The sequence below is a fragment of the Pseudomonas sp. 1152_12 genome, from assembly GCF_052850675.1.
In genome coordinates this window covers 575,398-622,416 of the sequence record NZ_VXCW01000001.1, presented here as the reverse complement: position 1 = coordinate 622,416, position 47,019 = coordinate 575,398, and the positions used below count along the sequence as shown (strand labels likewise).

General features: G+C 61.9%; 20 protein-coding genes and 1 pseudogene (1 of these 21 only partly in view). 9 read left to right on the top strand and 12 right to left on the bottom strand.

Annotation, left to right across the window (positions count from 1 at the left end):
• From FW764_RS02625 to FW764_RS02615, 3 genes are all read left to right on the top strand, one after another.
• Nucleotides 1-846, top strand: an 846-nt coding sequence (locus FW764_RS02625; protein WP_446432616.1) for a carbohydrate binding domain-containing protein, incomplete at its 5' end; no start/stop codon positions are given.
• A 594-nt stretch (nucleotides 847-1,440) separates the two neighbouring features.
• The gene (locus tag FW764_RS02620) at nucleotides 1,441-2,013 is read left to right on the top strand and encodes a DUF2239 family protein (RefSeq protein WP_446432615.1); all 573 of its coding nucleotides are present in this window, start codon (nucleotides 1,441-1,443) and stop codon (nucleotides 2,011-2,013) included.
• Nucleotides 2,014-2,038: 25 nt separating this feature from the next.
• Entirely contained in the window at nucleotides 2,039-3,394 is a 1,356-nt protein-coding gene (locus FW764_RS02615; RefSeq protein ID WP_446432614.1) for an MATE family efflux transporter, read from the top strand.
• Between the two features lie 7 nt (nucleotides 3,395-3,401).
• Here the strand turns inward: FW764_RS02615 and FW764_RS02610 are convergent, their stop codons facing one another.
• The gene (locus FW764_RS02610) at nucleotides 3,402-3,977 is read right to left on the bottom strand and encodes a TetR/AcrR family transcriptional regulator (protein ID WP_446432613.1); all 576 of its coding nucleotides are present in this window, start codon (nucleotides 3,975-3,977) and stop codon (nucleotides 3,402-3,404) included.
• Between the two features lie 141 nt (nucleotides 3,978-4,118).
• Here FW764_RS02610 and FW764_RS02605 point away from each other — a divergent pair, with 141 nt between their 5' ends.
• Entirely contained in the window at nucleotides 4,119-5,291 is a 1,173-nt protein-coding gene (locus FW764_RS02605; RefSeq protein WP_446432612.1) for an MFS transporter, read from the top strand.
• A 3-nt stretch (nucleotides 5,292-5,294) separates the two neighbouring features.
• Here the strand turns inward: FW764_RS02605 and FW764_RS02600 are convergent, their stop codons facing one another.
• The 5 genes and pseudogenes from FW764_RS02600 to FW764_RS02580 form a co-directional block, all read right to left on the bottom strand.
• Complete coding sequence (locus FW764_RS02600; RefSeq protein WP_446432630.1) at nucleotides 5,295-6,326, bottom strand: family 2 encapsulin nanocompartment cargo protein terpene cyclase; 1,032 nt, start codon at nucleotides 6,324-6,326, stop codon at nucleotides 5,295-5,297.
• 69 nt (nucleotides 6,327-6,395) lie between these two features.
• Nucleotides 6,396-7,325 carry a 4-hydroxy-3-methylbut-2-enyl diphosphate reductase gene (gene ispH, locus FW764_RS02595; RefSeq protein WP_446432611.1) on the bottom strand — a complete coding sequence of 310 codons (930 nt, stop codon included), beginning with the start codon at nucleotides 7,323-7,325 and terminating at the stop codon, nucleotides 6,396-6,398.
• Nucleotides 7,213-7,602 (bottom strand): 1-deoxy-D-xylulose-5-phosphate synthase N-terminal domain-containing protein, encoded by a 390-nt coding sequence (locus tag FW764_RS02590; protein WP_446432610.1) that lies wholly within the window; start codon nucleotides 7,600-7,602, stop codon nucleotides 7,213-7,215. Before FW764_RS02590 ends, ispH begins: the two co-directional genes overlap by 113 nt.
• Before the next feature lie 352 nt (nucleotides 7,603-7,954).
• Nucleotides 7,955-8,251 carry a toxin-antitoxin system HicB family antitoxin gene (locus tag FW764_RS02585; protein ID WP_446432609.1) on the bottom strand — a complete coding sequence of 99 codons (297 nt, stop codon included), beginning with the start codon at nucleotides 8,249-8,251 and terminating at the stop codon, nucleotides 7,955-7,957.
• Nucleotides 8,248-8,334, bottom strand: a pseudogene (locus FW764_RS02580) (type II toxin-antitoxin system HicA family toxin); the annotation flags it as partial. The pseudogene FW764_RS02580 and the gene FW764_RS02585, both read right to left, overlap by 4 nt.
• Nucleotides 8,335-8,484: 150 nt before the next feature.
• Here FW764_RS02580 and FW764_RS02575 point away from each other — a divergent pair.
• Both FW764_RS02575 and FW764_RS02570 read left to right on the top strand, forming a co-directional pair.
• Nucleotides 8,485-22,533 (top strand): non-ribosomal peptide synthase/polyketide synthase, encoded by a 14,049-nt coding sequence (locus FW764_RS02575; protein WP_446432608.1) that lies wholly within the window; start codon nucleotides 8,485-8,487, stop codon nucleotides 22,531-22,533.
• 3 nt (nucleotides 22,534-22,536) lie between these two features.
• Complete coding sequence (locus FW764_RS02570) at nucleotides 22,537-34,389, top strand: amino acid adenylation domain-containing protein (RefSeq protein ID WP_446432607.1); 11,853 nt, start codon at nucleotides 22,537-22,539, stop codon at nucleotides 34,387-34,389.
• Nucleotides 34,390-34,528: 139 nt separating this feature from the next.
• Here the strand turns inward: FW764_RS02570 and FW764_RS02565 are convergent, their stop codons facing one another.
• Together FW764_RS02565 and FW764_RS02560 are read right to left on the bottom strand one after the other, a co-directional pair.
• Nucleotides 34,529-36,964, bottom strand: coding sequence for a TonB-dependent siderophore receptor (locus FW764_RS02565; protein ID WP_446432606.1), 2,436 nt, complete (start codon nucleotides 36,962-36,964; stop codon nucleotides 34,529-34,531).
• Nucleotides 36,965-37,073: 109 nt separating this feature from the next.
• Nucleotides 37,074-38,726: a cyclic peptide export ABC transporter gene (locus FW764_RS02560; protein ID WP_446432605.1), complete on the bottom strand. Its 1,653-nt coding sequence runs from the start codon at nucleotides 38,724-38,726 to the stop codon at nucleotides 37,074-37,076.
• A 199-nt stretch (nucleotides 38,727-38,925) separates the two neighbouring features.
• Here FW764_RS02560 and FW764_RS02555 point away from each other — a divergent pair, with 199 nt between their 5' ends.
• The gene (locus FW764_RS02555; RefSeq protein ID WP_446432604.1) at nucleotides 38,926-39,753 is read left to right on the top strand and encodes a N(5)-hydroxyornithine transformylase PvdF; all 828 of its coding nucleotides are present in this window, start codon (nucleotides 38,926-38,928) and stop codon (nucleotides 39,751-39,753) included.
• 61 nt (nucleotides 39,754-39,814) lie between these two features.
• On the opposite strand, the gene pvdO is transcribed toward FW764_RS02555, so the two are convergent.
• Genes pvdO through pvdM form a run of 3 tightly spaced genes read right to left on the bottom strand, consistent with a single transcriptional unit; the run spans nucleotide 39,815 to nucleotide 43,367 of the window.
• A complete protein-coding gene (gene pvdO, locus FW764_RS02550) occupies nucleotides 39,815-40,687 on the bottom strand; it encodes a dihydropyoverdine dehydrogenase (protein WP_446432603.1) in 873 nt (290 codons plus the stop codon).
• Between the two features lie 31 nt (nucleotides 40,688-40,718).
• On the bottom strand, nucleotides 40,719-41,999 hold the full coding sequence (pvdN, locus tag FW764_RS02545) for a pyoverdine-tailoring periplasmic protein PvdN (RefSeq protein ID WP_446432602.1): 1,281 nt from the start codon (nucleotides 41,997-41,999) through the stop codon (nucleotides 40,719-40,721).
• Between the two features lie 18 nt (nucleotides 42,000-42,017).
• Nucleotides 42,018-43,367: a pyoverdine-tailoring dipeptidase-like protein PvdM gene (gene pvdM, locus FW764_RS02540; RefSeq protein WP_446432601.1), complete on the bottom strand. Its 1,350-nt coding sequence runs from the start codon at nucleotides 43,365-43,367 to the stop codon at nucleotides 42,018-42,020.
• Nucleotides 43,368-43,509: 142 nt separating this feature from the next.
• Between pvdM and pvdP the strand changes: the two genes are divergently transcribed.
• Nucleotides 43,510-45,129 carry a pyoverdine maturation tyrosinase PvdP gene (gene pvdP / locus FW764_RS02535; RefSeq protein WP_446432600.1) on the top strand — a complete coding sequence of 540 codons (1,620 nt, stop codon included), beginning with the start codon at nucleotides 43,510-43,512 and terminating at the stop codon, nucleotides 45,127-45,129.
• Here the strand turns inward: pvdP and FW764_RS02530 are convergent.
• Nucleotides 45,122-46,069: a DUF1853 family protein gene (locus FW764_RS02530; RefSeq protein WP_446432599.1), complete on the bottom strand. Its 948-nt coding sequence runs from the start codon at nucleotides 46,067-46,069 to the stop codon at nucleotides 45,122-45,124. The genes pvdP and FW764_RS02530 overlap by 8 nt on opposite strands.
• A 142-nt stretch (nucleotides 46,070-46,211) precedes the next feature.
• Here FW764_RS02530 and FW764_RS02525 point away from each other — a divergent pair, with 142 nt between their 5' ends.
• Nucleotides 46,212-47,019, top strand: the 5' portion of a protein-coding gene (locus FW764_RS02525) for an NAD(+) kinase (RefSeq protein WP_010210870.1). The gene runs 83 nt beyond the window's last position; 808 of the gene's 891 nt are visible here — the first part of the coding sequence; its start codon is at nucleotides 46,212-46,214; its stop codon lies beyond the right edge, outside the window.

Here is a 47,019-nt window from a genome sequence, read left to right as displayed (position 1 = left end):
CTAAGTTACTGGGTGACGGTGGGGGGAACGACCGTGCAGTCAGAGGTTCAGGTACTGACGGTGCAGGCTGCCCCTCTGTTGGTTTTGCCGCAGCCATTAATCAACCGTCTGGACCCAGGCGCCACCTTGGACTTGAGCAGTTTTAATGGAGATGCTAGAGCTTCCGTGGCGCCCTGGCGTGGAATTGAAGCAGGGCAAGTCATATGCGTGAAAATTACTGGCGGTGCGAAGGAACTGAAGGTAGTGGATGACTATCGGATCGGCGAATCGGAAGTCGCGAGCGGTTTAGTGAACAAGCCAGTGGCACGTAGCTGGTTAACGTCTCTTTCCGATCATCAGCAGATCACAGTAACGTGTGAGGTTAAAGGTCGAGCCGTGTCATTTCAATCAACACAGTATTTTGTCGTACAGGTGCCAATCCCAAAGCTCAGAATGACGTGGCCGTTTAACAGCCGTACATTCGAGGGGTGGACGCCCAGAGGCACATACGTGAATGAACTATTCTCTAACGGAGAAGGCGTGGGTTCGTACACGAGCACAAATAATAATTATGGGCTTGTTATGACATGTCCGATTAAGGTGCAGGCCGGGAAAACATACGATTTTAGCTTTGCAGTGAGGTCTCTGCTTGTGACTGGGAGATCTGGAACAATGTTGCAACTTACAATCAATGGTGCAGGTTACGGTCCTGTCGTGGATACAAGAATACAGCAAGACTGGAAAACAGGCTCGGCGGTTTATACTTCGCCTGTCACGGGAGTTGTAGAGTTGGGCGTATTCAATCATATCGCCAGTGGCGATGGCAATGATTTCATAATTAACTATATTAGCGTGTGGGAGCGTTAGAGGGCACAGAGTAAGCATTGGGGGCGTGACCCACTGTAAAAAGAGGCAGTACTGCTTTAGCCGTAGATCACGCTAGGTAATAAACCCTGCTATAACGGTCCTGCTCGAAGTCAATATAAGTAGTGCGCAGTCGGGACCGTCCTACTCAACCGTAGGCTGTCCCTTTTTATTCCCCATTCAAATCTTCCAATGACTCTCCGTCTTCGCCAACCGCTGCCGCATTGCATCGTAAGCGCTCCATAAACCCCACCGACTTTATTATGGGGGGCGCGCTTAGCTAGGCGACACCGGCGAGCAGTTCCACGGCAACAGCGCTTCGTAATCTTCAACCGAGGTCGCCAGTGGCACCAACGCTTCGCTCAGGGCTGTGTCGCCAGCACGATGTGCGCTTCGGTGCGCGGGCGCTGTGCCGTCGCCCGCAGGTGGAGCTGGGGCCGGCCATTGCTGAATGCCAGCTGCTCGACCCCACTGTTCTAGGGATGCAGGCGACGCTGAGTGGTGAACAATTGGAAGTTTCAAGACACTAGGCTTGCATGTCGCAAAATCATGGCTAATATGATCCGGGTAAAACAAATAAAATCCGGGTAATAAGCCATGCCTACGCAAAACGCTCCACTGTGCACTGCCTTTGTTCGTCACCAACGCGTGGCGGCGGGGGACTATTGCGAAGTCGCTGCGGCGCTGGCGGGTCTTGACCTGCCGGCTGGCAGCTTTCTGGTGTTTGATGACGCCACCGGCACCCAAGTCGATTTCCCGTGGCCCACTGGCTATGCGCCTGAGCCGTCCGCGTCGGTCGTGAGCGATGACGAGCCGCCCGTCACCCCGACGGTCGGCCGCCCAAAGCTTGGCGTGGTGGCGCGGGAAATCACCTTGCTGCCGCGCCACTGGGAATGGCTTGGCCAGCAACGCGGTGGGGCCTCAGCGGCTTTGCGCCGGTTGGTGGATGAAGCGCGCAATGCCCATGCAGCACGTGATCAGACCCGCCAAGCCAAAGAAGCCAGCTATCGTTTCATGAGCGCTATCGGTGGCGACCTGCCCGGTTTTGAAGACGCCTCGCGAGCGTTGTTCGCTGAAGATGCGGCGGCCTTTGCCACTACAATCGCGCATTGGCCCATCGACGTGCAGACGTACATGGCTTGGCTGTCGCGTAATGCTTTCCCCGTCTAACAATAATTGCGGGACTTGAACCACCATGGAAGTCACCCAACAACGGCCGTTGTGGCAGATCTACCTGATCTTTCTGGCACCGATGGTGCTGTCGAATTTTCTGCAAAGCTTTTCCGGCACCCTCAACGGCATCTACGTTGGGCAAATGCTCGGCACCCAGGCGCTGGCGGCGGTATCGGGGATGTTCCCCATCGTATTCTTCTTTATCGCCCTGGTGATCGGCCTGGGAGCGGGCGCTTCGGTGCTGATCGGCCAGGCCTGGGGGGCGCAGGAAACCGCGCTGGTGAAGGTGATTACCGGCGCGACGCTGACCCTTGGCGCGCTGGTGGGGTTGGTTGCAGCCGTGCTCGGCAGCTTATTCGCACGCCCGGCGTTGCAGGCGTTGGGCACCCCGATTGATGTACTCGACGATGCCGTGGGCTATGCCCAGATGATGATGCTGATCATGCCGCTGCTGCTGGTCTTCATCCTCTACACTCAGTTGCTGCGTGGCGTCAGTGACACGATTTCGCCATTGCTGGCGCTGATGGTCTCGACCTTGGTCGGCTTGTTGCTGACCCCGGCGCTGATTCGCGGCTGGATTGGCCTGCCGCCCATGGGCATCCAGAGTGCGGTGTACGCAGGCTTGGTCGGCAACGCCTCGGCGATGCTGTTTCTGATCCTGCGCCTGCGTCATAAAAGCCATGTGATGGCGCCGGACCGTGAGCTGTTCGCCGCCTTGCGCCTGGACCGGGTGATCCTCGGCAAGGTCTTGCGCATCGGCTTGCCGACAGGCTTGCAGATGGTGGTGCTGTCGTTGTCGGAATTGGTCATCCTCGCCTTGGTCAACAGTCATGGCTCCCAGGCCACCGCGGCGTATGGCGCGGTGACGCAGATCGTCAATTACGTGCAGTTCCCGGCGTTGTCGATTGCGATCACTGCGTCGATCCTCGGGGCTCAGGCAATTGGCGCCGGGCGCCTGGAGCGGATCGGGCCGATCCTGCGCACGGGCTTGCTGATCAACACCTGCCTCACCGGCGGCTTGATCGTGCTCGGATACCTGCTGTCGCACTGGTTGCTGGGGCTGTTCATCACCGACGATACGGCGCGGCTCAATGCCGAACACCTGCTGCACATCATGCTGTGGAGCATCCTGGTATTCGGCTTCCAGGCGGTGGTCGGCGGGATCATGCGTGCCAGCGGCGTGGTGCTGATGCCGGTCGCCATCTCTATTTTCTGCGTGCTGTGTGTTGAGCTGCCGATGGCGTACTTGCTCAATGCGCACTTCGGCCTGCAAGGCGTGTGGATGGCATTCCCGGTGACCTACCTGGCGATGCTGGCATTGCAGGCCGCCTATTACCGGTTGGTGTGGCGGCACAAGCAGATCAAACGGCTGGTGTAGCGCGGGCTTATTGCTTCAGCCCGCGCAGCAGTCGCTCCAGACCCTGCAAGCCTTCCGTCAAGCGGTCGCTTGGGTGTTCATCGCGGGCGATCCACAGCGCGGTGTGGACCAGGCTGCCATTGATCAACTGTGCCAGCGCGATGCTGGGGCCTTGCTCGATGGCTCCGGCTTGCATCAAGCCCTCAAGCAACTGACGCAATGACCCCACGCAGTGCTGTTGCGAGCCGGTGTCGCCGAGCACGGCCGGTGCATCCTGCAACATAATGCGTTGGATTTCGTCGTCCTGGGCCATGCGCAAATACGTTCGGCAACGCTCACAGAAACCGTCCCAAGGGTCTAGGGCATGTTCGGTGATGTGCTGCAAACGTGTGTCCATTTCGCTGTCGAGTTGGGCCACCACGGCAGCCAATAGGCCTTTCTTGTCACCAAAGTGATGGTACAAGGCCCCACGAGTCAGGCCGGCACGCGCGGTAAAGTCATCCATCGACGTGTTGGCGTAGCCCTGTGTGGCGAAAGCCTGGCGGGCGCTGGCGATCAGTCGGGCGCGGGTGTCTTCGATCATTTCGGCACGGGCTCGGGTCATGGGTAGGGCTCGCGATGGTTTCTCAGTGATTGACATACGCTGCGTATGTTACGCATGATTTGTCACATACGCACCGTATGTCTGTTGCCGTGATGACTGCAGATAGCAAGATTCAAGGCGTTGAGGATGAGGTTGAGCAGGATGGCAAACCCCTACGCCGAGTTGTTCCAGGCCCCTGGCAGCAGGGCTTTCGTACTGGCCGGCATGCTTGCGCGCATGCCAATATCGATGGCGGGTATCGGCCTGATCACCATGCTGTCGCAGGTGCATGGCGGCTATGGCCTGGCGGGCTCGGTGGCGGCGGTGTTTGCCCTGGCCACGGCGTTTTGCGCGCCGCAGGTTTCACGCTTAGTGGACCGCTACAGTCAGGGCAGGGTGCTACCGATAGCGGCGCTGATTGGTGGTGGGGCGTTGTTGCTGTTGCTGCTGTGCACTCGGTTGCAGGCGCCAAGCTGGACGCTATTTGTGTTCGCCGCCTTGGCCGGTTGCATGCCCAATATGTCGGCCATGGTGCGGGCGCGTTGGACCGAGTTGTATCGTGGCCAGCCGAGGTTGCAGACCGCGTTTGCCCTTGAATCGGTGCTGGACGAGGTGTGTTTCATCATTGGCCCACCGATCTCGGTCGGCCTGAGTGTCGTGCTGTTCCCGGAAGCCGGGCCCTTGGTGGCAGCGCTGCTGCTGGCGGTGGGCGTGACCACCTTCGTGCTGCAACGTGCGACTGAGCCACCGGTGCATGATCACCAGGCGCATCAAGGCCGCTGGTTGATCGCCTCATCTTCGGTGCTGATCTTGATGATCCTGCTGCTGGCCATGGGCGTGATCGTCGGCGTAGTGGATGTGGTCAGCGTCGCCTTTGCCCAGCAGCAAGGCCAGCCGGCGGCGGCGAGCATCGTGCTCTCGGTGTACGCCATCGGCTCGTGCCTGGCGGGGTTGGCCTTTGGCATGCTCAAGCTCAGGGCGCCGTTGCCGCGACAGTTTCTGTGCTGCGGCGTGGCCACAGCGTTGACCACTTTACCGTTGCTGCTGGTCACCAATATCCCCGGGCTGGCGGTGGCGATCTTCATCTCCGGGCTGTTCTTTGCGCCGACGCTGATCGTGTCCATGGCGCTGGTGGAGCAAATCGTCCCACCCAGCCGCCTGACCGAAGGCATGACTTGGTTGATCACCGGCCTGAGCATCGGCGTGGCCATCGGCGCAGCCAGCTCCGGTTGGATGATCGACCACTTTGGCGCCACCAGCGGGTTCTGGGTGGCGCTGGCGGCGGGGGCGGTAGTGTTGGGCTCTGCGGTGCTGGGCTATCGGCGGTTGGGCTGAGTTTCACACTTGGTATCGACCACTGTGTTGATGCCATTCATTGTTGCCCGCCAGCCAGGCTTTTACTCCGCCGAGGAAGCGTTCGAGCTGCGGTGAGGCGTGTTCCAGCAGTTGGTTTTCCTTATCTGCATACCGGCGCACGATTTCATTGTGAGTCTCAGCGGCCAACCACATGCCTTGCTGTAACGAGCAGCCGTGTTCATGTGCGAGCAGCAACGGCAGATTGAAATCACCTATTTCAGGCATGCTCTCTTTGGGCGCGGAGTACACGTCATTGGCAATGATGGTTGCGCTGGCGGCGAGGGTCACGACTTCGCGTACCTGCGCAGAGAAATACACATCAGCCTCAAGTTCGTAGCCACCGACCACATCAATCAGCGCCATGCAGGGTAAGAAGCTGTTGACTTGCCGGTGCGCCAGGTACTCCCAGACACGCGGTAAGCTGTGCTCCATGCGCCATGCCGCTTCTGCGTTCATGGTCACGAACATGGCAATGGTTTCCAGACGCACTCGAGCCGTCTGCGATTCAGAGCCGTAACGAGCCAAATGGCTCATATAGCCTTGTAAGCCACGCAGTACAGGATCGCGATTCAATGCCTGTGTTAACGCGAGGTCATGCGGTGCAATCAGGTGTGCCTTGTCGAGAGCAGCCAGTGCCAGGGACAAACGCGGGCCCAGTAGTCTGGGGTTGGAGCCGCTTCGCTCATCGTCACAATAGTGGTCGTCCACCGCAAACAAAGCAGCGATGCATTTTGCCGAAAGCAGGAGGCGTTCAGGTGTGTCGGTATCGGGGTGGCACAGCATCGCAAAGCGTCCGAAATTCGAAGCGTGCACCTGTTCCAGCTGGCCTTCGAAAATGCCCACTTGACTGACCCAGTCTAGTAACAGGTCATTGACATGATTCCCCAGCGCTTCGTCTACCCGTACCGGCGAGGGGCATTCCAGCGGTGGTATGACGAGCTGGGTCGCCAGATGTCCGTGTTTATTCATCATTGCCTTTCCCTGTGTTGTGGATCGATGTCGTGAACAATCCACCGGTGTTGAACGGTGGTGGGACAACTGCGTGGACCATGGCGGCGCTTGTTCTTGTACGCATTCGCTGGCCTATTGCCGGGCAATCAAGCCGGTGGGCGGACGAAACTGCACATGTTCTGCGCGACCCGCCATGGTCTGAATATGTATCGGGCCAGTCCGTTCCAGGGCCGCGATAACGTCCTGCACCGAGGTCTCAGGAGTCGAAGCGCCTGCGCTGATGCCCACATTCATTTGCGGCGTAAACCAGCGGGTATCCACTTCACTGCCGTCGGCTACCAGGTAGCTGGGCGTACCGCTGGCGTTTCCCAGCGCGCACAAGGTGGTGGCGTTCGCGCTATTGGCGCTGCCGACCACCAGCAGCACATCCACTTGGCTGCAAAGTTCACGCACGGCTTGCTGTCGATTTTGCACCGCGTAGCAAATGTCACGGGCGGCGGGTCCAACAATGGAGGGATAGCGCCGTGTCAACGCTTCGACCACCGTACGAGTGTCATCCACACTCAACGTGGTCTGGGTGAGGTACGCCAGCGAGGTGGTAGCAGGAAACGTCAGCGCTTGGACCTGTTCGGGGGTTTGGATCAACGTGATCGGCGCGTCTACCTGACCCAGGATGCCGGTGACTTCCGGGTGTCCGGGCTCGCCGATCAGGATCAGTTGGTAGCCTTTCGCCGCGTACTGGCGGGCATGGTTATGTACCTTGGTCACCAGCGGGCAGGTCGCGTCGATGACCTCAAGTTGACGTTGTGATGCCTGGTATTCCACATCACGCGCCACGCCATGCGCACTGAAAATAGTCACGGCGCCGAGTGGTACTTGTTCCAGTTCTTCGACAAAAATAGCGCCTTGGTCGCGCAATGCATCGACCACGTGGCGGTTGTGCACGATTTCATGGCGCACGTAGACCGGTGCACCGAATTGTCCCAAGGCCTGCTCGACCGTGTCGATGGCACGTACGACGCCGGCACAGAAACCCCGTGGTTGGGCCAGGATGATGTTCATGTTTATGCACTCGCCTGATAGGTCGATGTACCGTGCGGCAATGGGTGCCCCAACCGCTGATCATCGGTGAACTGCTGTATGGAGTGGGTGTGTCGAACACGCAGTGCAGAGCGCTAGTCAGTTCAAGGATGGCCAGGTCGGCCGCAAGATGGCCTCCGGTGGCACCGACACTGCGTAGGATAAACGCACGTATTTCGTCGGCGAGTGGCCGCGGTGCTGTGGAAGGTAAGGCGCGCAGGCGGGCCGTTGCATCGAGGGTGCCGAAGTGTTCGAACACAGCAAGACTCCGAGGTGTCTATGCCATTGGACGTTACTGCGGACCAAGGGTTAGGGTTAAAACGATGGGGAACTTGGTTTCTAATTTAGACGCTGTGCTGCAAAGCGCAACCCTCCTCGGTTAGTTAAGTTTGGAATTGGATGCCTCAAAGAAATGAATAACCTGCGCCCAGCAAATTAACGCTGGTCCCGTCGATTGTGAGTGGGTAACTGCGCCGGATGCTGCGGCGACCGTGTAGCCGCACGTCATCCCCTTGCCATTCCAACTTGAATTCTTGCGTGGCAAGGATCGAGACCCGCGCCTGGTCCGGGGGGCACGTGCGATTGCCGGGGTCAAATGTTCAGGCTCTGGATCAACTTGCCGCCGGGCACGGATCTGCGCAGTTATGTTGCAAAAACTCACTCAGGGCTTGGTGAGTCAGGTTGTTGAGTGTCACTTTTTTACCGGGCGCGGCCAGGGCCGTAGCCAAATGCAGGTCATGGCCCACACGTACGTTCGCCTCTCGAAAGGCCACGTTGAGCTCTGCGACGGTTTTGTCCTCGTAGCTGACCAGCGTCTTGATAAACAGCACATTGCCAAGCAGGCAGTTGTCCTCGAGGCAGGCTTCGATGGAGCCGATGTAGCCATTGTGTTTCAGTTGGTTGTTCACTGAATCAGTTCTCCTGATTTCAATTGTTCGAAGATCTGGCGCCGAATGTAGTGTTTCAGTTCGTTGCCGGGGTGAGGCTTGTGTCTGCTTCGTGTGTCGTTCCTGACATTGATGTAACCCTTGATGACCGCTCGCTCCAGCCGCTCATCCCCCGCTAATTTTTCCCCGCCCGGTTCGTTTTATAGGGACGACGTGCCTTTGTGCTTCCTGCCTATTGCTCCGGACTCCAAGAAATGAATGCTGAAGACTCCTTGAAACTTGCTCGCCGGTTTATCGGGTTGCCCCTGGAAAAACGCCAAGTGTTCCTGCAGGCCCTGCAGAAAGAAGGCGTGGATTTTTCCCGGTTTCCGATTCCGGCAGGGGTTCAAGCGCAGGACCGCCAGGCCTTGTCCTACGCCCAGCAGCGCATGTGGTTTCTATGGCAGTTGGACCCGGCCAGTGGCGCCTACAACCTGCCCGGCGCCGTGCGGCTCAGGGGCGCGCTCAGCCTGCGTGCGCTGGAGCAAGCCTTTGCCAGCCTGATGGCGCGGCATGAAACCTTGCGCACGGTGTTCCAGCGCCAGGCCGATGAGCGCCTGGTACAGGTTGCGGTAGAGCCGTTGTTGGCCGTCGAGCACCTGGACTTCAGTGCCATGGCCCCCGCTGAGCGTGAGCAGGCCGTCAACGAAGCCGCGACGAGTCAATCGCTGCTGCCGTTCGACCTGGAACACGGCCCGCTGCTGCGCGTGCAATTGCTCAAGCTCGACGTGCAAGAGCATGTGCTACTGCTGACCCTGCACCACATCGTCTCCGACGGCTGGTCAATGAACGTGCTGATCGACGAGTTCATCCGCTGCTACGATGCCCATGAGCGCGGCGAGGCGCCGCAATTGCCCGCGCTGCCGATCCAGTACAGCGACTACGCACTGTGGCAGCGCCGCTGGCTGGAAGCGGGCGAACAGGCGCGTCAGCTGGAGTACTGGCAGGCGCGCTTGGGCGATGAACATCCGGTATTGGAGTTGCCGACGGATCGCTCGCGCCCGGCCATGCCCAGCTACCAGGGCACTCGCCATAATTTCGCCATTGATCCGGGCCTGGCCGCGCAACTGCGCAGTTGCGCGCAGCAGCATAACGTCACCCTGTTCATGCTGCTGCTGGGCGCCTTCAACGTACTGCTGCATCGCTATACCGGGCAGGGCGATATCCGCGTCGGCGTGCCCATCGCCAACCGCAACCGCAGTGAAGTCGAAGGGCTGATCGGCTTCTTCGTTAACACCCAGGTGCTGCGTACCGAACTGACCGGGCAGACCCGCGTTGTCGAGCTGCTGCAAGGCATCAAGGCGCACGCGCTGGGCGCCCAGGACCATCAGGAGTTACCGTTCGAACGTCTGGTGGAAGCGCTGAAGGTCGAGCGCAGCCTCAGCCATACGCCGCTGTTCCAAGTGATGTACAACCACCAGCCCGTAGTGGCCGACATCGCTTCGGTCAGTACTGCTTCCGGCCTGGAGCTGTCACTGGTTGAGTGGCAAGGCCGTACCACCCAATTCGACCTGACCCTCGATACCTTTGAGAAATCCGGCACCTTGCATGCAGCGCTGACCTACGCCAATGACCTGTTCGATGCGCCGTCTGTCGCGCGTATGGCCCGGCACTGGATCAGTCTGCTGCAGGCCATGGTGGCCGATGGCACACAGCGCATCGGTGAGTTGCCGATGCTGGCTGAAGATGAGCAGCGCGTGCTGATCCATACGTGGAACCAGACCGGCGAAGCGTATCCGACCGAGCGCGGCATCCACCAACTGATTGAAGATCAGGTGCGGCGCACACCGGACGCACCAGCCTTGGTGTTTGGCGCAACCACCTTGACCTACGCCCAACTCGATGCCCGCGCCAACCAACTGGCGCACGCATTGCGCGAGCAGGGCGTTGGTCCGGACGTGCTGGTGGGGCTGTGCGTCGAGCGCTCGGTCGAAATGGTGGTGGGTCTGCTCGCGGTCCTCAAGGCAGGCGGTGCCTACGTGCCGTTGGACCCTGAGTACCCCCAGGAACGCCTGGCCTACATGATTGATGACAGCGGCATCGCGTTGCTGCTCACTCAGCACAGCCTGCTGGCGTTGCTGCCTGCCGAAGGCGTCCAAGTGATTGCCCTGGACGCGTCGTCAACCTGGCTCGACGCCTACAGCAGCGCATCACCCGCCGTGGCTATCCACGCGCTGAACCTGGCTTACGTGATCTACACCTCCGGCTCCACCGGTAAGCCCAAAGGCGCCAGCAACAGCCATCGCGCATTGGTCAACCGGTTGTGCTGGATGCAACAGGCTTACGGGTTGGATGCCAGTGATGCCGTCCTGCAGAAAACCCCTTTCAGCTTTGACGTGTCGGTATGGGAGTTCTTCTGGCCGTTGATGACCGGCGCCCGCCTGGTGGTCGCCACGCCTGGCGAACATCGCGAGCCGGCGCGCCTGATCGAAACCATTGACCGCCACGCCATCACCACCTTGCACTTCGTGCCGTCGATGCTGCAAGCGTTTATCCATGAGCCGGGGGTGCACGCTTGTGCCAGCCTCAAGCGCATCGTGTGCAGCGGTGAAGCTTTGCCTCTGGACGCGCAACTGCAGGTGTTCGCCAAGCTGCCAACGGCGGGTTTATTCAACCTCTATGGCCCGACCGAAGCGGCTATCGACGTGACCCACTGGACCTGCGTCGACGAAGGCGTCGACAGCGTGCCCATCGGCCGCCCGATCGCCAACCTTGCCACCTACGTACTCGACGCCCAACTCAAACCGGTGCCAGCCGGTGTCTCCGGCGAGCTGTACCTGGGCGGTACCGGCCTGGCGCGCAGCTACCACCGTCGCCCCGCGCTGACGGCCGAGCGGTTCGTGCCCAGCCCGTTCATCCACGGCGAGCGCCTTTACCGCACCGGCGACCGCGTGTGTCAGCGCGCCGATGGCGTGATCGAATACCTCGGCCGTCTCGACCATCAAGTGAAGCTGCGCGGCTTGCGTATCGAGCTGGGCGAAATCGAAACGCGCCTGATGCAACATCCTTCAGTACGAGAAGCGGTGGTGCTGGTGCAGGGCGGCAAGCAACTGGTCGCTTACCTGGTGCTCGAGGGTGAAGCACCGACCGACCTTAAGGCCTGGCTGCTCAGCAGCCTGCCGGAATACATGGTGCCCACCCACCTGGTGCACTTGGCCAAACTGCCGGTGACCGCCAACGGCAAGCTCGACCGCAAGGCATTGCCGGTGCCGGATGCGGCGCCGCAACACGTGTTTGTCGCACCTTCCAGCGATGTGCAAAAAGCCTTGGCGGTGATCTGGAGCGATGTACTCGGCGTTGAACAGGTCGGTCTGGACGACAACTTCTTCGAGCTGGGCGGCGATTCGATCATTTCCATTCAGGTGGTCAGCCGCGCGCGCCAGGCAGGCATTCGCATCAGCCCTCGCGACCTGTTCCAGTACCAGAGTGTGCGCAGCCTGGCGCTGGTAGCAGCCTTTGAACAGACGGCCGTTATCGATCAAGCGCCGGTCACCGGTGAGGTGATCCTGACGCCGGTGCAGCAACACTTTTTCGCTCAGGCAATCCCGGCACGGCACCATTGGAACCAGTCGTTGCTGCTGACACCGCGCGAGTCCCTGGAACCTGCCCGGCTGGAGGCGGCGCTGACGCAACTGATCAACCATCACGACGGGCTGCGCCTGCGATTTGTGCACCAAGGCGACGCCTGGCAGCAAGCCCACGGTGCGCCCGTCGCCGAGTCGGCGCTGTGGCAATCCCAGGCAACCGATGACACGCAATTGGCCGCGCTATGCGATGAAGCCCAGCGCAGCCTGGACCTGGAACAAGGCCCACTGTTGCGTGCAGCGCTAGTGCAGATGGCCGATGGCACCCAGCGCCTGCTGCTGGTGGCCCATCACCTGGTGGTCGACGGCGTGTCCTGGCGCATTTTGCTGGAAGACCTGCAACAGGCTTACCGCGAAGCCAGATTGCCGAACAAGACCAGCAGCTACCAGCAATGGGCGCAGCAATTGCAGGCCCACGCGCACACCCTCGACGATCAGCTTCCGTTCTGGCTGGCGCAGTCCAGCGACGCTGAATTACCGTGCGACAACCCCCACGGCGGCCTGCAAAACCGCCTGGGCACCCAGCTCGAAACCCGCCTCAGTGCCGAATTCACCCGCCAACTGCTGCAGGATGCGCCTGCGGCCTATCGCACTCAGGTCAACGACCTGCTGCTGACGGCGCTGGCGCGGGTGATCAGCCGTTGGAGCGGCCAATCAGGCGCATTGATTCAGCTGGAAGGGCACGGTCGCGAAGACCTGTTCGACGCCGTTGACCTGAGCCGTACGGTCGGCTGGTTCACCAGCCTGTTCCCGGTGCGTTTGCAGGCCGATGGCGAACTGCCGAGCGCGATCAAGTCGATCAAGGAGCAACTGCGCGCGATCCCGCAGAAGGGCTTGGGCTACGGCCTGCTGCGCTACCTGGGCAACCCACAGTCGCGCGAAACCCTGGCAGGCTTGGCTGCGCCGCGTATCACCTTCAACTACTTGGGGCAGTTCGACCGCCAGTTCAATGAAGCGGCGCTGTTCGTGCCCGCCGCGCAAGGTAGCGGCCAGGCTCAGGACTGCGAAGCGCCGTTGGCCAACTGGCTGACGGTGGAAGGGCAGGTGTATGGCGGTGAGCTGTCGCTGCAATGGGGCTTCAGCCGCGAGATGTTCAACGCCGCAACCATTGAGCGCCTGGCCGATGACTACGCGATGGAACTCGAGGCCTTGATCGAGCATTGCTGCGCAACGCCGGCAGGTCAGGTGACGCCGTCGGACTTCCCGCTGGCACGCCTGAGCCAGCAGCAGCTGGATGCACTGCCGGTGGCCGGGCCGGACATCGCTGACCTTTACCCGCTGTCGCCGATGCAGCAAGGCATGCTGTTCCACACCCTTTACGAACCCGAGGCCCAGGCCTATATCAACCAGTTGCGCCTGGACATTGACGGCCTCGATCTGCTGACCTTCGGCCGTGCCTGGCAAGCGGCGCTGGACCGGCATGACATTCTGCGCAGCAGCTTCCATTGGCTGGGCCTGGACAGTGCCCATCAGGTGATCAAGCGTCAGGTCGACGTGCAGTTGCAGGTGATCGAAGACGTGAATGCCGACCTTGATGCCCTGGCCGATGCCGAGCGCTCACGCGGCTTTGAATTGAATGCCGCACCGCTGTTTCGTCTGATGCTGGTGCGTGGCGTCGGGTCTGCCTGGCACTTCATCTTCACCAGCCACCACATCCTCATGGATGGCTGGAGTAATGCGCAGTTGCTCGGCGAAGTGATTGCCCACTATGCAGGCCAGACCTTGGAGGCGCCGCTGGGGCAGTTCCGCGATTACGTGGGCTGGCTGCAACAGCAACCGTCGGGCGAGACGTTCTGGAAAGCGGCCATGGCGCCGTTGCAAGCGCCAACGTTGCTGGCCCAGGCGCTGCGTGCGCCAGTCGACGGCGTGGGCATGGCTGATCATCAAGTGACGCTGGGCGACACCTTTACCCAAGCGCTTGGCGAGTTTGCCCGCCAACAAAAAGTCACGCTCAATACTGTGCTGCAAGGCGCCTGGAGCCTGTTGTTGCAACGCTACACCGGTCAGGATTGCGTGGCGTTTGGCGCTACTGTTGCCGGGCGTTCGGTACCATTGCCGGGGATCGAGCAACAACTGGGCTTGTTCATCAACACCTTGCCGATCATCAGTGCGGCTTCACCCGCTCAGTCGGCCAGCGCTTGGCTCAGTGAGCTGCAAGCCCTTAACCTGAGTTTGCGCGACCATGAGCACGTGCCGCTCTACGACATTCAGGCGTGGGCCGGTCAACAAGGTGCAGCGTTGTTCGACACCTTGCTGGTGTTTGAAAACTTCCCGGTGGCCGAAGCGTTGAACCAAGGCGCGCCCGCTGGCCTAACCTTCGGTGGGATGCACAACCACGAACGCACCAACTACCCGCTGACCCTGGGCGTCGAGTTGGGTGCCAGCCTGCGTCTGGAATTCGGCTACGACCGTGCCCACTTCAGCGAGCGTCAGGTCATACAGCTGGGCGCTAACCTGCGTCACCTGCTGACGCAACTGGTAGCGGATGCGAGCGTGGCGCTTGGCAACCTGCAGTTGCTGGACGCCGCCGCGCAGCACCAAGTACTCAGTCTCAGCCAATCCGTTGGTGCTGCGCCGCGTCATCAGCGTGTGCACGAGCGCATCGCTGCCCAGGCCCATGCCACACCTGACGCGCTGGCGGTTCAGGCGGGCAGTGAGCGCCTGAGCTATGCCCAGCTCAACCAGCGGGCCAACCGTCTTGCCCACCGCCTGTTGGCGCTGGGCGTGGGGCCGGGCCAGCGCGTCGGCCTGGCCAGTCGGCGTGGCCCGCAGTTGATCGTCAGCTTGCTGGCGGTGCTCAAAAGCGGCGCAGCCTATGTGCCGCTGGACCCGAAATACCCAGCCGAGCGCCTGGCCTACATGCTCGCAGACAGTCGCCTGGACCTGCTGCTCAGCGAAACCGGGTTGCTCGCCGATCTGCCGCTGCCGCAAGGGTTGATCCGCGTGGATTTCAGCGCCTGCGGTGAAGAACTGGACAGCTACCCGGCAACCAATCCACCCCGCCATGCGGCGGCCGCCGACCTGGCGTATGTGATCTACACCTCCGGCTCCACCGGCCTGCCCAAAGGCGTGGCCATCGACCATGCCGCCCTCGGTCAGTTCTGTGACAGCGCCGAGGCGTACAGCCGCCTGTGTGCCGAAGACCGCGTGCTGCAATTTGCCACCTTCAGCTTTGACGGCTTTGTCGAGCAGTGCTACCCGCCATTGTGCGTAGGCGCCGCCTTGATTATGCGCGGCGATGAACTGTGGGACGCGGGGCAGTTGGCACGCGAGATCGTCGAGCAGGGCGTGACACTGGCCGACTTGCCCGCCGCTTACTGGTATTTGTTGGCCAAGGAGTGCGCGGCCGACCGCCGCAGCTTGGGCAACCTGCGCCAAGTGCATGTGGGCGGCGAGGCGATGTCGGTGGAAGGCGTGCGAGCCTGGCATGCCGCCGGGCTGGGCGACGTAAGGCTGGTCAATACTTATGGGCCGACCGAGGCGACGGTGGTGTCCAGCGTGCACGACTGCCAACTGGCGGATGCCAGTGATGCGTTCGGTGTGCCGATCGGGCGGGCTATCGCTGGCCGCTCGCTGTATGTGCTCGACAGCGGTTTCGAGCTGCTGGCCACCGACGGCGTCGGTGAGCTATGCATCGGCGCCGAGGCGGGCCTGGCCCAGCGTTATTTCGACCGCCCGGCCTTGACCGCCGAACGCTTCCTGCCCGACCCGTTTTCCAGCGAGCCGGGCGCGCGGCTTTACCGCAGCGGCGACTTGGCCCGTTACAACGCGGCAGGTGCGCTGGAATACGTCGGTCGTATCGACCATCAAGTCAAAATTCGCGGCTACCGCATCGAAATGGGCGAGATCGAGGCCTGCCTGCAAGCCTTGCCGGCGGTGCGTGATGCCGCCGTCATCGCCCAGCCGAGTGGGGTGGGCATGCAATTGGTCGCCTATGTGGTGCCCGCCCACGGTCAAACCCTGGACGCGCAAGCCCTGGCGGCAACCTTGCGCCAGTCGCTGCCGGACTACATGGTGCCAGCGCACTGGCTGGTGCTTGACGCCTTGCCGCTGAACAACAACGGCAAGCTCGACCGCCGTGCGCTGCCGACGCCTGACCTGAACCTGCGCCAACAGGCCTTTGTGGCGCCACAAACTCCGTTGCAAGTGCAGCTGGCGGCGATCTGGCAAGCGGTGTTGCAGGTCGAGCAGGTGGGCCTCACGGATCATTTTTTCGCACTGGGCGGGCATTCGTTGCTGGCGACCCAAGTGATTTCTCGCGTGCGTCATGAGTTGAAGCTGGAAGCGCCGTTGCGCGCACTCTTCGAGCAGCCGACGCTGCAAGCGTTCGCCACGGCGTGTTCAGGGTTGCATCAACACTGCACACAACCGCTGGTGGCGCTGGAGCGCGGGCAGCCGATGGCGCTGTCTTTCGCCCAGGAGCGCCAATGGTTCCTGTGGCAACTGGACCCCTCCAGCGCCGCGTATCACGTGCCTACGGCATTGCATCTGCGTGGCCAGCTCGATATCACCGCGCTGGAGCGCGCGTTCCAGGCACTGGTGGCACGCCATGAGCCTTTGCGCACCACCTTTGTGGAAGACGCTGAGCAGACCTGGCAGGTGATTCACCCCACGCTGGCGATGCCTGTCGAGCAGGCGAGGGTAGAGGCTGCGGCGATCCAGGCGTGTGTGGAGCAAGAAATCCAGCGCCCGTTCGATCTGCGTAACGGCCCGCTGATGCGCGTCAAACTGCTGGTGATCACGCCCGATCACCATGTGCTGGTCATCACCCAGCACCACATCATCTCCGACGGTTGGTCGATGCACGTCATGGTGCAAGAGTTGGTTGCCCTGTATCAGGGCCAGGCTCAGTTACCGGCATTGCCACTCCAGTACGCCGACTATGCTGTGTGGCAACGCGATTGGATGGCGGCCGGTGAAAAACAGCGCCAGCTCGATTACTGGCAACAACGCCTGGGCGATGAGCATCCGGTGCTGGAATTGCCTCTGGACCACCCGCGTCCAGCGGTGCAAAGCTTGCGTGGCGCGCGTCAGCAGGTCGAGCTTGACGCTGCACTGCTGGCCGACCTGAACGCGTTGGCCGAGCGCGAAGACGTGACCCTGTTCATGCTCTTGCTGGCCTCGTTCCAAACCCTGCTGCATCGCTACAGTGGCCAGAACCGGCTGCGTGTCGGCGTGCCGATCGCCAACCGAAACCGCCTTGAAACCGAGCGACTCATTGGTTTCTTCGTCAATACTCAAGTCATCCAAGTCGATCTGGACGGGCAGATGGCCTTCCATCAATTGCTCGCCCAGGTCAAACAGCGCGCCCTGGAGGCTCAGGCCCATCAGGATTTGCCGTTCGAACAACTGGTGCAAGCGCTGCAGCCAGAGCGCAGCCTCAGTCACAACCCACTGTTCCAAGTGATGTTCAATCACCAGGACAACCTGCGCGTCGGCCCGGTGCAATTGCCCGGCCTGGCATTGCAGCCGCTGGACTGGGCAGCCAACACCACGCAGTTCGATCTGAGCCTGGAAACCGAAGAGTCCGCCACAGGCCTGTGGGCCTCGCTTACCTACGCCACCGACCTGTTCGCGCCCGCCACCCTGGAACGCCTTGCACAACACTGGCAGAACCTGCTGCGCGCAGTGGTGAATGACGCCTCGCAGGCGCTGGATGAACTGCCGATGCTCAGCGCGCAGCAATGGCAGCAGACTCTGCACCGCTGGAATGACAGCCACACCGAGTACCCGCAGACGCGCTGCGTGCATCACTTGTTCGAAGCGCAAGCACTGGCAACACCGCACGCGATTGCGCTGCAATTCAATGGCGACGCCCTGAGCTACTGCGACCTCAACCGCCGCGCCAACCGCCTCGCTCATCGCCTGATTGCGGCGGGCGTCGGCCCGGACGTGTTGGTGGCCGTACATGTCGAACGCTCGCTGGACATGGTCGTCGGCCTGCTGGCAACCCTCAAGGCCGGTGGCGCCTATGTGCCGCTTGACCCGCAGTTCCCGGCCCATCGACTGGCGTTCATGCTTGAAGACAGCCAGGCTCGCGTGTTGCTGACCCAGCCACAGCTGAGCGGCCGCCTGGCGCAACCGAGCGGGCTGCACGTGTTGCTGGTCGATGATGTCAGCGGGGAAGAACACAACCCGCAGGTCACTGTCACGCCGGAGCACCTGGCCTACGTGATCTACACCTCCGGTTCCACCGGCAAGCCCAAGGGCGTGATGGTGCGGCATCAGGCGCTGTGCAGCTTCACCTGCGGCATGGCCGATAGCCTGGCACTCGGCGCGGACGCGCGGGTGCTGTCGTTGACCACGTTCTCGTTCGACATCTTCGCCCTCGAGCTGTACGTGCCGCTGATAGTCGGCGCCACGGTGCTGCTGAGCGGGCAGGAATTGGCCCTCGACCCGGAGGCGATTCTCGACCTGGTGCACAGCCAGTCCGCCAGTGTGCTGCAAGCCACGCCTTCGACCTGGCGCATGCTGCTGGAAAGCCCGCGCGCGTCTCTGCTACAGGGCATCAAGTGCCTGTGTGGCGGCGAAGCGCTGCCGGTCGACCTGGCCCAACGCTTGCTCGATCTGCAGGGCCCGGTGTGGAACCTCTATGGCCCGACGGAAACCACCATCTGGTCGGCTGCCCATCGTTTGCAGCAGGCGCAGCCTTTTGTCGGTCGCCCGATCGCCAACACCACGTTGTTCATTCTCAACGCCGGGCTGACGCCATGCCCATTGGGAGCTGCCGGTGAATTGCTGATCGGCGGTGTTGGCCTGGCACGCGGTTATCATGCGCGTCCAGCGCTCACCGCCGAACGCTTCGTGCCCAACCCTTATGGTGCGCCCGGCGAACGCCTGTACCGCACCGGTGACCTGGCGCGCTATCGCCCTGACGGCGTGGTGGAGTACATCGGCCGCATGGACCATCAGGTCAAGGTGCGCGGGTTCCGTATCGAATTGGGTGAAATCGAAGCGTGCCTGCGTGAAAACCCGGCGGTGCGCGAAGCGGTGGTGCTGGCTGACAACGACCGCTTGATCGCGTACCTGGTGACCTTCACCGCCGCACAACAGGCTGCGCTGCGTGATCAGTACAAGGCGCAACTGCGCAAGCGCCTGCCGGACTACATGGTGCCCGCACAGCTGATATTCCTTGAAAGCCTGCCATTGACCCCGAACGGCAAGCTCGACCGCAACGCGCTGCCCAAGGCTGATGCCGAGCTATTGCTCAAAGCCTTTGTGGCGCCCGTGAGTCAGCGTGAGCAGCAGGTCGCGGCGATCTGGGCCGATGTGCTGGAGGTGCCGCAAGTGGGTCTCGACGACCACTTCTTTGAACTGGGCGGGCATTCGCTGCTGGCCACACGGGTGGTGTCACGCGTACGCCAGGCACTGGGGCTGGAGGTGGCGCTCAAACGTCTGTTCGAACAGCCCGTGCTCGCTGATTTCGTGCGCACATTGGGCGAGGAGGGCGTGACTGCGCCAGCCTTGCTCAAGGCCGACCGCACGCACTCCTTGCCGCTGTCTTACGCCCAGGAGCGCCAGTGGTTCCTCTGGCAACTCGACCCGCAAAGCTCGGCGTACCACATCCCCAGCACCCTGCGTTTGCAAGGCGCGCTGGACGTGGCCGCGTTGCAACGCAGTTTTGACACGCTGTTGGCACGCCATGAAAGCCTGCGCACGCATCTGCGTCAGGAGGCCGGCGCCGCCGTGCAAGTGATTGAAGACCTGGGCCTGATTGAAATCGAACGTTGCGATACCGATGAGGCCGGGCTCAAGGTGCAAGTGGCCAAGGCCGTCGCGCAGCCGTTCGACTTGTTACGTGGGCCGTTGCTGCGGGTCAAGTTGTTGCGCCTGGCCGAGGACGATCACGTGATGGTGCTGGTGCAGCATCACATCGTCTCCGATGGCTGGTCGATGCAATTGATGGTCGAGGAACTGGTGAAACTGTACGCGGCCTTCAGCGAGGGCCACACGCCGCAGTTGCCGGCCTTGCCGATTCAATACGCCGACTACGCGCTATGGCAGCGCAACTGGATGGAAGCCGGCGAGAAAGCGCGCCAACTGACCTACTGGCGTGAGCAGTTGGGCGGCGAGCAGCCGGTACTGGAGCTGCCGTTCGACCACCAGCGTCCAGCGTTGCCGACCCATCGCGGTGCGCGTTTTGGCATTGAGTTGAAGCCGCACCTGTTGGCCAGCTTGCGCAGCCTGGCGAACGAAGCTGGCGTCACGTTGCCGATGCTGTTGCTGGCGGCCTACCAGGCTTTGCTGCATCGCTACAGCGGCCAGGAAGACGTGCGCGTCGGCGTGCCGATCGCCAACCGTAACCGCCTTGAAACCGAAGGCCTGATCGGCTTCTTCGTCAATACTCAAGTGCTCAAGGCCGACATCAACGGCCAGATGAGCGTGGCGCAACTGTTGCACCAGGTGCGCCAACGCTCACTGGACGCTCAAGCGCATCAAGACCTGCCCTTCGAGCAACTGGTGGAGGCGCTGCAACCGGAACGCAGCATGAGCCTGAGCCCCTTGTTTCAGGTGCTGTTCAACCACCGTGTGACCTCAGCGGACTGCCATTTGCAGCGCTTGTCGGGTCTGCAGGTTGAGGTATTGAGTTGGGATGAAGGCGTCGCCCAGTTCGACCTGGCGCTGGATGTGGAGGAATCACGCGAAGCCTTGCGTGCGTCCCTGAGTTACGCCACCGATCTGTTTGCCCACTCCACCATCGAACGCATGGCCGGGCATTGGCAGAACCTGTTGCAGGCCATGGTCGACGATCAGCAACAGGCCATCGGCCAACTGAACCTGCTGAACGACGATGAGCAACAGCACATTTTGCAGTTGTGGAATCAAACCGATTCGGGCTTCTCGGCCAAGCGCCTGGTGCACGAACGGGTGGCCGACCGTGCGCGGGAAAACCCGCAGGCCGTGGCGGTTAAATTCGATGCGCACACCCTGACTTACGGCGAACTCGATGCTCAGGCTAATCGCCTCGCGCATGCGCTGATCGCCCGTGGCGTAGGGCCGGAAGTGCGCGTGGCCATCGCCATGCCGCGCAGCGCCGAAATCATGGTGGCGTTCCTCGCCGTGCTCAAAGCCGGTGGCGTGTATGTGCCGCTGGATATTGAGTACCCGCGTGATCGCCTGCTCTACATGATGGACGACAGCCGCGCCAAGCTGTTGCTGACCCACTCGGCGGTGCAGCAGCGGCTGCCCATCCCTGGAGGGCTGGATGCGCTGGCGATTGATCGCACCGAGGATTGGGCCGACTGCAGCGACACCGCACCAGGTGTCGCCCTGGACGGCGACAACCTGGCCTACGTGATTTACACCTCCGGCTCCACCGGCATGCCCAAAGGCGTGGCGGTGTCTCACGGCCCGCTGGTAGCGCACATTATTGCCACCGGCGAGCGCTATGAAACCGGCCCGGCCGATTGCGAATTGCACTTTATGTCCTTCGCCTTTGACGGCGCCCACGAAGGCTGGATGCACCCGCTGATCAATGGCGCCAGCGTGTTGATCCGCGATGACAGCCTGTGGCTGCCGGAATACACCTACGCGCAAATGCACCGCCATAACGTGACGATGGCGGTGTTCCCACCGGTTTACCTGCAACAACTGGCCGAACACGCCGAGCGCGACGGCCACCCACCGGCGGTGCGGGTGTACTGCTTTGGCGGTGACGCGGTGGCGCAGGCCAGCTACGACCTGGCCTGGCGCGCGCTCAAGCCGACCTACCTGTTCAACGGCTACGGCCCCACCGAAACCGTGGTGACACCGCTGCTGTGGAAGGCGCGCAAGGGCGACCCGTGCGGCGCCGTTTATGCACCGATTGGCACACTGCTGGGCAACCGCAGCGGCTACGTGCTGGACGCGCAACTCAACCTGCAACCCATCGGCGTCGCCGGTGAGTTGTACCTGGGTGGCGAGGGCGTGGCCCGTGGCTACCTTGAGCGTCCGGCCCTGACTGCCGAGCGCTTCGTGCCGGACCCGTTCGGCAAGCCCGGCAGCCGTGTGTACCGCAGCGGCGACTTGACCCGTGGCCGCCCGGACGGCGTGGTGGACTACCTGGGTCGTGTCGACCATCAGGTGAAAATCCGTGGTTTCCGTATCGAGCTGGGTGAAATCGAGGCGCGCTTGCGCGAGCAGGACAGCGTCGGTGAAACCGTGGTGGTGGCCCAGGAAGGCCCGACCGGCAAGCAACTGGTGGCGTACGTGGTGCCCACCGATCTCGCGCTGATCAACCAGGCTGAGTTGCGCGACGTCTTGCGCCGTGGCCTCAAGACCCGCCTGCCGGATTACATGGTGCCTACGCACTTCATGTTCCTGGCGCAGATGCCGCTGACCCCCAACGGCAAGCTCGACCGCAAGGGCTTGCCCGCACCGGATGCGAGCCTGATGCAGCAACGCTACGTAGCCCCCGAGACCGAACTGGAACAGCAGATTGCGGCGATCTGGGCCGAGGTGTTGCGCCTGCCGCAAGTGGGCCTGGACGACAATTTCTTCGAAGTCGGCGGCCATTCCTTGCTGGCGATCCAGATCACGTCGCGGGTTCAGGTCGAGTTAAGCCTGGAAGTGCCCCTGGTTGAAGTGTTCCAGACCGAAACGCTGCGCGCCTATGTGCAGGCCGCAGCCACCTTCCGTGCCGGCAGTGCGGAAGATTTTGATGATCTTCGTGACTTTTTGAGCGAACTAGAGGCGATTTGAACCATGCTTTCCAACCCTAATATCGATCTGGTCTCGCGCTTTCTTCGCCTGCCGCTTGAACAACGTCAGCAGTTTTATCAGCGCCTGCAAGCGCGCGGCATGAGCTTCGCGCAACTGCCGATTGCGCCAACCCGACATGATGCCGCCGCGGTGCCCCTGTCTTACGCCCAAGAACGCCAGTGGTTCCTCTGGCAGTTGGACCCTGACAGTGCCACTTACCACATTCCGGGCGCACTGCGTCTGCAAGGCCAGCTGGACCTGGCGGCGTTGCAACACAGTTTTGACTGTTTGCTGGCCCGCCACGAAAGCCTGCGTACGCGCTTGGTGCAAGACGGTGAGCAGCTGTGGCAGGCGGTGATGCCTGAAGCCCGCGTTGAAATCGTGCAGCGGCGTACGGACGAACAGCAACTGATGGCGCAGGTGGAAGCCGAAGTCGCGCAGCCTTTCGATCTGCTCCAGGCGCCGCTGTTGCGTGTGACGCTGCTGCAACTGGCTGAAGATGAACATGTACTGGTGATGGTGCAGCACCACATCATTTCCGATGGCTGGTCGATGCAGGTAATGGTCGAGGAACTCGTGCAGCTGTATGCCGCCAGTAGCCAGGGCCGAGCCTTGGCGTTGCCGGACTTGCCGATCCAGTACGCTGACTATGCCTTGTGGCAGCGCGGCTGGATGGAGGCGGGGGAGAAGGCCCGTCAGCTGGCTTACTGGCAGGCGCTGTTAGGCGGTGAGCAACCGGTGTTGGAGTTACCGCTGGACCACCCGCGGCCGGCGCAACAAAGCCATCGCGGCCACAGCGTGCAGGTGCACCTGCCATCGGCACTGGTCAGTGACATCAAGCGCCTTGCGCAGCAAGAGGGCGCAACCCCGTTCATGCTGTTGCTGGCCGCGTTCCAGACCTTGCTCTACCGCTACAGCGGGCAATCGGACATTCGCATCGGCGTGCCGATTGCCAACCGCAACCGTGTTGAAACCGAGCGGCTGATCGGCTTTTTCGTCAACACCCAAGTGCTCAAGGCCGACCTTGACGGGCAGATGAGCTTCGTCGAGCTGCTGCAACAGACCAAGCGTCGCTCCCTGGAAGCTCAGGCCCATCAAGACCTGCCGTTCGAACAACTGGTGGTGGCGTTGCAGCCCGAGCGCAGCCTGAGCCACAACCCGTTGTTCCAAGTGATGTTCAACCACCAGACGGACGCCCAGGGCGGAAGCGAGGGCCAGCAGTTACCGGGCTTGCGGGTCTCGGAGTTGGATTGGGACAGCCAGACCACTCATTTCGACCTGAGCCTGGACACCCACGAATCCGCAGCAGGCATCTGGGCGGCAATGACCTACGCCACCGACTTGTTCGACGCCGCAACGATTGAGCGTTTGGCGCAGCACTGGCAGAACCTGTTGCACGCGGTGGTCAGCGCACCGCACAGCCGTCTCAGCGACATGGCGATGCTCAGCGCCGCCGAACACGAGGTGATACGCCAGGAATGGAACGCGCCGGCCAGCGCTTTTGAACTGCACGCGGTGCATCAGCGGTTCGAAGTTCAGGCCGAGCAGCACCCGCAACGCCAAGCCTTGGCGCTGGGTGAGCAGGCCATCAGCTATGGCGAGCTGAATCGCCAGGCCAACCGCCTGGCCCACTACCTGATCGCCGAGGGCGTAGGGCCGGAAGTGCTGGTCGGTATCGCCGTGGAGCGCTCGTTTGCCATGGTGGTGAGCCTGCTGGCGGTGCTCAAGGCCGGCGGCGCCTACGTACCCCTCGACCCTGAATACCCGCGTGAGCGCCTTGCGCACATGCTAGAAGACAGCGGCGTGCAGCTGGTGCTGACGCAGCCCTCCCTGCGTGAGCGCCTGCCGCTGCCTGAGCGCGTGTCGGCCCTGGACATCGATCTGGCCGGTGCTCAATTGGCGCAGTGCGCCGAGCACAATCCGCAGCTCGCCTTCGAACCGCGCAGCCTGGCTTACGTGATTTACACCTCGGGTTCTACCGGCAAGCCCAAGGGCGTGGCCATCAACCATGCCGCCTTGAGTGAGTTCGCGCGCATTGCCGCCGACTACTCGTGCTTGACCCCGGATGATCGGGTGTTGCAGTTCGCGACGTTGAACTTCGACGGTTTCGTCGAGCAGTTGTACCCGGCGCTGACCCTCGGTGCCACCGTGGTACTGCGCGGCCCGCAACTGTGGGACGGTGCCGAGCTGTACCGGCAGATTATCGCCCAGCGCATCACCCTGGCGGACTTGCCCACGGCCTACTGGAAACTCTTTTTGCAGGATTGCTTGGCGGCTCGCGCACGCGATTACGGCGTACTGCGTCAGGTCCACATCGGCGGCGAAGCCATGCCGCTGGACGGCCCGACGCTGTGGCGCCGCGCCGGGCTGGGGCATGTACGCCTGCTCAATACCTATGGGCCAACCGAGGCGACCGTGGTATCCAGCGTGCTGGACTGCAGCGACGACACCACCGTGATCGGCGCCAGCGCCAGCCCGATTGGCCGCGCGCTGGCGGGGCGTGGGTTGTATGTGCTGGACCGCGATTTGAATCTGCTGCCCGCCGGAGCGGTGGGCGAGCTGTACATCGCCAGTGAAAGTGGCCTGGCGCGCGCCTATTTGCAACAACCTGCGCTGACCGCCGAACGCTTTGTCGCCGACCCCTTCAGCGGCTCGGGTGAGCGCCTGTACCGCACCGGTGACCTGGCGCGCTGTCGCGCTGATGGGGTGATCGAGTACGTCGGGCGGGTCGACCATCAGGTCAAAATCCGTGGTTTCCGCATCGAGCTGGGTGAGATCGAGGCATTGCTGCTGGCCCAGGCAGGCGTGCGCGAAACCCTGCTGCTGGCCGCTGATAATCAGTTGCTGGCCTATGTAGTGCCGTCGCAACCGCTATCCGAGCAAGAACAGTTGGCTGCCGGTGAGCAACTCAAGGCCAGCCTGCGCGAGCAATTGCCGGATTACATGGTGCCGGCGCACCTGATCTTCCTCGCATGCATGCCGTTGAACCCTAATGGCAAGCTGGACCGCCTGGCCCTGCCCAAGCCGGATGCCAGGTCAGTGCATGCCGATTGGCAAGCGCCGGTCACCGCCCTGCAACAGCAGGTTGCCGCGATCTGGGCGGACATCCTCGGCACCGAACGTGTGGGCCTGACGCAGCACTTTTTCGAGCTGGGTGGGCATTCGCTGTTGGCGATGCAGGTGGTCTCGCGCATTCGCCAGGCCTTGAGCCTGGAAGTGCCGCTCAAGACCCTGTTCGAGCAGCCGCGCCTGGACGGGTTTGTCGCCGCCATTGAAGCCCAGTCGCCAACCGCCCCCAAGGCGCCGGCACTGGTGCCAGTGGGGCGCGAGCAGCCGTTGCCATTGTCGTATGCCCAGGAGCGCCAGTGGTTTCTCTGGCAGCTGGAGCCGCAAAGCGCGGCGTACCACATACCCAGTGCCTTGCGTTTGAAAGGGCAGCTGGACACTGCCGCATTGCAGCGCAGTTTTGACACGCTGCTGGCCCGCCATGAAAGCCTGCGCACCCATTTGCGCCAGACCCACGATGGCGCGGTGCAGGTGATTGAACCGCCGGCATCGGTGCAGATGGTGCGTGCCGACGTCGTGGAAGCACAGCTCAAGGCTCGCGTAGAAGCTGAGATCGCCCAGCCATTTGACCTGCAACAGGGGCCTTTGCTGCGCGTGACGCTGCTGCGCTTGGCGGCTGACGACCATGTGTTGGTGCTGGTTCAGCATCACATCGTGTCCGACGGTTGGTCGATGCAATTGGTGGTGGAGGAGCTGGTACTGCTGTATGCCGCTTACAGCCAGGGGCAGGATGTGCAACTGCCGGCGCTGCCGATCCAGTACGCCGACTATGCCATGTGGCAGCGCAACTGGATGGATGCGGGCGAAAAAGCCCGTCAACTGGCGTACTGGCGCGACGTATTGGGCGGTGAGCAGAGTGTGTTGGCGTTGCCTTTCGACCACCCACGCCCTGCCGTGCAGAGCCACCGTGGCGCGCGCTTGGCGATCGAGCTGGCACCGACACTGGCCCACGACCTCAAGGCCTTGGCTCAGCAACAAGGCGTGACGCTGTTCATGCTGCTGCTGGCGTCGTTCCAGACCTTGCTGCACCGCTACAGCGGCCAGGAAGAGATCCGCGTCGGCGTACCGATTGCCAACCGAAATCGCAGCGAGACCGAACGCCTGATTGGCTTTTTCGTTAACACGCAGGTGCTCAAGGCCGACCTGCATGGCCAGATGAGCGTTGAGCAGTTGCTGCAGCACACGCGTCAGCGCGCGCTGGATGCCCAGGCGCATCAGGACCTGCCGTTCGAGCAACTGGTGGAAGCCCTGCAACCGGAGCGCAGCCTGAGCCACAACCCGTTGTTCCAAGTGATGTTCAACCACCAGACCGATGTGGGCCAGGCGCAGGTCCAGCATCAACTGCCGCACTTGCGTGTAGAAGGCTTGGATTGGGAGAGTAAGACCGCGCATTTCGACCTGGACCTGGATATTCAGGAATCCACCGAAGGCATCTGGGCCACCTTGGGGTATGCCCAGGACTTGTTTGAAGCCGCCACCGTGCAACGTATGGCCCGCCATTGGCAGAACCTGTTGCAGGGCATGGTCGCCAACCCGCAGCAAAGCCTCAGCCAGTTGCCGCTGCTGGACAGTGCTGAGCAGCAACAGATTCTGCAGCTGTGGAATCAAACCGATTCGGGCTTCTCGGCCAAGCGCCTGGTGCACGAACGGGTGGCCGACCGTGCGCGGGAAAACCCGCAGGCCGTGGCGGTTAAATTTGATGCGCACACCCTGACTTACGGCGAACTCGATGCTCAGGCTAATCGCCTCGCGCATGCGCTGATCGCCCGTGGCGTAGGGCCGGAAGTGCGCGTGGCCATAGCCATGCCGCGCAGCGCCGAGATCATGGTGGCGTTCCTCGCCGTGCTCAAAGCCGGTGGCGTGTACGTGCCGCTGGATATTGAGTACCCGCGTGATCGCCTGCTCTACATGATGGACGACAGTCGGGCCAAGCTGTTGCTGACCCATTCAGCGGTGCAGCAGCGGCTGCCGATTCCACAAGGACTGGAAGCGCTGGCGGTTGATCGCAGCGAAGCCTGGGCCGAGGTGGATGATACCGATCCAGGTGTCGCCCTGGACGGCGACAACCTGGCCTACGTGATTTACACCTCCGGCTCCACCGGCATGCCCAAAGGCGTGGCGGTGTCTCACGGCCCGCTGGTAGCGCACATTATTGCCACCGGCGAGCGCTATGAAACCGGCCCGGCCGATTGCGAATTGCACTTTATGTCCTTCGCCTTTGACGGCGCCCACGAAGGCTGGATGCACCCGCTGATCAATGGCGCCAGCGTGTTGATCCGCGATGACAGCCTGTGGCTGCCGGAATACACCTACGCGCAAATGCACCGCCATAACGTGACGATGGCGGTGTTCCCACCGGTTTACCTGCAACAACTGGCCGAGCATGCCGAACGCGACGGCCACCCACCGCCAGTGCGGGTGTACTGCTTTGGCGGTGACGCGGTGGCGCAGGCCAGCTACGACCTGGCCTGGCGCGCGCTCAAGCCGACCTACCTGTTCAACGGCTACGGCCCCACCGAAACCGTGGTGACGCCGCTGCTGTGGAAAGCGCGCAAGGGCGACCCGTGCGGCGCCGTTTATGCACCGATTGGCACACTGCTGGGCAACCGCAGCGGCTACGTGCTGGACGCGCAACTCAACCTGCAACCCATCGGCGTCGCCGGTGAGTTGTACCTGGGCGGCGAGGGCGTGGCCCGTGGCTACCTTGAGCGTGCGGCCCTGACTGCCGAGCGCTTCGTGCCGGACCCGTTCGGCAAGCCCGGCAGCCGTGTGTACCGCAGCGGCGACTTGACCCGTGGCCGCCCGGACGGCGTGGTGGACTACCTGGGTCGGGTTGACCATCAGGTGAAAATCCGTGGTTTCCGTATCGAGCTGGGTGAAATCGAAGCGCGCTTGCGTGAGCAGGACAGCGTCGGTGAAACCGTGGTGGTGGCCCAAGAAGGCCCGACCGGCAAGCAGTTGGTCGCTTATGTGGTGCCTTTGGACCCGGCGCTGATCGAGGATGCCGTGGCGCAATCGAACTGCCGCGAAGGGCTGCGCCGTGCCTTGAAAACCCGCCTGCCGGATTACATGGTGCCCACGCACCTGATGTTCCTGGCGCAGATGCCGCTGACCCCGAATGGCAAGCTCGATCGCAAAGGCCTGCCGCTGCCCGACGTGAGCCAGATGCAGCAGGTGTATGTCGCGCCACAGAGCGAACTGGAACAGAAAATTGCCGCGATCTGGTCCGACGTGCTGCGCCTGCCGCGCGTGGGTTTGCATGACAACTTCTTCGAACTGGGCGGCGACTCGATCATCTCGATCCAGGTGGTCAGCCGTGCCCGTCAAGCGAGTGTGCGCTTCACGCCCAAGGACCTGTTCCAGCACCAGACCGTGCAGAGTCTGGCGACCGTTGCCCGCGAAGGTGAGAGTGCGGTGGTCCTGGATCAGTCAGCACTGACCGGCGAGTCGTTGCTGTTGCCGATCCAGCATGGGTTTTTTGCCGATGACATTCCCGCGCGTGAGCATTGGAACCAGTCCGTGGTGCTGCAACCGCACCAACGCTTGGAGGTGCCCGTGCTGGTGGCCGCGTTGGAGGCGTTGATCGTGCACCATGACGCCTTGCGCAGCTCGTTTGTCCACGGTCCAAATGGCTGGACGGCGACGTATCGAGGCGCAGCGCAGCACCAGGCCGAACAGGTGTTGTGGCAGACCACGGTCAACACTGTCGAAGAACTTGAGGCCCTGGGCGAAGAGGCCCAGCGCAGCCTCGACCTGAGCCAAGGCCCTTTGCTGCGCGCGGTATTGGTGGGCATGGCCGATGGTTCGCAGCGCTTGCTGCTGGTGATCCATCACTTGGTGGTGGACGGTGTGTCCTGGCGCATTTTGTTGGAAGACCTGCAAACAGCCTACCGCCAACTGGCCGAAGGCGTCCGTGTGGTGCTGCCGGCCAAAACCAGCTCCACCCGCGCCTGGGCCGAGCGGCTGCAGGCTTACGCCGGCACCGCGGCGCTGGCCCAGGAGTTGGCGTGGTGGCAGACCCAGTTGCACGGCAGTCGCGCCGGTTTGCCGGGCGCCGACCCGCAGGCCAGCGTGAGCAACCGCCATGCGCTGAGTGTGACCACCCACTTGGACCAAGGCTTTACCCGACGGTTGTTGCAGGACGCCCCAAGTGCCTACCGGACCCAGATCAACGACCTGCTGCTGACGGCCCTGGCGCGTGTGATTGTGCGCTGGACCGGGGATGCGTCGATGCTGATCCGCCTGGAAGGCCACGGCCGTGAAGACCTGTTCGACGAGATCGACCTGACCCGCACCGTCGGTTGGTTTACCAGCCTCTATCCGTTGCAACTGGCGCCGACCGACTCATTGGCAGGCTCGCTCAAACAGATCAAGGAACAACTGCGCGCCGTACCCGACAAAGGCCTGGGCTTTGGTGCCTTGCGTTACCTGGGAAATGCCGAGGCGCAACAGGCATTGGGCGCCTTGCCGCGCCCGCGTATCACCTTCAACTACCTGGGGCAGTTCGACGGCAGTTTCGAGGGTGGCGAACAGGCAGGTTTGTTTGCTCCTTCCGGTGATGCCAGTGGCAGCGAGCAAAGCCTGGATGCGCCGTTGGGCAACTGGCTGGAGATCAATGGCCAGGTTTATGCCGGTGAACTGAAGTTGAACTGGAGTTTCAGCCAGGAAATGTTCGCGCAAGCGACCGTGCAGCAGTTGGCGGATGACTACGCGTTGGAACTCAAAACCTTGATCGAGCATTGCTGCGCTGCGGCAAATCAAGGCGTGACACCGTCGGACTTCCCGCTGGCGCGCTTGTCTCAGGCTCAACTGGATGCGTTGCCACTGAGCGTCTCCGAGGTTGAAGACCTGTACCCGCTGTCGCCGATGCAGCAAGGCATGTTGTTCCAGTCGCTGTATGGCGAAGGCTCGGGCGATTACATCAACCAGATGCGCATCGATGTGGACGGCCTGGACGTGCCGCGCTTCCGCCAAGCTTGGCAGGCGGCGGTGGATCGGCATGAGATTTTGCGCAGCGGTTTCCTCTGGCAGACCGATGTGGAGCAACCGTTGCAGGTGGTCTACAAGCAGCGGCGCATGCCATTGGAGGTGCTCGATTGGCAGGGCCGCGTGGAGTGCGCTACGGCGCTCGATAGCTTGGCTGAGTCGGTGCGGGCCCAGGGTTTTGTGTTGGAACAGGCGCCGCTGTTGAGCCTGTCGGTGATTCGCACCGGGACGTCGAGTTATCACTTGATCTACACCAATCATCACATCCTGATGGACGGCTGGAGTGGTTCGCAGTTGTTTGGTGAGGTATTGCAACACTATGCGGGCGAGCCGCTGTCCGCACCGACCGGGCGTTATCGCGATTACATCGCCTGGCTGCAGGCGCAAGACAAGGCGGTCAGCGAGATGTTCTGGAAAGGTCAACTGGTCAACCTGCAGGCGCCTACGTACCTGGCGCGTGGCTTGTCGACCGAGGCGCCTGCGACCCTGGCGGCCAATGGCGAACATCGCCTGAGCTTCGATGCCGCTCACACCGAACGCCTCAAGGCGTTCGCGCAAAGCAACAAGGTGACGCTCAATACCTTGGTGCAAGCTGCCTGGTTATTGTTGCTGCAACATCACACCGGGCAGGCCACCGTCGCGTTCGGCGCCACCGTGGCAGGCCGTCCGGCGGAGTTGCGCGGTATCGAGCAGCAGGTCGGTTTGTTTATCAATACGCTGCCGGTGGTGGCCACGCCTGAAGCGAACATGTCGGTGAGCCAATGGCTGCAGCAGATTCAGGCACAGAACGTGCGCTTGCGTGAGCAAGAGCACACGCCGTTGTTCGAGATTCAGCGCTGGGCCGGGTTGGGTGGCGAGGCCTTGTTCGACAGCATCCTGGTGTTCGAGAACTACCCGGTGTCCGAGGCCCTGGAGCAGGGCGCGCCGTCGGGTCTACGCTTTGGCGCGGTGCACAGCCTGGAGCAGACGCACTACCCGTTGACCGTGTTGCTGGGCATGGGCGACAGCCTCGGGCTTGAATTCAACTACGACCGGCAAGCCTTCAGCGCCGCGCATATCCAGCGCCTGGCCGAGCACTTCGAGCAATTGCTGAATGCCTTGATCATGGATGCCGACCAATGCCTGGCTGCCCTGCCGACAGTGACGCGGGCCGAGCGCCAGACACTGCAGGCCTGGAACGCCACGGCCCAGACTTACCCGTTGCACCAGGGCGTGCATCAGTTGATTGAGGCCCAGGTGCTGCGTACGCCGCACGCGCCGGCCCTGGCGTTTGCCGGGCAACACTTGAACTATGCCGAACTGAACCGTCGTGCCAACCGCCTCGCGCATCGCCTGATGGCAGCCGGTGTGGGCCCGGACGTGCTGGTCGGGCTGGCAATGGAGCGCTCCATCGAAATGGTTGTCGGCCTGTTGGCCGTGCTCAAGGCCGGTGGCGCCTATGTGCCGCTGGACCCGGAATACCCGCGTGACCGCCTCAGCTACATGCTGCAAGACAGCGGCGTGACATGGCTGCTGACTCAGGCACATCTGCTGGAGCAACTGCCGATCCCGGCGGGTGTGCAGAGCCTGGTGCTGGAGACGGGCGAAACGTGGCTTCAGGGCTACAGCGAGCACAACCCTGATGTCGCGGTGGATGGCGAAAACCTCGCCTATGTGATCTACACCTCGGGCTCTACCGGGCAGCCAAAGGGCGCCGGTAATCGGCATGCGGCGCTGACCAACAGACTCTGCTGGATGCAGCAGGCGTATGGCCTGGATGGCAGCGATACGGTATTGCAGAAAACCCCGTTCAGTTTTGACGTGTCGGTCTGGGAGTTCTTCTGGCCGTTGATGACCGGCGCACGCCTGGTGGTGGCCGCGCCGGGGGACCATCGTGACCCGGCCAGGCTGGTTAGCCTGATCAATGCCGAGCGGGTCACCACATTGCACTTTGTGCCGTCCATGCTGCAAGCCTTCTTGCAGGACACAGGGGTTGGCTCCTGCCGTAGCCTGCAACGTATTGTGTGCAGCGGCGAAGCTTTGCCCGTGGATGCTCAGCAGCAGGTGTTTACCAAGCTGCCCGATGCCCAGTTGTACAACTTGTACGGGCCGACGGAAGCGGCGATTGATGTGACCCATTGGACCTGTGTCGACGAAGCAAGTGACGCGGTGCCGATTGGCCGACCCATCGCCAACCTGGGCTGCTACGTGCTGGACAGTAACCTGGAACTGGCGCCGGTGGGTGTGTTGGGCGAGCTGTACCTGGGCGGCATTGGTCTGGCGCGAGGTTATCACCGTCGGCCAGCGCTGACCGCTGAACGGTTTGTGACTGACCCGTTCGGCAGCGGTGCACGCCTGTACCGCACCGGCGACCTGGCGGGCTATCGCGACGATGGCGTGATTGAGTACGCCGGGCGCATAGACCATCAAGTCAAGCTGCGTGGGCTGCGCATCGAACTCGGAGAAATCGAGGCGCGTCTGCTGGAGCATGCCTGCGTGCGTGAAGCGGCCGTGCTGGCTGTGGACGGCACGCACTTGGTGGGTTACGTGGTGTTGCAGGCGCCAAGTGAGGATTGGAAGGTCATTGTCGGCGCACACCTGGCTGTGCACTTGCCGGATTACATGGTGCCTGCGCAGTGGGTTGTGCTTGAGCAGATGCCGTTGAGCCCCAATGGCAAGCTGGATCGCAAGGCGTTGCCCAAGCCGCAAGCTGGCGGTACAGAGGCGTACCAGGCGCCGCAAAGCGCGATCGAGCAGCAAGTCGCCGCGGTGTGGAGCGAGGTGCTCGGGGTTGCGCAGGTTGGCCTGAACGATAACTTCTTTGAGTTGGGTGGCCATTCATTGCGTGTGCTGTTGCTCAAGGAGCGTATCCGGCAGGTCAGCGGGGTCAACTTGTCTGTCAGCCAACTGATGCTCAACCCCACCGTGCGTGGGCAGGTCAATTGCCTGCAGGGCGATGCGCGCAGTGAGTTGATCGTCAAGCTCAACAGCCAAACCCACGGCACGCCGCTGTTCATGTTCCACCCAAGCTTTGGCTCGGTGCATTGCTACACCGCGATCGCCCTGGCGCTGCGCGAGCAACGCCCGGTGTACGGCGTGATCTGCCGCGCATTAGTGGAAGAGGGCGCTTCGGTGCCCGAGTGGCAGGCGATGGTTGAGGATTACGCCGCGCAATTGTTGTTGGCTCAGCCACACGGCGCCTATCGCCTGGCCGGCTGGTCACTGGGCGGCAACCTGGCGATGGAAGTCGCCTATGCGCTGGAGCAAGCAGGGCGTGAGGTCGAATTTGTCGGTTGGATCGATTCCGCGCCGCCGCAGTGGCTCACGCCGTATTGGGACGCCGTGGTCATCGAGGAGGGGCGCGAGGTATCCGCCAATGAGCGCCGCGCGGCGTTGCTGGGGGTGATGTTCCCGGCGTTTGCCGAGCAGATTGAAGCTGCCTGGCTGCAGTGCCAGCGTCAGGCGGCGGATGAAGGCGGGCAATGGCACGCGTTTGTTGCCTGGGCCGAGCAGACCCTGGGCGAGGCGTTCACCGGCATCAAGGACGAGTTGCTGCGCGGCAATGAGGCGCAGATTTCCTGGGACGTTGACCGCGCACTGAGCGAGCGCTTGGCAGCGGCTGACTTCAAGCCGATCCAGGCACCGGTCAGTTGCTGGTGGGCCGCTCTGAGCCGCGCCGGGCAGTTCAAGGACCTGATCGAGCAGAGCATGGCCGGTGTGATAGGCCAGGGGCGCATTGAGCGTTCAGTGATGATCAATACCGATCATGACGGCATTATCGACAGCGCCGAGTTCATCAACAGTTTGGTGGCTGCCATGGCGTAAGGGGCCAACGCACGAAACAACCCGGATCATCGATCCGGGCTTTATGCGTGCTTTCAGGCCGCGCAGGCATAAAAAACCCGATGAAAGCGGCGCTTTCATCGGGCGTTGGGTTGATCGCCTGGGCGATCAGTGCATCAGGTCAGAAGTTCCAGCGAGTGCTGAACATCACGTTACGCGGCTCACCGTAGGCCGCCGAGTTATAGAAACCCACGTTGGTGTAGTAGGTCGTGTCAAAGACGTTGTTGAGGTTGACGGTCGCCGAGAGGTTCTTGGTGACTTGGTAGCGAGTCATCAGGTCCACCACGGTGTAGGACGACTGGGTGATGTCCTGGTTTTTATTGAGCGGCTGGTTCCAGATCTCATTCCAGGCCTTGCTCTGCCAGCGCACGCCGCCACCGACGGTGAACTTGTCCAGAGCGCCCTTGAGATTGTAGGTGGTGTTCAGGTTGACCTGGTTTTCTGGCTCGAAGGTGGAAATTTTCTTGCCGTCTTCGTCGCGCACGATCTTGTGGGTGTAACCGCCCTGCAGTTGCCAGCCTGGGCTCAACTCACCGGAGATTTCTGCTTCATAGCCTTTGGTGACCGCTTTGGACCCCTTGAATGCATAAGTATCTGTGTGTTGGTTGTTGTAGACATCGTCGGGTATCGCGCGATTGGTCTCATGCACTTCAAAATACGCAAGGCTGGTGTTCAAGCGGCCTTCAAAGAACTCGCCCTTCAGACCCACTTCGTAGTTCTGCCCTTCGTCCGGCTCCAGTAGCGTTTTATTGCGATCTTTATAGGTGCTTTCCTGAGGCTGGAAAATATCGGTGTAGCTGGTGTACACCGAAAAATTGTCGTTCAAGTCATAGATCACACCCGCATACGGGATGAACCGGCCAGTTTCCTTGTAGGAAGGGTTTATACCGGTGACGTGATAGTTGGCGACGCGCCCGCCGAGAATCACGTTCAGGTCATCTATTACGTTCAGGCGTGTCGTCACGTAGTAGCCGGTCTGACGGATAGTGTCGTCGGTGTACTGTTGCACCGGGCCGTAGATAGGCTTGGCGATCTTGCCATTCCAGTTGTAGAAATCCACTTTGTTGCCGCCAGGCCATTCTGGCGACCAATAGCCCTTGCCCTGCCAGCGCGAGGTGCCGATCGAGCCGCCAACGACCAGTTCATGGTCGCGGCCGAACAGGCTGAAAGGCCCGGTGGCATACAGGTCGGCCGAGGTGCTTTTGGTTTCGCCAGTGTACTTTTGCCCGTTGATCGACGCGCGGCCATCGGACTGGGGCTCAACGAACTGGATCGAACCCAGGTCGGCGTGATAGCTGTTGATCTTATGATCGAGTTGGAACTTGGTGACCCAGCCGTCACCCAGGTCATGCTCGAGCATGGCAAAGGCGGTGCGGGTGTTTTGCTCCCAGGAACTCCAGGTAGTGCCGTTGTTGTAGGAGCGCGGCATCTTGTTGATGCTGCCGTCGTATTTCACCAGCGGGAAGGAACCCGACCAACTGGAGCCTTGTGGGATGCTGTCCTGGTAGTCGAAGCCCACGGTCAGCAGGGTGTCGGGGGACAGGTCGAATTCGGTAATACCGTAGTAGGTTTCGGTCTTGCGTGAGTAGTGGTCCATGAACGACTTTTTGTCTTGATACGCCGCCACTGCGCGACCGCGAACATTGCCGCTGTCGGTCAACGGGCCGCTGACGTCGACTTCGCTGCGGTAGTTGTCCCAGGAACCTGCGCCCAGTTGCACATGGCCCTTGAATTCTGAGGTGGGCTTCTTGCGAATCAGGTTGATGGTCGCGCCCAGGGAGCCAGCCCCGTTGAGCAGGCCGGTAGCGCCTTTGAGAATTTCAACACGGTCGTAAATGGCCATGTCGCTCAGGGTATTGCCCGCCGAATAGCCGACGTTGCGCACGGTGGACGGAATGCCGTCGTACTGGAAACTGTTGACCGAGAAACCACGGGAATAGTAGTTGGTGCGGTCGGTGTCATAGGCCGACACGGTGATGCCCGGGGTGTGGCGCATCACGTCATCAACGTTATTCAGGCCGAAGTCTTCGATGTGCTTGCGGGTGATCACCGTGATCGACTGCGGGGTTTGCCGCGGCGTCAGGGTCAGCCGTGTGGCCGTGGCAATGGTGCCCGGCGTGTAGGAACCGGAGTCCTCGGTGATGTTGCCCAGGGCGTTGCCGGTCACCTGGGTCGGGCTCAACTCCAGCCCTGCGGTTGTACCGGCGGCCGTCACGGTCAGTGAGTTACCGTTGAGGCTGTGAGTGGTCTGGGTCCCGCCCAGCAAGGTATCAATTGCCCGCTGCGGCGCCATCTTGCCCTTGACCGCGCGACTGCTCTTGCCCTGCACATCGCTCGGGCTGTACAGCACCTGCACGTTGGTCTGGCGCCCGAATTCCTGTAGCGCGCTCCCCAGCGACTGTGCAGGAATATCCAACTCGATCTCCTGCGCCTGCGCATAACCTGCGACCGGCAGCGATATCGCCAAGGCCAGGGCGCTCGGAAGAAGATTGATGTTCAGGGCCCGGCGCATGGATAGCGCTTTGCTCAGAGGGCTGAGACCGAGTCTTGCTGGCATGGATACGTTCTCTTCTATGTTTAAGTGGGCAAGTTATAGGTATCTATTGAGTATTGTTCTCATTACCACTAGTGAGACGTTCCTACTTGGGAAAACCGGAAAATAAATTTCACGCCGGTTCCATCTCGTGCACGACTTGACCGGCGCGCAGGCGTACCAATTGGTCGGCGATGTCGAAATAGCGGTCGTCGTGGCTGATTACGATGATGGTTTTGCCCAGGCGTTTGAGGTCCGGCAGCAGCTCGGTATAGAAGATGCGGCGGAAGGCCGGGTCCTGGTCGGCGGCCCATTCGTCGAACACCAGCACCGGGCGTTCTTCCAGCCAGGCATTCACCAGAGCCAGGCGCTTGCGTTGGCCGGTGGACAGGTCGGTGGTGCTGAATACGCCGTCTTTCACGCTGACTTTGTGCGCGATTTCCAGGCGTTCCAGGTATTTGGCGGCGCTGTCCAATGACTGCGTGGCGCTGCCCTGCACCAGGTCGTCGAACAGGTAGTAGTCAGAAAAGATCGTGGTAAACAGTTGGCGGTAGTCATCGCGCTCGGGGTCGGTGACGGCCTCGCCATTGAGGCGAATCTCGCCCGCCTGTGGCGGGTACAGGCCCAGGAGCAGCTTGATCAGGGTGGTCTTGCCGCTGCCGTTTTCGCCGACGATAAACACGATATCGCCTTGTTTGATGCTCAGGTTGATCGGCCCCAAATGGAATGGCTCACTGCCTTCAATGGCTGGCGGGCTGTAGCTCACGCCGCGCAGTTCCAGGCTGTTGACCACCGGTTTGGGCGCTTCGCTGTCGTCCATCAGCAGGTGCGGTTCCGGGGACGAGAAACGCTCCGACAGTTCGCTGATACGCCCAAAGGCGATCTTGGCCTTGCCCACCACCGGCAGGTAACCGAGCAGGTGTTCCAGCGGGCCTTTCATGTACAGCAGCACCAGCACGAAGCCGGTGATCACGGTCGGGTCCGGGTTCGGGTTGTAGGCCTGCATCGCCAAGGCCAGGCCGATCACCACGAAGAACAACATCGAGCCAAACGTCTTGGCGAGGATGTAAATGTTGACCGAGCGCACTTGGATGTCGCTGATGCGGTCGGCGGTTTCCTGGATGCGGTGGGTGTTCATGCGAAAGCGCCGTGGCCGGTGCATGCGCAGTTCCTTGGCGCCGGAAGCGATCGCGTTGTAGTAACGCTGCAGTTCATCCTCATGGCTGCGCGCCAGGTCGAAACCCTGGATGCCTTTGCCGCCGGCAATGAACTGCACCGCACTGCCGATGATGATCGCCACGACCATCATCAGGAACATCGGCACCGACAGATAGGCCAGGTAGCCCAGGCAACCCAGGGTGACCGTGGCGGCGATGGCCAATGGCGTGAAGGCGAAGGAAAAGTCGCTGATGGTGTCGACGTCATGGGTCAGCACCGGGATCAGGCGGTGCGAGCGGTAGCGCTCGATCTGGCCGATGGGTGCCGACAGGACTTTCTCACCCAGGTCTTTGCGCAACGCGGCGATGATGCGTTGGCCGACGTAGTTGGTGCCGATGTCCGAAATGATCGAGCTGACCAACGCCAGCACGCACAGCGCCGCAAACGTCAGGACCACGCCTTGGGTCATGCCGTTGGCCGAATGCAACGCATTGTTGATGGTGGCCAACAACAGCGTGATGGCCAGGCCGCCCGCCATGCCGAGGGCGACGGAGACCGTCACGATAGTGCGAAAAGGCCTGAGCAAGGCGAGCAAACCCTTGAAGGCGCTGTGTTTGGGGTCGGTCATAAATACATCCCGGAGAGTGAAAAGAGGGGCTGGGCACACAGACCCTTACCCATGACAAACGAAGCGCCGGCGCGAGTATTTAGCGCGGCGTGCCGGATGGCAGCGCTGAGGGATAAATTGCCGCCGGGCTGGTTCGTTCTTGTGCTGTAGGTGCACGTGCATTGACACGGCGCGCAGTCCATTCAGCGAGAGTGAAACAATGACGAAAAAGAACCTGGTGTATGTCTGGTCCCTGAGAAACGCCGCCGCCGACAAGGCCGGGCAGCCGGTGGCCTACAAGGACCATGAGCGTTACATGAAGTCGGTGCTGGAGTTTCTGGTGGGTTCGCTGAACGACACGCCGCTGGGCGAGGCCTATAACCTAGTTGGCGTGGTCTACGACGATGACGAGCAGAACCCGCGCGACCAGCAGTTGGTCAGCGATTACGGCTTTGCCTATAAACCGGGCCGCCAGTGGCTATACCCAGCGGACTTGCGCGTGCAGGGCTGCTTGGTCAACGACCTGTTGCTGAGCGTGCCGTCTACCTATCGCCGTCTGCCACGCGGCAGCGCGGAACATATCGCCGGCAAGCAGGATTTCGAGCGTCGCCTGCACGACACGTTGGTGGAATTGAAAGCCGATATCGTGGTGCTGGATGGGCTGCTGGTGATTCTGGATGAGCTGGTGCGGCCAGGTGCGCCATTTGCGCGACGGATCATGAACATTCACCCAGGCATTACCCGCATCGAATCGCCTTACGAACGCCGTGGGGCTTACGCCACCTGGAACGCCTTGTACGGCGCGCGCGGGCAAACGGTGGTGGACTGGGTGACCAAGGCAACCATGCCGTCGGAGCCGCTGTACCTGACCGGGGCGTCATTCCACTACGTGGATAACGGCATCGACTCCGGTGAAGTGTTCCACGACGTGCTCAAGACCGAGATTTCGCCGCAAGACACTATCCTTGAATTGCGCTGGAACAACTTCAACAACAGCCTGTTCCCGGCGTTGCATGAAGGGTTGGCGTTGTTGGCCAAGCAGGCCTAAAGCGGACGCGGTTGAGTGTGGCAGGGGGCTTGCCCCCTCCCACATTTGAAGGGTGTCGTTCTTAGAGTTCGCGCACTACGCGAAATCCAATCCAGTCTCCGCGCGTCTGCGGGTAGATGTTGTTGCGGTTGCCCGAGCGCGAAAATACCGGCGCCTCGCCCCAGTCGTTGCCACGAATCTGGTAGCTCTCGCAGTTCGGCTCCATCCAGGCGCTGCCGTCGGTAGGCGCGCCGATGTAATTGGGGTGCTCGCAGTCGGCAACCCGCTCGTAGACATTGCCGTGCATGTCGTACATGCCAAACGCGTTTGGTGGGTAGCTGCCGGCTGGCGAAGAGTAGCTGTAGCCATCCGCCGGGCCGTAGGTGTTGGCATGCTCGGCGATGCTGTAGCCCTTGCCTTCATCGAAGGCGAAAGGGAAGGGCCCGGTTGAGCCAGCGCGGGCGGCGTATTCACGTTGCGCTTCGCTGACCATCTGGTACTTTTGCCCGGTTTTTTTCGACAGCCAGGCCACGTAGTTTTTGATGTCGTCCATGTCCATGCACACCGCCGGTTGGCGTGGGCCTTGGGGGTAGCGCGGCTTGCTGGCGATGCATTCGCGGCCTGGGCGGTCGTCGCCATTGGCGATCTTGACCCCGGTCTGGCGCACGTAGCTGTCCCACTCTGCGGCGGTGACGTGGAAACGGCTCATGGCGAAAGGTTTGGCGAAGGTCACCTCATGCATCGGGCCTTCATCCGGCTCGCGGCCGACTTCGTCTTCCGGAGTGCCCATAGTGAAAGTGCCGGAAGGCAGCACGACCATTTCGGGGCAGTCCTTGCAGTCCTTGAATACTTTGCCCGGCTGTGGGGTGGCGGCCTGGGCCAGGCCGGGCAACAGCGCGCCGCACAGCGCGGTCAGCGCCAGGGCCGTCAGGGGCTTGAGTTGGGATGGAGTCATGTGGGCATCTCGTTCAAAGGAAAAAGTGGGATCACAGCCGTTGGCTCAACAAGCTCATGAAGCGCTGGATCTCATCCGAGCTGTTAAGCAGGCCGGGAGAGGTGCGAATCACCGGGCCGACATCGCGGTCTACCGCATCAATCACCACGCGGTTTTTCATCATGTGCGCTACCACCGCTTCGCTGTCCTGGTCCTTGACCCGGAAGAAGGTAAAGCCTGCCGACAGTTCGGGGCTGCGTGGCGTGACCAGTTCGATCCGCGGCTGGGTCAGCAGTTGGTCTTTGAGCTCGGTGTTGAGTGCATGAATGCGTGCCTGCACCGGCGCCTTGCCCAGTTGCAGGTGCAACTTGAAGGCTTCGTCCGCCGCCCAGCGATGCTCAAAGGCGTGGTAGCCGCCCGGGGTCATGGTGGTGGCGAAGTTGCTGTCTTCGGAGAAGGTCGGCACCGTCGGCGTGACGTATTTGTTCTGGCTGTCGCGAGCACAGACCAGTCCTGTGCCGCGCGGGCCGAACATCCATTTGTGGGTGCCAGCGATAAAAAAGTCGCAGCGCATGGCCGGGAAGTCGAGGTTTTCCACGCCGAAGCCATGCACGCCGTCGACCACGTAGAGGATGCGATCCTGCTCGTCACGGTCGCGGTTGATTTCTTCGACCAGCTTGCCGATCTCGCCGACGGGTAGCTTCACACCACTGCCCGATTGCACCCAGGTCATGCCCAGTACGCGGGTGTTGGGGCGAATGGCGCGCTTGATGTTACCCAGCACTTCGTCGCTGGACACCTGGCTTGCCTGCTCAAACAAGCGGATTCGACGCACCTGCGTGCCTTGCCGGGCGACGCGAAAATCCAGCACGCTTTGTGTGGCGTAGTGTTCGTGCTCGGTGGTCAGAATTTCCTGGTCCGGCCGCAGTTTGATGCCGCCGTAGATCATCGCCAGGCCTTCGGAGGTACTGCCGGTCAGCGCAATCTGTGACGGCTTGGCGTCCAGGTAGCGACCGGCCCATTCGCGTACCTGGCCCTCACGTTTCCAGGTTTCCTCAAGCCCCCAGTCCATCGCCAGGCCCGGGTTCCGGTCGATCTGTTGGCGGTAACGGTCAATCGCCTCGCGCACAGGCTTGGGGTGTGAAGTCACCAGAAAATTAGAAAAATGCAGGTAGCTCGGGTCCTGGTTGAAGAGCTGCTTGAACCCCGTCCATGGGTCGTTTACAGCGGGCGTCGGGCTGGCTGCCACGGCCTGCGGCATAAGAGCGGCGCCCAGCGGCAGGCTGGCGGCGAATATGCCAGCCTGCTTGAGAAATGTACGGCGGTCGGTCATGGACTTGCTTCCAGGTGGTTAGCGGTTGGCCAATGGCTTGGCGGCTTTTTGTACCTGGTCCCACACCCGCAGGAAGTTGCCTCCCCACAGCTTGGCGATATCGGCCTCGGAGTAACCACGCTGGATCAGCTCGGCGGTGACGTTGCGCACCTCGCCGACGTTCTCCCAGCCCTGGAGGCCGCCGCCATCGTTGAAGTCCGACGCTATGCCGACGTGATCAATGCCGATCTTGCGCACGGTGTAGTCGATGGCATCGCCCCAATCCTTGAGAGTGGCCTTGGGTTCTTCTTCAAGAATGCCGTACAGGCCCTGGGCATATTGGCCGAACTTCTGTTCGGACCAGGCGGCGATAATCGCGTCGCCGGGCATCAAGGCCATGGCCAGGTCTGGCAGCGGCGGCAAGTCGAAACGCGCGCGCAGGGCGTTGAGTTTTTCCTGGGTTGGCTGGCTCAGCGGGCGCAAATAGGCCGGGAAACCCACCACCTGCACCACGCCGCCGCTGTTCTTGATCAGTTGCAGTTCTTTGTCGCTGAGGTTGCGCGGGATATCCACCGAGGCGCGCGGTGCCGAGTGGGACGCCACCATCGGTGTGCGGCTCAGTTGCGCCACCTGTTCCAGGGCCTTGGTCGACATTTGCGACACATCGATGATCACGCCCAGGTCATTGAGGCGATGCACCGCTTGCTGGCCGATCTCCGACAGCCCGTCGAGGGCGTCGGTGGTGTCATTGAAAAACGGCAGTGGGCGCGACGAGTCGGACCAGGCGTTGTTGCCGATATAGCTGAAGCCGAACATGCGCATGCCGCGCGCCGCCCACAGGTCCAGCTGGTTCAGGTCGTTGCCCAGCGGGTAGGCGTTGAGCATGCTGATAAACACCGCGAACTTGCCCTCGCCATGCAGTCGGCGGAAATCATCCGGGGTGTAGGCAATGCCGACTTGATTGGGAAAGTCGCGCACCATGCCGGAGATGATCTTGTAGCGCACCTCCTGTTCGTGGCGGGCCTCCTCGACAAAACCCTCGGTGGGTTTGTGCGGCGCATTGGGGCCGTTCCAGATTTCCGGCCAGCCGAAAATTGTCAGGGCCGCGCCCGACAAGCGCCCACGTGCAGCCTTGGCCAAGTCGAATTGGCCGCTGCCCTCTTTGTCGGCCTCATTGCCGGCCGTGCCAAAATCCATCGGCACGGTGATGTGGCTGTCGAACGACAGCAAGCGGTCCTGCATTTCATTGGCTTGCTTGATCACCTCCAGCGGGTAGCCAGCATTGCCCTGGAGCCAGTGGTCCCAGGCCAGAAAGCCAGCCCCGGCGCCGATGGCCAAGGCCAGCGGCAGGCCGATTAACAGCGCCTTTTTCGAACGTGGTTTTGTCATTGCCATCTCAGTCAGTTGAGGCCTTTGCTATCAGGGGAGAACGAGCCATGGCGGGGGAAATTTAGGCCCGGGTAGCGTGGCGGTAAATTTCTCGCCACTGCAAACGTTCTAGCTCTGATTAAGCCGTTTCCTAAGGTAGACAATGACCATCTCTCGACGTGGGTTCATCGCAGGCCTGGCACTGACAGGCGCCGCCGTGCCTGCGGCCTTTTACGCCCATCGCGAGCTGACGCGTGAAGAAGAATTCCCCATTACGCCGGGCGAGGCTACGGTGGATTTGGCCGACACCGAAGGCCAGCACCTGGCGAACATTCTGCGCGGCGTCTGGCGCCTGCGCCTGGAAGGCCATGATGCCGGTTTAAAAGGCTTGCCGTTGCAAGGCCTGGAACTGCTGCTCGACATCGCCCCGCGCGGGCGCGGCTTGCGCGGTTACCTGGACACCGCAGAAAACCTGCGCGCCGAAGGCGAGCCGCGCTACCGCGTGCTCGGTGACGTGCTGACAGGCGAGGGCGCCTTGCTCTATTGGCGTCTGATCGACCGCGATGCAGCCAATGGCGCGCCAGCCTATGAATTCAAGATGACCCTCGACGAAGTCTGGGCCGACTTCGCCAACGCCGGCAGCAGTACCCTCAGCGGGCAGATCCTCAACCTCGATCGCCCGCTGGCCTTGACCGAGCATGACAACCGCTTTATTGCCCACAAGCAGCTGTTTCCCGAAGCCCGCCAACGTATCGGCCTCAACCCGACCCTGCTGGCCTGGCTGATTGCCCCCGAACACCGGCTGTTCCACCAGCTGTGGCATGCCACCCGAGACCAATGGCACAAGCTCTCGCAAGAAAAGCGCGACGCCTTGCGCGGTATTGGCTGGCAGCCTGGCCCGCGCGGCCAGGAACGCGACGCACGTGGCAAGCGCAAAGACCGTAACGGCTCCGGTATCGACTTCTTTTTCATGCACCGCCATATGCTCGGCACCGCACGCGCCATGCAAGATTTGCCGTCGTGGCCGCAATTTCCCGAGCCGCAGCCAGCGCTGGAGCACGATCGCCTGGGCTTTGTGCGTTATTTCGATAACCACGACGGCTTTGCGCTGCCGCCCTGTTGGTCGGCGCCGGATGACAGTGAGTACACCCAATGGGTCAGCGATATTAAGGCGGCCGAGACCTACCACAGCAACTTCCAGGTCTGGGAATCCCAGTACCGCGACCCGCGCTACCTGGCCAAGCTGACCTTGGGCCAATTGGGCTCCGAGATGGAGCTGGGCCTGCACGACTGGCTGCACATGCGCTGGGCCTCGGTGCCGCGTGACCCGTCTAACGGCGCGCCAGTGCCGTTCGCCCGCGACCCGGCGGACTTTGCCGCGCGCTGGTATGCGCCGGAGAACGACTTTCTCGGTGACCCGTTTTCATCGCATGTAAACCCGGTGTTCTGGCACTTCCACGGCTGGATCGATGACCGCATCGAGGACTGGTTTCGTGCCCATGAACGCTTCAACCCAGGCGAGGTCAGCCGACTTGAGGTCAATGGCGTGAACTGGTTCGCGCAGGGGCGTTGGGTGGAAGTCGGCGACCCGTGGCTGGGGCCGGACACTCACGGTTGCAGCACCACGCCGGGGCTGCAGATGGGGCGTTCGATGGAAATGGACCCTGAGACTATGAAACTCGCGTTGCGCATTACCTTCGCGGATGAAGAGCAGGGGTTGCAGGCGTTGTTCAAGCGTGTGCCGAAGCGGCCTTGGTATGCCCGGCACTTGAAGATCAAGTGATACCTGGGACATTGGGCCAGAGGTCGGAAACCAGAAACAGGCGTTCGGCTTCCTCCCAGTCATCGCCATTGCGCACCAGGCGCACCAACAGCTGCGCCGGCGCCATCGGGTCCAGCGCCGCCAGCCAGCCTTGCATCTGCTCCTCACGCCAGACTTGATCCTGCGGGTAATGCGCTGGCGCCAACCAGGCGTGGCGGGGCAGGGGTTGCCAACGGCCTGGCAGGCTGGCGCTGACGAAATCGCGCCAGTCACGCTGATGCAGCCAGCGCCCACGTAAATGCTGCGGATGGGCGCCGTGGGGGGATTCGGCCTGGCCCGGCCAGGGGTAAAGTAAATACCCGCCGAGCCACAAATGCGCATCAAACTGCTGGATATCCAGCGTGGCCAGCACCTCGCGGCTTTCCGGGCGCGCTGAAATCGGCAATTGATGCTCGGCCAGGTGCTTAAGCTTGCGGTCCAGCCGGTCATGGCAGCCGGGGCCCAGCCATTGTGCGGCGTCCTGGCCTTCGCCGTGCTGTGGCCCTAGATAGAGTTTGATCGCCAGTTCCAGGTGGTGCACGCCGTCGCGGTCGCGTACCAGCATGTCCAGCTCGCCTAAGGTATGCCCGGCGCGGCGGATCGGCAGGTTGGCGGCGAGCAATTCGACACCCGGAGCCTGCTGCACGGCAAACTGCCACAGGCGCTCGTAATACACGCCCAAACGCCGGGTGCGGGCAAGGCTGAGCCACTGCTGCAAGGCGCGGCTGTCCTGATCGAGTGTGCGTAACCACGATTCTAGAAGGTGCGGGGCCTGCACCCAGTCGCTGCCGGCCAGTGGGTGGCGCTGGGGCCAGGGCGTTTGCGCGAGCATCGGCGGGGCGAGCATCACCCACGCCAAGTCGCGCACCTCAGAGTGCCGCAACTGGCGGGGCAGGTTGTGCAAATCCGGGAACACGGTCATGGTCCGAGCATAGTCTTTTAAGCGCTGCCTGGGTGGCTGAGAACTATTGTCATCAAGGCTTCACGGCGACAAAGGATTTTGCCTGAGGCGGCCTTTCGCCCATAATCGTTTTTTTGCCACACCCCATTCCCGCAGGAGCCCCATGGAGCAATTTCGCAATATCGGCATTATCGGTCGCCTGGGCAGTACCCAGGTGCTGGACACCGTCCGCCGACTGAAAAAGTTTTTGCTCGAGCGCCACCTGCACGTGATCCTCGAAGACACCATCGCCGAAATCCTACCGGGCCATGGCCTGCAAACCTCGTCGCGCAAAATGCTCGGCGAAGTCTGCGACATGGTTATCGTCGTCGGCGGTGACGGCAGCCTGCTCGGCGCCGCCCGGGCTTTGGCGCGGCATAACGTGCCGGTGCTGGGGATCAACCGTGGCAGCCTGGGGTTTCTGACGGATATCCGCCCGGATGATCTGGAAGTTGAAGTCGCCAAGGTGCTCGACGGTCATTACCTGGTGGAGAACCGCTTCCTGCTGCAAGCCGAAGTGCGACGCCACGGCGAAGCTATCGGCCAGGGGGATGCGCTCAACGACGTGGTGCTGCACCCCGGCAAATCCACACGCATGATCGAGTTCGAGCTGTATATCGACGGCCAGTTCGTGTGCAGCCAGAAGGCCGACGGCCTGATCGTCGCCACACCGACCGGTTCCACGGCCTACGCGCTGTCGGCCGGCGGCCCGATCATGCACCCCAAGTTGGACGCCATTGTGATCGTGCCGATGTACCCCCATATGTTGTCCAGCAGGCCAATTGTGGTCGACGGCAACAGTGAGCTGAAAATCGTGGTGTCCAAAGACATGCAGATCTACCCGCAAGTCTCCTGTGACGGGCAGAACCATTTCACCTGCGCCCCCGGTGACACCATCACCGTGAGCAAAAAGGCGCAGAAGCTGCGGCTGA

Bases quoted from the DNA above. Each gene is read 5' to 3' on its own strand.
- FW764_RS02620 (WP_446432615.1), top strand. From the start codon at position 1,441: ATGCCTACGCAAAACGCTCCACTGTGCACTGCCTTTGTTCGTCACCAA.
- FW764_RS02615 (WP_446432614.1), top strand. From the start codon at position 2,039: ATGGAAGTCACCCAACAACGGCCGTTGTGGCAGATCTACCTGATCTTT.
- FW764_RS02610 (WP_446432613.1), bottom strand. From the start codon at position 3,977: ATGACCCGAGCCCGTGCCGAAATGATCGAAGACACCCGCGCCCGACTG.
- FW764_RS02605 (WP_446432612.1), top strand. From the start codon at position 4,119: ATGGCAAACCCCTACGCCGAGTTGTTCCAGGCCCCTGGCAGCAGGGCT.
- ispH (WP_446432611.1), bottom strand. From the start codon at position 7,325: ATGAACATCATCCTGGCCCAACCACGGGGTTTCTGTGCCGGCGTCGTA.
- FW764_RS02575 (WP_446432608.1), top strand. From the start codon at position 8,485: ATGAATGCTGAAGACTCCTTGAAACTTGCTCGCCGGTTTATCGGGTTG.
- FW764_RS02570 (WP_446432607.1), top strand. From the start codon at position 22,537: ATGCTTTCCAACCCTAATATCGATCTGGTCTCGCGCTTTCTTCGCCTG.
- FW764_RS02565 (WP_446432606.1), bottom strand. From the start codon at position 36,964: ATGCCAGCAAGACTCGGTCTCAGCCCTCTGAGCAAAGCGCTATCCATG.
- FW764_RS02560 (WP_446432605.1), bottom strand. From the start codon at position 38,726: ATGACCGACCCCAAACACAGCGCCTTCAAGGGTTTGCTCGCCTTGCTC.
- FW764_RS02555 (WP_446432604.1), top strand. From the start codon at position 38,926: ATGACGAAAAAGAACCTGGTGTATGTCTGGTCCCTGAGAAACGCCGCC.
- pvdO (WP_446432603.1), bottom strand. From the start codon at position 40,687: ATGACTCCATCCCAACTCAAGCCCCTGACGGCCCTGGCGCTGACCGCG.
- pvdN (WP_446432602.1), bottom strand. From the start codon at position 41,999: ATGACCGACCGCCGTACATTTCTCAAGCAGGCTGGCATATTCGCCGCC.
- pvdM (WP_446432601.1), bottom strand. From the start codon at position 43,367: ATGACAAAACCACGTTCGAAAAAGGCGCTGTTAATCGGCCTGCCGCTG.
- pvdP (WP_446432600.1), top strand. From the start codon at position 43,510: ATGACCATCTCTCGACGTGGGTTCATCGCAGGCCTGGCACTGACAGGC.
- FW764_RS02530 (WP_446432599.1), bottom strand. From the start codon at position 46,069: ATGACCGTGTTCCCGGATTTGCACAACCTGCCCCGCCAGTTGCGGCAC.